At 65.2% G+C, this 55,037-nt stretch carries 59 protein-coding genes, 1 tRNA gene and 1 pseudogene (2 of these 61 cut by a window edge); 32 read left to right on the top strand and 29 right to left on the bottom strand.

Going from position 1 to position 55,037, the window contains the following annotated elements:
• From leuC to htpX, 5 genes are all read right to left on the bottom strand, one after another.
• A protein-coding gene (gene leuC / locus QQK18_RS08655; RefSeq protein ID WP_284339908.1) for a 3-isopropylmalate dehydratase large subunit crosses the window boundary here: on the bottom strand, positions 1-328 show its beginning. Its footprint begins 1,079 nt before the window's first position; the window shows 328 of its 1,407 coding nt (coding positions 1-328); it begins with the start codon at positions 326-328; the stop codon falls past the left edge of the window.
• Between the two features lie 259 nt (positions 329-587).
• Positions 588-2,180 carry a bifunctional phosphoribosylaminoimidazolecarboxamide formyltransferase/IMP cyclohydrolase gene (gene purH / locus QQK18_RS08650; RefSeq protein WP_284339907.1) on the bottom strand — a complete coding sequence of 531 codons (1,593 nt, stop codon included), beginning with the start codon at positions 2,178-2,180 and terminating at the stop codon, positions 588-590.
• A gap of 98 nt (positions 2,181-2,278) precedes the next feature.
• On the bottom strand, positions 2,279-3,931 hold the full coding sequence (locus QQK18_RS08645; RefSeq protein WP_284339906.1) for a heparinase II/III family protein: 1,653 nt from the start codon (positions 3,929-3,931) through the stop codon (positions 2,279-2,281).
• Between the two features lie 260 nt (positions 3,932-4,191).
• On the bottom strand, positions 4,192-5,493 hold the full coding sequence (locus QQK18_RS08640) for an RsmB/NOP family class I SAM-dependent RNA methyltransferase (RefSeq protein ID WP_284339905.1): 1,302 nt from the start codon (positions 5,491-5,493) through the stop codon (positions 4,192-4,194).
• Between the two features lies 1 nt (position 5,494).
• Entirely contained in the window at positions 5,495-6,484 is a 990-nt protein-coding gene (htpX, locus tag QQK18_RS08635) for a zinc metalloprotease HtpX (protein ID WP_284339904.1), read from the bottom strand.
• Positions 6,485-6,584: 100 nt separating this feature from the next.
• Here htpX and QQK18_RS08630 point away from each other — a divergent pair, with 100 nt between their 5' ends.
• A complete protein-coding gene (locus tag QQK18_RS08630; protein ID WP_284339903.1) occupies positions 6,585-6,812 on the top strand; it encodes a DUF1674 domain-containing protein in 228 nt (75 codons plus the stop codon).
• A 3-nt stretch (positions 6,813-6,815) separates the two neighbouring features.
• Here QQK18_RS08630 and QQK18_RS08625 read toward each other — a convergent pair whose 3' ends face one another.
• Genes QQK18_RS08625 through ccmA form a run of 5 tightly spaced genes read right to left on the bottom strand, consistent with a single transcriptional unit; the run spans position 6,816 to position 9,576 of the window.
• On the bottom strand, positions 6,816-7,355 hold the full coding sequence (locus QQK18_RS08625) for a DsbE family thiol:disulfide interchange protein (RefSeq protein ID WP_284339902.1): 540 nt from the start codon (positions 7,353-7,355) through the stop codon (positions 6,816-6,818).
• A complete protein-coding gene (ccmD, locus tag QQK18_RS08620; RefSeq protein WP_284339901.1) occupies positions 7,352-7,519 on the bottom strand; it encodes a heme exporter protein CcmD in 168 nt (55 codons plus the stop codon). The genes QQK18_RS08625 and ccmD overlap by 4 nt, the downstream gene beginning before the upstream one ends.
• The gene (locus QQK18_RS08615; protein WP_284339900.1) at positions 7,516-8,277 is read right to left on the bottom strand and encodes a heme ABC transporter permease; all 762 of its coding nucleotides are present in this window, start codon (positions 8,275-8,277) and stop codon (positions 7,516-7,518) included. The genes ccmD and QQK18_RS08615 overlap by 4 nt, the downstream gene beginning before the upstream one ends.
• A 10-nt stretch (positions 8,278-8,287) precedes the next feature.
• On the bottom strand, positions 8,288-8,953 hold the full coding sequence (gene ccmB, locus QQK18_RS08610; RefSeq protein WP_284339899.1) for a heme exporter protein CcmB: 666 nt from the start codon (positions 8,951-8,953) through the stop codon (positions 8,288-8,290).
• Entirely contained in the window at positions 8,953-9,576 is a 624-nt protein-coding gene (gene ccmA / locus QQK18_RS08605) for a heme ABC exporter ATP-binding protein CcmA (protein ID WP_284339898.1), read from the bottom strand. The genes ccmB and ccmA overlap by 1 nt, the downstream gene beginning before the upstream one ends.
• 177 nt (positions 9,577-9,753) lie before the next feature.
• Between ccmA and acnA the strand changes: the two genes are divergently transcribed.
• The 5 genes from acnA to QQK18_RS08580 all read left to right on the top strand — a co-directional run bounded on the left by acnA (position 9,754) and on the right by QQK18_RS08580 (position 15,035).
• Complete coding sequence (gene acnA, locus QQK18_RS08600; RefSeq protein ID WP_284339897.1) at positions 9,754-12,432, top strand: aconitate hydratase AcnA; 2,679 nt, start codon at positions 9,754-9,756, stop codon at positions 12,430-12,432.
• A gap of 221 nt (positions 12,433-12,653) precedes the next feature.
• Entirely contained in the window at positions 12,654-13,379 is a 726-nt protein-coding gene (locus tag QQK18_RS08595) for a DUF1223 domain-containing protein (RefSeq protein ID WP_284339896.1), read from the top strand.
• A gap of 350 nt (positions 13,380-13,729) precedes the next feature.
• On the top strand, positions 13,730-14,074 hold the full coding sequence (locus QQK18_RS08590) for a DUF2794 domain-containing protein (RefSeq protein WP_379994901.1): 345 nt from the start codon (positions 13,730-13,732) through the stop codon (positions 14,072-14,074).
• A gap of 20 nt (positions 14,075-14,094) precedes the next feature.
• Entirely contained in the window at positions 14,095-14,556 is a 462-nt protein-coding gene (locus tag QQK18_RS08585) for a hypothetical protein (RefSeq protein ID WP_284339894.1), read from the top strand.
• Complete coding sequence (locus tag QQK18_RS08580; RefSeq protein ID WP_284339893.1) at positions 14,556-15,035, top strand: GNAT family N-acetyltransferase; 480 nt, start codon at positions 14,556-14,558, stop codon at positions 15,033-15,035. Before QQK18_RS08585 ends, QQK18_RS08580 begins: the two co-directional genes overlap by 1 nt.
• A gap of 20 nt (positions 15,036-15,055) precedes the next feature.
• On the opposite strand, the gene QQK18_RS08575 is transcribed toward QQK18_RS08580, so the two are convergent.
• Positions 15,056-15,556: a GNAT family N-acetyltransferase gene (locus QQK18_RS08575; protein ID WP_284339892.1), complete on the bottom strand. Its 501-nt coding sequence runs from the start codon at positions 15,554-15,556 to the stop codon at positions 15,056-15,058.
• 103 nt (positions 15,557-15,659) lie between these two features.
• Complete coding sequence (locus QQK18_RS08570; RefSeq protein WP_284339891.1) at positions 15,660-16,385, bottom strand: Bax inhibitor-1/YccA family protein; 726 nt, start codon at positions 16,383-16,385, stop codon at positions 15,660-15,662.
• 390 nt (positions 16,386-16,775) lie between these two features.
• Here QQK18_RS08570 and thpR point away from each other — a divergent pair, with 390 nt between their 5' ends.
• The 6 genes from thpR (at position 16,776) to QQK18_RS08540 (ending at position 21,119) form a co-directional block, all read left to right on the top strand.
• Entirely contained in the window at positions 16,776-17,315 is a 540-nt protein-coding gene (gene thpR / locus QQK18_RS08565) for an RNA 2',3'-cyclic phosphodiesterase (protein WP_284339890.1), read from the top strand.
• Between the two features lie 209 nt (positions 17,316-17,524).
• Complete coding sequence (locus QQK18_RS08560; RefSeq protein WP_284339889.1) at positions 17,525-18,058, top strand: invasion associated locus B family protein; 534 nt, start codon at positions 17,525-17,527, stop codon at positions 18,056-18,058.
• A 101-nt stretch (positions 18,059-18,159) separates the two neighbouring features.
• Positions 18,160-18,672 carry an invasion associated locus B family protein gene (locus QQK18_RS08555; protein WP_284339888.1) on the top strand — a complete coding sequence of 171 codons (513 nt, stop codon included), beginning with the start codon at positions 18,160-18,162 and terminating at the stop codon, positions 18,670-18,672.
• Positions 18,673-18,895: 223 nt separating this feature from the next.
• Positions 18,896-20,134 carry a dual-specificity RNA methyltransferase RlmN gene (gene rlmN, locus QQK18_RS08550; protein WP_284339887.1) on the top strand — a complete coding sequence of 413 codons (1,239 nt, stop codon included), beginning with the start codon at positions 18,896-18,898 and terminating at the stop codon, positions 20,132-20,134.
• Positions 20,135-20,233: 99 nt separating this feature from the next.
• Positions 20,234-20,698 carry a GNAT family N-acetyltransferase gene (locus tag QQK18_RS08545; protein WP_284339886.1) on the top strand — a complete coding sequence of 155 codons (465 nt, stop codon included), beginning with the start codon at positions 20,234-20,236 and terminating at the stop codon, positions 20,696-20,698.
• 31 nt (positions 20,699-20,729) lie between these two features.
• On the top strand, positions 20,730-21,119 hold the full coding sequence (locus QQK18_RS08540; RefSeq protein WP_284339885.1) for a VOC family protein: 390 nt from the start codon (positions 20,730-20,732) through the stop codon (positions 21,117-21,119).
• A 6-nt stretch (positions 21,120-21,125) separates the two neighbouring features.
• Here the strand turns inward: QQK18_RS08540 and QQK18_RS08535 are convergent, their stop codons facing one another.
• Positions 21,126-21,860 (bottom strand): LysE family translocator, encoded by a 735-nt coding sequence (locus QQK18_RS08535; RefSeq protein WP_348523216.1) that lies wholly within the window; start codon positions 21,858-21,860, stop codon positions 21,126-21,128.
• A gap of 24 nt (positions 21,861-21,884) precedes the next feature.
• Positions 21,885-22,352, bottom strand: a complete 468-nt coding sequence (locus QQK18_RS08530; RefSeq protein WP_284339884.1) for an Lrp/AsnC family transcriptional regulator — start codon at positions 22,350-22,352, stop codon at positions 21,885-21,887.
• A gap of 131 nt (positions 22,353-22,483) precedes the next feature.
• Here QQK18_RS08530 and QQK18_RS08525 point away from each other — a divergent pair, with 131 nt between their 5' ends.
• The 8 genes from QQK18_RS08525 (at position 22,484) to QQK18_RS08490 (ending at position 30,775) form a co-directional block, all read left to right on the top strand.
• Complete coding sequence (locus tag QQK18_RS08525) at positions 22,484-23,707, top strand: argininosuccinate synthase (RefSeq protein WP_284339883.1); 1,224 nt, start codon at positions 22,484-22,486, stop codon at positions 23,705-23,707.
• Between the two features lie 217 nt (positions 23,708-23,924).
• Positions 23,925-26,054: a putative bifunctional diguanylate cyclase/phosphodiesterase gene (locus QQK18_RS08520; RefSeq protein ID WP_284339882.1), complete on the top strand. Its 2,130-nt coding sequence runs from the start codon at positions 23,925-23,927 to the stop codon at positions 26,052-26,054.
• Positions 26,055-26,118: 64 nt separating this feature from the next.
• Entirely contained in the window at positions 26,119-26,760 is a 642-nt protein-coding gene (locus QQK18_RS08515) for an RNA polymerase sigma factor (protein WP_284339881.1), read from the top strand.
• The gene (locus QQK18_RS08510; protein WP_284339880.1) at positions 26,757-27,140 is read left to right on the top strand and encodes a VOC family protein; all 384 of its coding nucleotides are present in this window, start codon (positions 26,757-26,759) and stop codon (positions 27,138-27,140) included. Before QQK18_RS08515 ends, QQK18_RS08510 begins: the two co-directional genes overlap by 4 nt.
• Before the next feature lie 276 nt (positions 27,141-27,416).
• Entirely contained in the window at positions 27,417-29,231 is a 1,815-nt protein-coding gene (typA, locus tag QQK18_RS08505) for a translational GTPase TypA (protein ID WP_284339879.1), read from the top strand.
• A gap of 27 nt (positions 29,232-29,258) precedes the next feature.
• Positions 29,259-29,867 (top strand): DedA family protein, encoded by a 609-nt coding sequence (locus tag QQK18_RS08500; RefSeq protein ID WP_284339878.1) that lies wholly within the window; start codon positions 29,259-29,261, stop codon positions 29,865-29,867.
• 282 nt (positions 29,868-30,149) lie between these two features.
• A complete protein-coding gene (locus tag QQK18_RS08495) occupies positions 30,150-30,440 on the top strand; it encodes a YggT family protein (protein WP_284339877.1) in 291 nt (96 codons plus the stop codon).
• 5 nt (positions 30,441-30,445) lie between these two features.
• Complete coding sequence (locus QQK18_RS08490) at positions 30,446-30,775, top strand: DUF167 family protein (RefSeq protein ID WP_284339876.1); 330 nt, start codon at positions 30,446-30,448, stop codon at positions 30,773-30,775.
• A gap of 22 nt (positions 30,776-30,797) precedes the next feature.
• Here the strand turns inward: QQK18_RS08490 and QQK18_RS08485 are convergent, their stop codons facing one another.
• From QQK18_RS08485 to tsaD, 5 genes are all read right to left on the bottom strand, one after another.
• The gene (locus QQK18_RS08485; RefSeq protein ID WP_284339875.1) at positions 30,798-31,202 is read right to left on the bottom strand and encodes a DUF1761 domain-containing protein; all 405 of its coding nucleotides are present in this window, start codon (positions 31,200-31,202) and stop codon (positions 30,798-30,800) included.
• A gap of 110 nt (positions 31,203-31,312) precedes the next feature.
• Positions 31,313-31,735 (bottom strand): EVE domain-containing protein, encoded by a 423-nt coding sequence (locus tag QQK18_RS08480; protein WP_284339874.1) that lies wholly within the window; start codon positions 31,733-31,735, stop codon positions 31,313-31,315.
• Between the two features lies 1 nt (position 31,736).
• A complete protein-coding gene (locus QQK18_RS08475) occupies positions 31,737-32,024 on the bottom strand; it encodes a YciI family protein (RefSeq protein WP_284339873.1) in 288 nt (95 codons plus the stop codon).
• A 5-nt stretch (positions 32,025-32,029) separates the two neighbouring features.
• Complete coding sequence (locus tag QQK18_RS08470; protein WP_284339872.1) at positions 32,030-33,016, bottom strand: NAD(P)H-dependent glycerol-3-phosphate dehydrogenase; 987 nt, start codon at positions 33,014-33,016, stop codon at positions 32,030-32,032.
• A complete protein-coding gene (gene tsaD / locus QQK18_RS08465) occupies positions 33,006-34,085 on the bottom strand; it encodes a tRNA (adenosine(37)-N6)-threonylcarbamoyltransferase complex transferase subunit TsaD (protein WP_284339871.1) in 1,080 nt (359 codons plus the stop codon). Before tsaD ends, QQK18_RS08470 begins: the two co-directional genes overlap by 11 nt.
• Positions 34,086-34,196: 111 nt before the next feature.
• Between tsaD and hemC the strand changes: the two genes are divergently transcribed.
• The 6 genes from hemC to QQK18_RS08435 all read left to right on the top strand — a co-directional run bounded on the left by hemC (position 34,197) and on the right by QQK18_RS08435 (position 39,108).
• On the top strand, positions 34,197-35,138 hold the full coding sequence (gene hemC / locus QQK18_RS08460) for a hydroxymethylbilane synthase (RefSeq protein WP_284339870.1): 942 nt from the start codon (positions 34,197-34,199) through the stop codon (positions 35,136-35,138).
• The gene (locus QQK18_RS08455) at positions 35,135-35,884 is read left to right on the top strand and encodes a uroporphyrinogen-III synthase (RefSeq protein ID WP_284339869.1); all 750 of its coding nucleotides are present in this window, start codon (positions 35,135-35,137) and stop codon (positions 35,882-35,884) included. Before hemC ends, QQK18_RS08455 begins: the two co-directional genes overlap by 4 nt.
• 26 nt (positions 35,885-35,910) lie before the next feature.
• Entirely contained in the window at positions 35,911-37,179 is a 1,269-nt protein-coding gene (locus tag QQK18_RS08450; RefSeq protein ID WP_284339868.1) for a COG4223 family protein, read from the top strand.
• Positions 37,176-38,573, top strand: coding sequence for a heme biosynthesis protein HemY (locus QQK18_RS08445; protein ID WP_284339867.1), 1,398 nt, complete (start codon positions 37,176-37,178; stop codon positions 38,571-38,573). The genes QQK18_RS08450 and QQK18_RS08445 overlap by 4 nt, the downstream gene beginning before the upstream one ends.
• 37 nt (positions 38,574-38,610) lie before the next feature.
• Positions 38,611-38,686: transfer RNA gene (locus QQK18_RS08440), tRNA-Thr, on the top strand.
• Positions 38,687-38,835: 149 nt separating this feature from the next.
• Entirely contained in the window at positions 38,836-39,108 is a 273-nt protein-coding gene (locus tag QQK18_RS08435) for a hypothetical protein (protein ID WP_284339866.1), read from the top strand.
• Between the two features lie 8 nt (positions 39,109-39,116).
• Here the strand turns inward: QQK18_RS08435 and QQK18_RS08430 are convergent, their stop codons facing one another.
• Positions 39,117-39,335: a hypothetical protein gene (locus QQK18_RS08430; protein ID WP_284339865.1), complete on the bottom strand. Its 219-nt coding sequence runs from the start codon at positions 39,333-39,335 to the stop codon at positions 39,117-39,119.
• A 228-nt stretch (positions 39,336-39,563) separates the two neighbouring features.
• On the opposite strand from QQK18_RS08430, the gene QQK18_RS08425 reads away from it, so the two are divergent.
• Positions 39,564-40,985 carry a PAS domain S-box protein gene (locus QQK18_RS08425; protein WP_284339864.1) on the top strand — a complete coding sequence of 474 codons (1,422 nt, stop codon included), beginning with the start codon at positions 39,564-39,566 and terminating at the stop codon, positions 40,983-40,985.
• A 25-nt stretch (positions 40,986-41,010) separates the two neighbouring features.
• Here QQK18_RS08425 and QQK18_RS08420 read toward each other — a convergent pair whose 3' ends face one another.
• Both QQK18_RS08420 and QQK18_RS08415 read right to left on the bottom strand, forming a co-directional pair.
• A complete protein-coding gene (locus tag QQK18_RS08420) occupies positions 41,011-41,793 on the bottom strand; it encodes an N-acyl amino acid synthase FeeM domain-containing protein (protein ID WP_284339863.1) in 783 nt (260 codons plus the stop codon).
• A 368-nt stretch (positions 41,794-42,161) separates the two neighbouring features.
• Positions 42,162-44,471: a putative bifunctional diguanylate cyclase/phosphodiesterase gene (locus QQK18_RS08415; protein WP_284339862.1), complete on the bottom strand. Its 2,310-nt coding sequence runs from the start codon at positions 44,469-44,471 to the stop codon at positions 42,162-42,164.
• 360 nt (positions 44,472-44,831) lie between these two features.
• Here QQK18_RS08415 and QQK18_RS08410 point away from each other — a divergent pair, with 360 nt between their 5' ends.
• The gene (locus tag QQK18_RS08410; protein WP_284339861.1) at positions 44,832-45,122 is read left to right on the top strand and encodes a 4a-hydroxytetrahydrobiopterin dehydratase; all 291 of its coding nucleotides are present in this window, start codon (positions 44,832-44,834) and stop codon (positions 45,120-45,122) included.
• 214 nt (positions 45,123-45,336) lie between these two features.
• Complete coding sequence (locus QQK18_RS08405) at positions 45,337-45,777, top strand: tellurite resistance TerB family protein (RefSeq protein ID WP_284339860.1); 441 nt, start codon at positions 45,337-45,339, stop codon at positions 45,775-45,777.
• A gap of 1 nt (position 45,778) precedes the next feature.
• Here QQK18_RS08405 and QQK18_RS08400 read toward each other — a convergent pair whose 3' ends face one another.
• Complete coding sequence (locus QQK18_RS08400; RefSeq protein WP_284339859.1) at positions 45,779-46,333, bottom strand: hypothetical protein; 555 nt, start codon at positions 46,331-46,333, stop codon at positions 45,779-45,781.
• A gap of 191 nt (positions 46,334-46,524) precedes the next feature.
• On the opposite strand from QQK18_RS08400, the gene ppa reads away from it, so the two are divergent.
• The 3 genes and pseudogenes from ppa to QQK18_RS08385 all read left to right on the top strand — a co-directional run.
• Positions 46,525-47,058, top strand: a complete 534-nt coding sequence (gene ppa / locus QQK18_RS08395) for an inorganic diphosphatase (protein ID WP_284339858.1) — start codon at positions 46,525-46,527, stop codon at positions 47,056-47,058.
• A complete protein-coding gene (locus QQK18_RS08390) occupies positions 47,006-47,665 on the top strand; it encodes a chloramphenicol phosphotransferase CPT family protein (protein WP_379994792.1) in 660 nt (219 codons plus the stop codon). Before ppa ends, QQK18_RS08390 begins: the two co-directional genes overlap by 53 nt.
• A gap of 128 nt (positions 47,666-47,793) precedes the next feature.
• Positions 47,794-48,159, top strand: a pseudogene (locus QQK18_RS08385) (nuclear transport factor 2 family protein); the annotation flags it as partial.
• Between the two features lie 53 nt (positions 48,160-48,212).
• Here QQK18_RS08385 and QQK18_RS08380 read toward each other — a convergent pair.
• From QQK18_RS08380 to mtaB, 6 genes are all read right to left on the bottom strand, one after another.
• A complete protein-coding gene (locus QQK18_RS08380; RefSeq protein ID WP_284339856.1) occupies positions 48,213-49,061 on the bottom strand; it encodes an SMP-30/gluconolactonase/LRE family protein in 849 nt (282 codons plus the stop codon).
• The gene (locus QQK18_RS08375; RefSeq protein ID WP_284339855.1) at positions 49,025-49,729 is read right to left on the bottom strand and encodes a dihydrofolate reductase family protein; all 705 of its coding nucleotides are present in this window, start codon (positions 49,727-49,729) and stop codon (positions 49,025-49,027) included. Before QQK18_RS08375 ends, QQK18_RS08380 begins: the two co-directional genes overlap by 37 nt.
• Positions 49,730-49,881: 152 nt before the next feature.
• Positions 49,882-52,014, bottom strand: a complete 2,133-nt coding sequence (locus tag QQK18_RS08370; protein ID WP_284339854.1) for a sodium-translocating pyrophosphatase — start codon at positions 52,012-52,014, stop codon at positions 49,882-49,884.
• A gap of 357 nt (positions 52,015-52,371) precedes the next feature.
• On the bottom strand, positions 52,372-53,007 hold the full coding sequence (locus QQK18_RS08365) for a septation protein A (protein ID WP_284339853.1): 636 nt from the start codon (positions 53,005-53,007) through the stop codon (positions 52,372-52,374).
• Between the two features lie 136 nt (positions 53,008-53,143).
• Positions 53,144-54,508 carry a signal recognition particle-docking protein FtsY gene (ftsY, locus tag QQK18_RS08360; RefSeq protein WP_284339852.1) on the bottom strand — a complete coding sequence of 455 codons (1,365 nt, stop codon included), beginning with the start codon at positions 54,506-54,508 and terminating at the stop codon, positions 53,144-53,146.
• A gap of 13 nt (positions 54,509-54,521) precedes the next feature.
• On the bottom strand, positions 54,522-55,037 hold the end of the coding sequence (gene mtaB, locus QQK18_RS08355) for a tRNA (N(6)-L-threonylcarbamoyladenosine(37)-C(2))-methylthiotransferase MtaB (RefSeq protein WP_284339851.1). 750 nt of this gene lie beyond the right edge of the window; 516 of the gene's 1,266 nt are visible here — the last part of the coding sequence; the start codon falls outside the window, past its right edge — the gene reads right to left on this strand; its stop codon occupies positions 54,522-54,524.

Below are 55,037 nucleotides of genomic sequence, written 5' to 3'. Positions count from 1 at the left end.
CGATGCCCTGACGCTTGTCGAGTTCGTTGAAATACTCGACGCCGAAGTCCGCAGCGTTCCTGGCAAGGGTATCGACCTGCACCTTGCTCTCGGGATCATCGATGCCGTGGGTGCGGTCGGTGGTCGGCACGTTGTGGTCGACGACGGCGAGCGTGCGCTCGGGCGCGCGCACCTTACGGCCGTTGATCCGCAGGCCCTCGAAAGCCTGCGGGCTCGTCACCTCGTGCACGAGGTGACGGTCGATATAGAGAAGCGAGGTGCCGTCTTCGTTGTTGGCGACCAGGTGGTCATCCCAGATCTTGTCGTAGAGCGTGCGTTGAGTGGTCATCTCGCGGTCAATCCATATCGGCTGGCAATCTTGGCGGCATCGTCCCGGCTGGACAGCGCCAGATTGGAGCCGTTCTAAGCCGCCCTCCGGCAGCGGTCAAGACGCATGCGTACTCTTGGGTACGGTTGCTCGGCAGCCGACCGCCTGGTGGGGCGCACGCCCTCAGCAGATGCCCGATCGGAGATTGCCGCGGTTTCGAACCGTAGAAGTGCCGTCCATCCCGTATCTAGTCCGGCACGGGCTTTTTGCTGAAACCGCTCTAATGGCGGAAGTGGCGCATACCGGTCATGACCATGGCGATGCCGGCCGCGTCAGCGGCTGCGATCACTTCATCGTCACGTACCGATCCCCCGGGCTGGATGACGGCGGTGGCGCCGGCCTCGACCAGTGCCTCGAGCCCGTCGGCGAAGGGAAAGAACGCGTCGGAGGCAACGACCGAACCTTGTGTCAGCGCGCCCTCGATCCCGGCGGCTTCAGCCGCATCGATCGACTTGCGGTGCGCAACGCGCGCAGAATCCACGCGGCTCATCTGGCCGGCGCCGATGCCGACCGTCGCCCCGTCCTTGACGTAGACAATGGCGTTGGACTTGACGTGCTTGGCAACCTTTGCGGCGAGCCTCAGGTCGCGCAGTTCCGCGTCGCTCGGCGCCCGTTTGGTCACGACCTTGAGGTCGCAGTCGTCGACATTGCGGTTGTCGCGCCCCTGGACGAGCAGCCCGCCGGCGACCGAGCGCACGGTCAGCCCCTCGGCCTTGGGGTCGGCGACGCCCCCGGTCAGCAGCAGGCGCAAATTCTTCTTGGCGGCGATGATCTCGACGGCCTCTGGGGTGGCGGAGGGGGCAACGATCACCTCGGTGAAGACTTTGACGATCTCGGCGGCGGCCCCGGCGTCGATCTCGCGGTTGACTGCGACGATTCCGCCGAAGGCGGAGACGGGGTCGGTGCGCAAGGCGTTGCGGTAGGCGGTGATGACGTCGCCGGCCAGCGCCACGCCGCAGGGGTTGGCGTGCTTGATGACGGCGACGGCTGCCACCTTTGCCGGATCGAACTCGCTGACGAGCTCGAAGGCGGCGTCGGTGTCGTTGATGTTGTTGTAGGAGAGGGTCTTGCCTTGCACCTGGCGGGCAGTGGCAACGCCCGGCCGGTTCTCGCCGGTCGCATAGAAGGCCGCCCATTGGTGCGGGTTCTCGCCGTAGCGCATGACTTCGCGCAAGGCGCCGGCGAAACTGCGCCAGGGCATGTCGGGGAAATCGAGCGCGCGCGAGAACCAGGCAGAGATGGCCCCATCATAGGCGGCGGTGCGGGCATAGGCCTTGGCGGCGAGCCTCTGGCGCAGGTCGTAAGGTACGCCGCCCTCGCGCGAAACAGCCTCGATGATGACCGGATAGTCGGCCGGATCGACGACAACGGTCACATAGGCGTGGTTCTTTGCGGCCGAGCGGATCATGGCCGGTCCGCCGATGTCGATATTCTCGATGATCGTTGCGTAGTCGGCGCCCGAAGCGACGGTCTTTTCGAAGGGGTAGAGGTTGACGGCGACGAGGTCGATGGGCCCGATGGCGTGGGCGTCCATGGCCGACTTGTGCTCGGGATTGTCGCGTACGGCCAGGAGCCCGCCATGGACGTTGGGGTGCAGGGTCTTGACCCGGCCGTCCATCATCTCGGGAAAGCCGGTCAGGTCGACGATGTCGCGGACGGCAAGACCTGCCTCGGCAATCAGCTTATGCGTGCCGCCGGTCGAAACCAGTTCGGCGCCGGTTCCCGCAAGCGCTCCGGCGAAATCGGCAATGCCGGTCTTGTCAAAGACCGACAGCAATGCCCGACCGACTGCGACCGTCCTGCCTTCAGCCATCTCGTCACCTGCCGCATGAAAATGAGAACAGCGGCTCGCTAGCACGCTGCGCCGGCAAAGGGAACAGGCGGTCGCCACTTCCGTGGCGAGAGAAAGGCTCAGCCGGTCTCGCGGGTGAAGATCCAGGCGATCTCGGTGCCGGCCACGGCCTCGGCCTCGAGGACGAGCTGGCGCGTCTTGTGGAATCCGAGCGAAGTCGAGTGGCGCACGCTCTCGTCCTCGCGCAGGTTCGCGCCTTCCCAAAGGAAGGTCCAGACAGCGCCGTTGGCAAGTACGAGCCGCACCATGCCTTCGCCGGCCTGACGCACCATGGTGCCGGGCGCCAGGTGGAAGCGCAGGGCGAGACTGCCGGAAAGGCCGCGCTCGCCGCTCGCAACGAGCCTGTCCTGGCCGACGAGGGTCGCACCACCGGCAAGCAGGGTGATGCGCCGCTCGATGGTGAGCGCGAAGCGGGCGGCATAGCCGTCGGTCGACAGCACCATCTGATGGTCGGCGGCCTTGACTTCGGCGCTCGGCGGCACCGCGCCCTCCAACAGCCGTCCAGCGAAGATGCCGCGCTCGGCGATGCGGGCACTGCTCTCGTCCGCGATGGTCGGGGCCGAATGAGCGATGGTCTGGCGGAAGAGGTCGCGGTTGGCGCCGAGTTCGGCAGGGGCGGGTCCGCAATTGCCGACGACAAGTTCCGTGCCATGACTGAATTCGAAGGCGAGTGCGCTAGCATGGGCGTCGGCGGCAAAAACCGGCGGCGGCGCCAGACCGCTGTCGGCGACGACCGTTGCCTCGCCGTCATTGAGGATCGCGTAGCCGCCGACGATCGCGGCTGCACGCCTGCGCCGTTCTCCGCTATGAGCCTGCACCGAGATGAGGGTGTCGTGGGCGAGTTGCCCACAACCGTTGAAATAGCCCGGCTCCCCGGTGCCGAGCGTCAGCGCGTCGAGGCTTGCATGCATGCGCTCCACCTGGGCGGCGAACTCGAGGCTCGGCGCCGACTTGAGGCCCCCGAGCGATTGTCGAACGCTGGCTAGCTCGACGAGCAGGGAAAGCTGCGTGCGGGCATTGCGCGACAGGTGCATGCCGTCGCCGTCGATCTGGCCGGCGAGCTCGGCGTCGAGCCGGGTGAGCCGGTGCTCGATGTCCGCCTCGGATTCGGGGTCGAGATCGCAAATGGCGGCGCCGGTCAGTGCGGTCGCGCAAAGCAGCCGCTCGACCGGATCGGCCGACAGGCGGCTGCGCAGCTTCAGGCTCTGGATCTGGGTCGAGAGCGACCGCTGGATGGCGCGCACTTCTCCGGAGCCCGCCCCGTCGGTCAGGACGTCGAGGTGGCGCAGCCAGTTGAGCACGCGCTGGGCGGTCACGGCAGGAGTCCAGCTGTCGCGCTCGAAGCGCCCTTCGTGGCCGATCCAGTCAAGCACCAGGGTGCGTGCGAAGCCGCGTTCGCCGGCATCGCGCAGGTCGCGGAAATGACGCAGCCAGGCAAAGCCGTGGAGCGCGGCGAACCAGTCGGGCTGATCGGTATCGACTGCAAAGGGGGAGATGCCGCCAGTCTCGACGAGCCTGCCGGCCAAGAGATAGCGACCGGCCATCATGTCGCGCACCGCCTCGGGATCGCTCGGGCGCAGTTCGGAAAGCGCGGCGGCAAATCTGTCGTCGGCCAGCCCTGTCCAAGTCCAGCGCAGCCAAGGCGCGGTCAAGACAAGATCGGCGGCACGCAAAGTCGCCCTGCGCGCCAGGAACCGGATGCTCTCAAACACTTACAACCCTCGCCGCGGAACCGGCACCGTTCCGGCGGCCTGTTCGTCTGTCCCCGCGGACCGTGCGCGCCAAGGCGCACTCGCCCGTAACGATGTCGCTCCCGGCCGTTGAGTCTAATCCCGACGGCTTAACAAACTCATGCCTGCCGGCACGCCCCTGGAGCCTCCCGTTCCGTTTGAACCGGAACGGGCGCTCCACGCTCTCGATTCGTCGCGTTTTCGAACCGCAAAACCGTGTCCCACATTTGCGGAAAACGCTCCTAGCCCCGATGGCGGAAACGCGCGACGAAGAAACCGTCCATGCCGCCGGCGACCCCGCCCGGATCGAGCCCCGGATGGGTCCGCACAAGCCCCTCTGGCGTGATTCCGCCTTCCAAGCCAACCACTTCTTCTGTCACAATCGGGGCCAATTCGAGTCCCGTGAGCGTGTCGAGCGCCCAGGCGACCTGGTCCTTGCCCTCCTCGCGCTCGAGCGAGCACACGCAATAGATGAGCGTGCCCCCGGGCTTGAGGCAGCGGAAGGCATTGGTGATCAGTGCCCGCTGGAGGCTCACGCGTCCGGCGATGCCGTGGGCCGTTCGGTGCCAAAGAACTTCGGGATGGCGGCGAAAGGTGCCGGTGGCCGAGCAAGGGGCATCGAGCAGCACGCCGTCATAGAGCGAAGAGGGCGCGAATGTGCCGGCGTCGGTGGTAAGGGTCTCGGCCTTGTAGCCGAGCCGGTCGAGATTGGTCTCGAGCCGGCCGATGCGTGCCGGATCGGCATCGACCGCGGCGACCTGATAGCCGGCCTTGACGAGCTGGGCGGTCTTGCCGCCGGGGGCCGCGCAAAGATCGAGAACGCGCGCGCCGGCCGGCAGACCCATCAGCCGGGCCGGCAGGGCCGAGGCGGCATCCTGCACCCACCATTCGCCCTCGGCGAAGCCGGGCAGGGCGTCAACCGGCCGGTCGCGCTCGGCAACGCGCACCGAATCGGCAATGAGGTGAACTGCCCCCAACGCGGCGATGCGTTCGGGGCTCGGATCCTTGAGGGTGAGGTCGAGCGGTGCGCCAGCCAGCAGCGCGCCGGCGAAGCGCGTCACTGCGCTCTCGCCATAGGCCGAGCTCCAGCGGCGGGCGGCGTCGGCCGGCAGCAGCAGGCTTTGCGGCAGGCTCCAATAGCGCGTCGCGTGGCTTTGCGCCCGGCGGAGCACCGCGTTCATCAGGGCGGTCAGGTGGCCGGCCTTGCGGTCGCGCTTGATCGCTTCGACGGCAAGGTGCACCGCACTATGGGCACCGAGCTCGGGCAGATAGACGAGCTGGGCGACGGCGAGTCGCAGCACCGCTTCGAACGAGCCACTCTTCCTGGGAACGCCACGCTCGAGGAGTTCGGCGAGGATGAAGTCGATCTGGCCGTGGCGGCGCAGCGCTGCCGTCACCAGCCGGTTGGCGAGCGCGCGGTCTCTGCCGTCGGCGATCTCGGCCGCGCCGATAGGCGCGAAGGCCTCGCCGGCCAATATGGATTTCAGCCGCTCGGCAGCGGCAAGACGGGGCGCAAGCCCCGCCGGCTCCTTGGATGAAGTCAAATTACCCCCAGGGACCGCGTTGTTCGCCGTCCTCGCCGGAGCGCCCGGCGGACGGTACCCGCCAGCCGCCGCTCACGCCGCCCGTCACCGGGCGCGACGTGGAACGGGGCCGGGGCCGGGGCCTCATGCCCTTATCGTCGGTTCGCATCTCGCCCGCAAGCCTCTGCAGGGCAGTAATGCGGTTGCCGGTGTCGGGGTGCGTTGCAAACAGATTATCCATGCGCTGCCCCGAAAGTGGGTTGACGATGTACATGTGGGCCATGGCCGGGTTGCGCTCGGCGGCAACGTTGACACGGCGGCCGGCAAGGGTCGCGATCTTGCCGAGCGCCGCGGCGAGTGCCAGCGGATCGCCCGAGATCTCGGCGCCGTCGCGGTCAGCCTCGTATTCGCGGGTGCGGCTGATGGCCATCTGCACGAGCATGGCCGCAAGGGGGGCGAGGAACACCATCAGAAGCGCGCCGATGCCGCCCAGTGGGTTGTCGCGGTTATTGCCGCCCCCGAAGAAGAGACCGAACTGGGCGAGCATGGAGACGGCGCCGGCAAGGGTCGCGGTGATGGTCATGGTCAGCGTATCGCGCGAGCGGATATGGGCGAGCTCGTGGGCGACGACGGCTGCGACCTCGCGGGTCTCGAGGTGGCGCAGAAGCCCACTCGACACCGCGACCGCGGCGTTGCTGGGATCACGGCCCGTGGCGAAGGCGTTGGGCTGGTCGGTCTCGATGACATAGACCCTAGGTGTCGGGATGCCGGCTTTCCTCGATAGGATGTCGACCATGTCATAGAGCTCAGGCGCACGGCTGCGCTCGACGGGCACGGCGTTCTGCATGCGCAGCACGAGCTTATCGGAATTCCAGTAGGCAAAGAGGTTGGTGCCCGCCGCGAAAAGGAAAGCGATCATCATGCCGCCGGTGCCGCCGATGAAGTAGCCCACCAGCATGAAGAGCGCCGTCATGGCGGCCAGCAATACCGTGGTGCGCAACGCGTTGAACATCCTAGTCCTCGTGGAAGGGTTCGATAACCATCAAATATGTTGTAGGCGTAAGGGCCCGATACAAGACAGATGAACCGATTGTAAGGTTCCCGGAACGGCCATGACCAGGCAACCGCAGACAGACACGCCGCAAACTGTGAAACCGGAGGCAAAGCCGGCGAAGCCGCTGTCGCCGGCCGCCAAACGGGCGCTGGCCGAAGCCGAGGCACGCCGGCGCGAGATCGATGCCAGGACGACCAAGGCGCCGGCGGAAAAAGGCGGCCGCGGCGGCCTCGAACCGGGGCGCTATGGGGATTGGGAGATCAAGGGGCTGACCAGCGACTTCTGATCGCTACTCGCCGCGCATCGCCGCGATCGCCGGCAGCACTTCGCGCTCGATCGAGCCCGGAGTCATCGGCCCGACGTGCTTGTAGACGATCACGCCCTCGGCATTGACCAGGAAGGTTTCGGGCACGCCGTAGACGCCCCAGTCGATGGAGACGCGCCGGTCGCGGTCGGCTCCGACGGCGTCATAGGGATTGCCGAGTTCGGCAAGGAAGGCGCGGGCGTTTTCGGGCGGGTCGTTGTGGTTTATGCCGAAGAGGCGAATGCCGGTCTCGGCTTTCATCGCCTCGAGCAGCGGATGCTCGGCGCGGCAGGGCACGCACCAACTGGCAAAGACATTGACCAGCGTCGGCTCGCCCATGAGGCTCTCCCTGGAAAAGCCGGGAACGTCCAGGCCTTCGACGGGGGCGAGATCGAATTGCGGGGCCGGCTTGTCGATCAGCACCGAGCGCACCAAGCCGGGATCGCGGTCGATGGACATGGCAAAGACGGCAACCAGCGCCACCAGCGCGACGAGCGGGGCGAGGATCAGCGCGATACGCATCATGGGTGCGTCGCGGAGCGGTCGGCTCCAGCGGTCTCGAGGGCGGCAAGGCGCGCCGATAACCGGCGCGACTCGACGAGCTTGAACCCGATGAGCGCGGCAATAGCGACGGCAACGCCGAGATAAGCCCAGACGATGTAGACGGCATGGGGTCCCAAGTCGATCATGCAGCACCCCTCTGGGCCAGGCGGCGCTCGAGGCTCATCACGCGCCGGCGCCGCACCTCGGTGTGCATGCCGATGAGGTGCAGCGTCAGGAACAGCGCGGTAAAGGCGAAGACCATGACGAAGAGCGGCGTCAGTATGGAGCCGGGCATGGTCGGCCCGTCGAGGCGGAAGACGCTTGCCGGCTGATGGAGCGTTGCCCACCAGTCGACGGAGAACTTGATGATGGGGATGTTGACGGCGCCGACCAGGGTAAAGACGGCAACGATGCGTGCGGCGCGCAACTGGTCGTCGAAGGCACGCCAGAGCGCGACGATGCCGAAATAGATGAGCAGCAGCACCAGGGTCGAGGTCATGCGCCCGTCCCATTCCCAGAAGGTGCCCCAGGTCGGCCGGCCCCAGAGGGCTCCGGTGTAAAGGGCGAGCGCCGTGAACGTAGCGCCGAGCGGTGCGGCCGCCTTCATGGAGACGTCGGCCATCGGATGGCGCCAGACGAGCGTGCCGATGGCCGAGACAGACATCACGCCGTAGACGAACTGGCTGAGCCAGGCGGTCGGCACATGCACGTACATGATCCGCACGGTGTCGCCCATCTGGTAGTCCTCGGGCGAAGCAAAGAAAGCGAGCCAGAGGCCGAGGACAAAGAGCGCGGCGGTCGCGATCCAGAGCGGGACGAGCAGTCGCCGCGACCAGGCGACGAACTGTCCCGGATGGGCGATCCGGGTCCACCAGCTCTGCTTGGATGTGTTCTCGACATTCATTGGCGGCGCTCTAGTCCTCGGCGGATGTTATCGCAAGAGCGGCGGCGAAGGGAGTAACCGCCACGGCGATGAGGCTGATTGCCGCAAGCAGCAGCAGCGCCGTGCCCGACTGGTCGGGCCCAGGCCCCGTGGTAATGGCCCCGACCCCGAAGATCAGAAGAGGTATGGCGAGCGGCAGAATGAGGACCGGAGCAATGAGCCCGCCGCGCCGGATCGTCACGGTGACCGCGGCCCCTACGGTTCCGAGGGCGACGAGGCCGGGCGTGCCGACGAGGAGCGAGACCACCGCCCTGAGGAACGCCGGCGGGTCCATGGACAGCATCACGGCAAGCAGCGGCGTGGCCGCGAGGAGAGGCAGTGCGGTCAGAAGCCAGTGGGCGATCAACTTTGCGAGAACCACTCCGGCCAGGGGCAGGTCGGAGAGACGCAACAGCAGGAGCGTGCCGTCCTCATGGTCGGCGCGGAACAGCCGGTCGAGCCCCAGGAGCACCGAGAGGAACGCGGCGATCCAGACGATCCCCGGAGCCAAACGGGAGAGCAGCTCACGGTCGGGACCGATGGCGAAGGGCACGACGATGCCGACCATGACGAAGAAGAGGGCCAGCGTCAGCCAGTCGCCGCCCGTGCGCAGGGCAAGCTTCAGATCGCGCAGGAGAATGGCGGTAAAGGCGCTCATCATGGATCGAGCCTCAGTTCACCGACGCGGGCTGAGCGCAGCGGCAGCGGCAGGTGGGTGGCGGCAACTGCCAGGCCTCCTGCGGTAAGGTGTGCATCAATCAAGGCGGCGACCATCGCCTCGCCTTGCGTATCGAGCGCGGCGGTCGGCTCGTCGAGGAGCCAGACGGGGCGCGGGGTGACGAGGAGGCGGGCGAGCGCGAGCCGCCGCGTCTGACCTGCCGAGAGATAGCCGGCATCGAGCCCCGCGACAGGACCGAGTCCGACTGCCTCGAGCGCGGCAGGGGAGGAGAGCCCGCCGCCGCCGTTGACCGACGCCCAGAAGGCGAGGTTCTCGGCAAGGGTCAGGTGCGGTTTGACCGCGTTGCGGTGGCCGAGGAAGTGAATGAAGGCGCTCTCGGTGTCCACGCCTTCGAAGGCGAAGCGGCCGGAAGCGGGCCGCAGGGCGCCGAGAAGGGTCATCAGCAGCGTCGTCTTGCCGGCGCCGTTGGCACCCTTCAGCAGCAGGATGCCGCCGGAGGGGACGGTGAACTCGAGCCCCTCGGCCAGCACGCGCTCGCCGCGGCGGCAGGCAAGGCCCGTCGCGGTGAGGATCAGCGGGTCAAAGCCTTGCCGGAGCGTCATGACCCCATCTCGTATTGAAGCAAAGTCGGCACTGGCAAGTGCAAACTTGAGCCTCTATAAGCCGTTCTAGATTGGAGTCATTCCAGCAAGGGCGCTGGAAACAGGCGGAAACCGGAGGTTTCCCCTTAAAATCCGGCGCCTCGGGGACAAGCAGCAACCCAACCCAAGGGCGGAACCGTGACCGATAAATCCCTCAACAGCTTCAAGGCCAAGTCGACCCTCACGGTCGGCGACAAGACCTATACCTATTATTCGATACCCGAGGCGGAAAAGAACGGGCTCGAGGGCGTCTCGAAGCTTCCGCACTCGATGAAGGTGGTGCTCGAGAACCTGTTGCGCTTCGAGGACGGGCGGACTGTCACCAAAAACGACATCCTGGCCGTCGCCGAGTGGCTGAAGGATCGTACCAGCGAGCACGAGATCTCCTACCGTCCTGCGCGCGTCCTGATGCAGGACTTTACCGGCGTTCCCGCTGTCGTCGACCTCGCGGCCATGCGCGATGCGACCACAAAGCTCGGCGCCGACGCGCAGAAGATCAACCCCCTGGTGCCGGTCGACCTCGTCATCGACCACTCGGTCATGGTCGATTCATTCGGCACGCCCATGGCCTTCAACGACAATGTCGAGCTCGAATACGAGCGCAATGGCGAGCGCTACGAGTTCCTGCGCTGGGGCCAGCAGGCATTCGACAATTTCCGTGTGGTGCCACCGGGCACCGGCATCTGCCACCAGGTCAACCTCGAATACCTCGCCCAGACCGTGTGGACGCGCGAGGAGGACGGGGAGACGTTCGCCTATCCCGATACTCTCGTCGGCACCGACTCGCATACCACCATGGTCAATGGCCTCGCCGTGCTGGGCTGGGGCGTCGGAGGCATCGAGGCGGAGGCGGCGATGCTCGGCCAGCCGATCACCATGCTCATCCCCGAGGTCGTCGGCTTCAAGCTGACCGGCAAGATCAACGAGGGCGTCACCGCCACCGACCTGGTGCTGACCGTCACGGAGATGCTGCGCAGGAAGGGGGTCGTGGGCAAGTTCGTCGAGTTCTTCGGGCCCGGCCTCGACTATCTCAGCCTCGAGGACCAGGCAACCATCGGCAACATGGCGCCCGAATATGGCGCCACCTGCGGCTTCTTCCCCGTCGATGCCGATACCCTCAAATATCTGACCACCTCCGGACGCGCGCCCGAACGCGTCGCGTTGGTCGAGGCCTATTGCAAGTCCCAGGGCATGTTCCGGCAGACCAACTCGCCGGATCCGGTGTTCACGGCTACGCTCGAGCTCGATCTTTCGACCGTGGTGCCCTCCATTTCCGGGCCCAAGCGTCCGCAGGACCGCATTATCCTGGCCGAGGCCAAGGAGGCGTTCGCTGCGGCGCTGCCCAAGGAATTCGGCAAGACCGATGATCCGAAGATAAAGGTCGACGGCGAGGACTTCGAGATCGGCCACGGCGACGTGGTCATTGCCGCCATAACCTCGTGCACCAACACCTCCAACCCGTCGGTGCTGGTTGCGGCGGGGTTGGTTGCGCGCAAGGCCCGCGAACTGGGGCTCACCCGCAAGCCCTGGGTCAAGACCTCGCTGGCGCCCGGATCGCAGGTGGTGACCGATTACCTCACCGCCGCGGGGCTGCAGGATGATCTCGACGCCATCGGGTTCAATCTCGTCGGTTATGGCTGCACCACCTGCATCGGCAATTCCGGACCGCTGCCGCCGGCGATCTCCAAGGCCGTGCAGACCGGCGATCTCGTTGCCGCCTCGGTGCTTTCGGGCAACCGCAACTTCGAGGGGCGCGTCAATCCGGACGTCAAGGCGAATTTCCTCGCGTCCCCGCCGCTGGTCGTCGCCTATGCGCTCGCCGGCTCGATGAAGATCGACATCACCAGCGAGCCGCTGGGGACGGGCAAGGACGGCAAGCCCGTCTACCTCAAGGACCTGTGGCCGACCAACCATGAGATCGCCGAGATCGTGCGCCAGCACGTCACCCCGGAAATGTTCAAGGGCCGGTATTCGGACGTCTTCAAGGGCGACGAGCACTGGCGCTCGATCGCCATCGACGGCGGCGAGACCTACAAGTGGAACGGCTCGTCCACCTATGTGCAGAACCCGCCCTATTTCGAGGACCTCGAGATAGAGCCGAAGCCGGTGACGGATATCGAGAACGCGCGGATCCTGGCACTTTTCCTCGATTCGATCACCACCGACCACATCTCGCCGGCGGGGTCGTTCAAGAAGGACACGCCCGCAGGCGACTACCTCACCGAACGGCAGGTGGCGCCCAAGGACTTCAATTCCTATGGCGCCCGCCGCGGCAATCACGAGGTGATGATGCGCGGCACCTTCGCCAATATCCGCATCAAGAACCAGATGCTGCCGGGCGTCGAAGGCGGATACACCAAAGGACCGAACGGCGAGCAGATGCCGATCTACGATGCGGCGATGGCGTACCAGAAGCAGGGCACGCCGCTCGTCGTCTTCGCCGGCAAGGAATACGGCACCGGCTCCTCGCGCGACTGGGCGGCCAAAGGCACTAATCTCCTGGGTGTGCGTGCCGTCATCGCCCAGAGCTTCGAGCGTATCCACCGCTCCAATCTCGTGGGCATGGGGGTGCTGCCGCTGCAGTTCAAGGACGGCGAGAGCTGGCAGAGCCTCGAGCTCGACGGATCGGAGACGATCAGCGTCGAGGGCATCGAGGAGATTGCGCCGCGCACCACGGTCAAGGTGCGCATCACCAAGGCCGACGGCAGCGTCACGGAAATCGAGACGCGGTGCCGCATCGATACCGCCAACGAGCTCGATTACTACCGCAACGGCGGCATCCTGCACTATGTGCTGCGCAGCCTCGTCGCTGCCTAGAGCCTTATGCGCTCTGATGGAATCAGAGCGCCGGCTCTAGTTGTTTGTTGTCGCAACGTTTCTTGCGAAAAGCCGGTATCCATCCCGGATCACGTCCGGGACATTGAAATGGCGGCCTTCGTGGCCGCCATTTTCTTTGGAGCGGTGCAGCAAGGGGAAATCCCGTGTCTCACCCGGAATTGACTGGCGGGGCGCTTAACGGCTGACTAGAACTTTCGCCCATGATCGCGCGCCCCCTGACGACAGCCACCATGCTCGCCGCCTTGCTCGCTGCCGCTCCGACGGTTGCCGAAGAAATGCGCGCCAAAGCCGTCGTCGAACTCTTTACCAGCCAGGGGTGTTCATCCTGCCCGCCAGCCGACGAGCTGCTGACGGAACTGGCGCAGCGTGGCGATATCGTGGCGCTCGGCTATCACGTCGATTACTGGGACTATATCGGCTGGCCCGACACCTTCGGAGCTGAGGCCAACTCCAAGCGGCAGCGGGCGTACGCGAGCCGATGGGGTTCCTCGCGCATCTACACGCCGCAGATCGTGGTCAATGGCGAGAAGGGGGTAGTCGGGTCCAAACGCCACGATGTCACGCTGGCCCTCGCGCAAGCCGGTTTGGCGCTACCGATCGCTCTTGCAGTCGAGGACGGCGTGCTCTCGATCAGTATCGAGGGACAGGCCGGGCTCGACGAGGCGATGATCTGGCTCGTGACCTATCTCGACGCCGCCGAGATCGCCATAGAGCGCGGCGAGAACGAGGGCAAATCCCTCCTCTACAGCCACGTGGTGACCGGGCGGCAGGCGCTTGGCGTCTGGGAGCCGGGAGCGGGCGCGCAGATCCGCATGCCGCTGGCGGAGATCCTTGCCGATCATTCCGATGGAGTCGCCGTCCTCGTGCAGCAGGAGCACAACGGGCTGCCGGGCGCGATCCTAGGGGCGGCGATCTACGAGCAATAACGCCGTCGCAAGACCCCAAAACAAATCTCCCGCTTCCGGGGGGAAGCGGGAGCAAGACTGACTAGGTCAACTTGGGGGCGGCTGGCATTCGGGCGTCATGGTTTGGGGGCTCGGTCGGCCCGAATGCCAGCCACTGGAGGCAATTGTCAGTTTCTAGACATGCTTTTCGGCGCAAGAAGGGACAAACTGTGTCCGAATTGGGGAATTTGCCCGTAACTGGACGTGCAGCGCCTCTGCAACTGCGCACCCCTTGCATCGCGCCGCGAATGCCGCAATCATGACAGTGCCTTGACACGGAGTGATACGGTTTGGCCGAAGGGCGGACAGCCGATAGCAGGAGCAAGCTCTCGCTGGTTCACGTGGGCGAACCGCCTGGCGTAGCGGCGGCAAAACCCCATCCGATCATCGCATTCGACCGGCGTGAGCTGATGGCGATCCTGTCGGTCTATGGCCGCAAGGTCGCAGCCGGCGACTGGCGCGATTACGCCATGGACTTCCTCAAGGACCGGGCGCTGTTTTCCATCTATGCGCGGGTCTCCGAGCGACCGTTGTTCATCATTGAGAAGAATCCCAAGCTCAGGAGCCGGCAGGGGCAGTATCTTGTCACCAACCAGCACGGCCGTATCCTGAAGCGCGGGCACGATATCGAGCAGGTGCTGCGCGTGCTCGATCCGCAACTCGCCGTCGTCGATTGATGCGCGGATGGCCGACAGCGATGCTGCTGGCTCTCGTGCCGGCGGCCCCGGTCCATGCCCAGCCGGCACCAATCTGGGGCGGGTACTACAATATGGGCACGTTCGCGGCCGGCGGCGGCAGCGAGGCGGGCGGCTCGATCAGCCTCGAATGCGCCGGACCGGACCTTGCCGACGCCGGTGCCTTTCTCCTGGAGCTGACGCCGGCCGCCAGGATCGAACCGTTTGCCGACGCCCCGCCGCAGCTCGATTTCAGTATCGACGGCAAGATCATGACCGTGCCGGTGACCGCCGAGAACGGGGCGGTGTTCTTCTATCGGTCGGAACCCGAGGGCGATGTGCTCGCTCTCGAGCTCATCGCGGGCCTGCGGCGCGGCAACCGTCTGGTGGTCTCGGCCCCCGAGCTCGATATCGTCGACATCCCGCTCCGGGGCTCGTCGCAGGCCCTCCTCCATGTCGCGGAGTGTGTGGCTGGGGAAGACTGATGCGACACGACCTTCATGTGCGGCGAGCCGCCGGCGGGGACGTCGAAGCAATGAGCCGGGTGCTCATCGCTTCGATCACTGAGCTCTGCACGCTCGATCATGATGGTGATCCCATCCTCATTGCGAGTTGGACGCGCAACAAGTCGGTCGCGGGTGTCGACGGGATGCTGGCCAATCCGGACCTGATGCTGCTGGTTGCGCGAAATCGCGACACGGTCGTCGGTGTCGGGGCAGTCGCGGGCGGCAATGAGGTGGCTCTCAACTATGTCGATCCGGGACATGTCCGGCACGGCGTCGGCCGGACGCTGCTGGCGGCGATGGAGGCTGAAATCGCCGACCGCGGGTTCGCCGTCGGACGGTTGACCAGCACGCGGACCGCGCTCGGCTTTTACCGCGCGAACGGCTGGAACGAAGACGGACCTCCCGAAGCGAGCTGGGGGATGCCGGGTTACCCGATGAGTAAGCGGCTGGGAGCCTGAACCGGCCGTCTCGGACGTTGCTACAGCGCGAGCTGCATGTGCACGATGTCGTGCCAGGCATCGAACTTGTAGCCGAGCTTCTCGTAGCGTCCGATATGGCGGAAGCCGAACTTGGTGTGGAGGGCGATCGAGCTTTCTCCGCTGGCGGTAATGACGGCGATCATTTGCTTGAAGCCAAAGGCACGAGCGTCGGCGACGAGCCGTTCGAGCATGTGGCTGCCGAGCCCCTGGCCGGCAGCCTTTGGATCGATATAGATCGAATCCTCACAGGTGTAGCGATAGGCGGGGCGCGGCCGGTAAACCGAGGCGTAGGCGTATGCGGCGAACTTGCCCTGCCATTCGGCGACGAGCACCGGGTGACCCAGTTCAACCATCGCGCCGAACTTGTCGGCCATGGCCCGCTCGCCGGGCGCCGTCGTATCGAAGGTGCAGGGGGACGTCTCGACGTAATGTCGGTAGATGGCGGTGATTGCGGGTACGTCGCTCCACTCAAAGGGGCGCAGCACGAAGTCGGCGGTCACGGCGGAGTATCCTCAGGAAACGAAAAGAGCCGCGGTCTTTGTAGACCGCGGCCCGGATTCTCGTCCAACTGATTTGCTTGATCGTACGATCAAGCCTCTTGAACTATTCGCGGTTGCCGAACAGCCGCAGGAGCATCAGGAACAGGTTGATGAAGTCGAGATAGAGGCTGAGGGCCCCCATGATCGCGTTCTTGGTCAGCACGTCCGCGCCGAAGTGGCTGGCATAGCTTTCCTTGATCTTCTGCGTGTCGTAGGCGGTCAGGCCCACGAAGATCAGCACGCCCACCGCGGAAATAGCGAACTCGAGCGCCGAGCTCTGCAGGAAGATGTTGACGATCATGGCGATGACGAGACCGATGAGACCCATGAACAGGAAGGTACCCATCGAGGTCAGATCACGCTTGGTGGTGTAACCATATAGGCTCATCGCACCGAACGTCGCCGCCGTGATGAAGAAAACCCTCGCGATCGAAGCGCCGGTATAGACCGCAAAGATCGACGACAGCGACAGCCCCATTACGGTGGCGAACGCCCAGAAGGTCAGTTGCGCGGTCCCCACGCTCATCTTGTTGATGCCGAAGCTCAGGACCAGCACGAAGGCGAGCGGGGAGAGCATGATCACCCAGGCGAGCGGGCTGCCGTAGATGAGGTTGAAGTTGGCTTCGCTGGCAGTGGCCCACTGGTTGAAGAAATAGGCCACGAGCCCGGTGACCACCAGGCCAATGCCCATGTAGTTGTAGACGCTCAGCATGTAGCTGCGCAGGCCCTCGTCAATGGCTGCGGCCGAGCCGGCCCGCGCATTGAGGGTCTGACGGTCATATTCAGCCATCTGTCGGTTCCCTTTCCGTCCGAATATTCACGTCGCGCACTGCGAATGCCGGGTGCGCTTTCGCCGGCTAATATGGAGACAGGGCCAAGGTTTTACAAGCGCAACCGGATCCGATCGCCGCCAAGTGAGGCTAGGGCCTCATGCGCACTGACGGATCAGAGCGTCGGCCCTAGTTGTTTGTTGGCGCAACGTTTCTTGCGAAAAGCCGGTATCCATCCCGGATCAAGTCCGGGACAGGCTCTTTTCGCACGTTGCTCAAGCCGAGCAATGGGGTCTATGCGAAGCGTGCCAGTGTGTTACCGTGAACGAGCGAATCATACGCAAAATCACAGGCGGTGCGGCGGCCCTTTGCGGCCCTCTGCCGCCCGCCACAGCAAAGAGGAGGGCCCCATGCCCCGGCTCTTTACCGGCCTCGAAATCCCGGCCGATGTGGGTTTTGCGCTTTCCCTCAAACGCGGCGGCCTGATGGGCGCGCGCTGGATAGATCCGGGAAACTACCACATCACCCTGCGCTTCATTGGCGATGTCGACAACCAGACCGCGGACGATGTGGCCGATATACTCGATAAGCTCTCGAACTCGCTCTCGTTCTCGCTGCGGCTGACACATCTGGGCGCGTTCGGTGGCGACAAGCCGCGCGCCCTTTATGCGGGCATCGAGTCCAGCGAGCCGCTCGCGCGTCTGCAGGCCGCCCAGGAACGCATGCTGCAGAGGGCAGGATTGGCGCCCGATGGGCGCAAGTTCGTCCCACACGTCTCGCTGGCGCGGCTCAAGGGCACCAGTGCCCACGACCTCGCCTGGTTCATGGCCAACGCCGGGCGCTTCCAGCCGCTCGAGTTCCAGGTCGGCCGGTTCGTCCTGTTTTCGAGCAAGGACTCCGTGGGTGGCGGTCCCTATATCGTCGAGCAGGGCTATCCGCTGGCGGCGTGACGGTCGTCGCGGCATTGTTAACGCGAGATTTACCGCGTTGGCGCAAACCATCTAAATGTTGCCGGCTTGCGCCAAAATGCCGTCACGTTTGCTCGTCATGCGATGATTTAAGTCAAATATCGGCGGGTTTTGACGCCTTGGTAACCATAATGCGGGCACGCTTGCGGGAAGCGGACCTGCCAGACTGACGAACAGAGGAAGATTTGGCGATGACGACGAAAGCCCGTGGCCTTCTTGCCGGCCTTGCGGTGGCATTGGTTTGCGGATTCATGGGCCTCACCCCGTCGGTGGCCCTTGCCCAGCAAGCCACCGAACTCGGCACCTTCAATGCCTGGACTGCCTGGAAAGGCACCGATGCCAGCGGCGAGATCTGCTATATTTCCGGCCAACCGCGCTCGAGCGAGCCGGCCGGGGTCAACCGCGACCCGGTGCATTTCCTCGTTATCCACCGCAAGGGCATGGGTACCAAGAACGAGGTGCAGACGCTGATCGGCTACCCCTTCAACACCTCGGATGCCAAGGCCAGCGCCACCATCGACAACAAGAGCTACCAGATGGTGGCTCAGGACAATGCCGCCTGGCTCGCCTCGACCGGAGACGAACCGGCATTCGTCTCCGCCTTTCGGGCCGGCTCGTCGCTGGTGGTCCGCGGCACAAGCCAACGTGGCACCAATACGGTCGACACCTACTCGCTTTCCGGCTCATCGGCGGCCATGGACGCCATCGACCAGGCCTGCCAGTAGCAGCCATCCTCAGGGGCTTGCAGGCTCCGGGCAAACTGCCTAAGGGATCGGTGCGGCCCCGGAAGCATGGGTTGGCGACGGGCGAGAAGAGAGGCATTTCGATGGCATCACGCACGATCGTAGCGGCGGCCGCTGGGCTGGCGCTCATCCTGACTTGCGGCCCTGTTCTTGCCCAGTCGGTGCGGCTTTTGGGCGACCACAACGCCTGGTCGAGCTACGCGGCCAGCGAAGGCCAGGGCACGATCTGCTTTGCGCTCACCAGGCCAACCGAAACGTCGCCGACACCCGAGGGCTACGCCCAGGGCTATCTCTACATCACCCACCGGCCGGCCGAGGGCGTGCGCAACGAGATCAACCTGGTGGCCGGTTTCGACCTCGCGCCGGAGTCGGTTGCCGTCGCCAGCGTCGGGGGCGCCAACTATACGCTGTTTGCGCAAGGGGACGCAGCCTGGCTCGACGATCCGAGCCAGAGCGAGAACCTGGCCTCGGCCATCCGCGCCGGCTCGAGCCTGACCATCGAAACGACGAGCGCGGCGGGTATCCGCGTTACGCAGACTTTCTCGCTCTCGGGCGCCACCGCCGCGTCGCAGGCGATCAGCGCCGAGTGCAGCTGATCCTTGAAAGAGGCTTCACCCTGCCGTGACTTTGCCTTGACCTGCGTCCTATGATAAGGGGCGCGGCTCGTTCTCCCGCATAGAGCTTATGTACTCCGATGGAATCCGAGTACCGGCTCTGGGTATTTATCGTCGCAACGTTTTTTGCGAAAAGCCGGTACCCATCCCGGATCGAATCCGGGACAGGCTCTTTTCGCACGTTGCGCTAGCCGGACCCGTTGCCATGAGCATCGCTCTCGATCTCGACCAAGCCGTCGCCAGGCGTCCCATTCCGAAGGGCCGGCCGTCGCTTGTCGGGCTGATGAAGCCCGAGCTGGCGCAGGCGCTCACTGCGGCGGGGATAGGGGAGAAGGAGGCGCGCATGCGCGCCAGCCAGCTCTGGAACTGGCTCTACGTCAACGGTGCCACCGACTTTACGGCGATGACCAATATCGGCAAGGCGACTCGAGCGCTGCTTGCCGACACCTTCGTCATCGACCGGCCCGAGATCGTCTCCGAACAGGTCTCCTCGGACGGTACACGCAAGTGGCTCTTCCGCTTCCGCGATCCTCAGGCACCCCTGTTGCCACCGGTCGAGGTCGAGACCGTCTACATTCCCGAAGAGGATCGCGGCACGCTCTGCGTCTCCTCACAAGTCGGCTGCACTCTGACCTGCACGTTCTGCCACACCGGCACGCAAAAGCTGGTGCGCAATCTCACGGCCGGTGAAATCCTCGGCCAGGTGCTGATGGCGCGCGAACGGCTCGGAGATTTTCCGGGCGGGACGCGCCCGGACGACGGCGGCCTGGTACCGGCGCCGCGCGGTTCGGGCGGATCGGAAGGCGACAGTCGCGCCATCACCAATATCGTGATGATGGGCATGGGCGAGCCGCTCTACAATTATGACAACGTCAAAAACGCGCTGCTGATCGCTTCGGACGGCGACGGCATGAGCCTCTCCAAGCGCCGCATCACGCTCTCGACCTCGGGCGTCGTGCCGCAGATCGAGCCGACCGGGCGCGAGATCGGGGTGATGCTCGCCATCTCGCTCCATGCGGTGCGCGACGACCTGCGCGACGTGCTGGTGCCGATCAACAAGAAGTGGCCGATCAAGGAACTGCTCGACGCCTGCCGCAACTATCCCGGCCTCTCCAATGCGCGCCGCATCACCTTCGAATACGTCATGCTCGACGGCATCAACGATTCGGATGCGGACGCGCGCGAGCTGGTGCGGTTGCTCGCCGGTATTCCGGCCAAGATCAACCTCATCCCGTTCAATCCGTGGCCGGGAACCAATTACGGCTGCTCGAAGTCGGACCGCATCGAGCGCTTCGCCGACATCGTCAACCGGGCCGGCTATGCGAGTCCGGTGAGGACGCCGCGCGGGCGCGATATCCTTGCGGCCTGCGGGCAATTGAAAAGCGAGAGCGAGCGGCTCTCGAAGAAGGAGCGCGACGCGCTAGAGGGCGCCATCGCCTTCTAGGGCGTGTCTTAAAAAAACGGCGCGGTGCACGCGGGAGGCCAACCTTCGGCACGTCTGATCCGATAACCGGTGACGCCTTTTTCACGAAAGGAGTCACGCATGACCATCACTCTCAAGCGTATGGGCCCGCAGGACGCTGCGCTCTTTACCAATATCGCCGCGGGCGTCTTCGACGAACCGGTGGTGCCCGAGCGGATCGCCTCATACCTTGCCGAGCCCGGTCACCTGATCATCCTCGCCTTCGACGGCGACCTCGTTGTCGGCCAATGCGCCGCAGTTCTCCACAAGCATCCCGACAAGGTCGACGAGCTCTATATCGACGAGGTGGGCGTTGCCGATGCCTACCTCCGGCGCGGCATCGCGCGGGCGATGCTGACGGCCATGTTCGAGTGGGGTCGCGAGCGGGGCGCGCGCGAAAGCTGGGTCGGGACCGAACCGGACAATGCCGCAGCCAACGCGCTCTATCGCAGCTTTGCCGGCGAGGAGGACGTCTTCGCCTATTACGAATGGGATCTTGACGAGGTGCCTAGACGGGCAGAGGAAATTTCCTCCGATCCGCGCTAGAATGGCTGCACAGGACCGAGGGAGGGTTCTCATGCAGCCACAGGCAGGTGAGGGTTTTGGCGCTATCGGCCAGATTGCCCGCTCGGTCACGGACATCGCGGCCGCCGAGCGCTGGTACCGCGACGTCCTCGGCCTTCCCCACCTCTACACCTACGGCACGCTCGCCTTCTTCGACTGCGGAGGCGTTCGGCTGATGCTCAGCGCGAACGATGAAGGCGGTGCGCCGCAGGCAGCGATCCTCTATTTCCGCGTCGCCGATATCGTGAGGAGCCATGAGGAGATGCAGGCGCGCGGCATCACGTTCCTCGGCGCGCCGCACATGATCCACCGGCATGCAGACGGCACCGAGGAGTGGATGGCGTTCTTTGCCGACAACCAAGGTCGGCCGCTGGCTATCATGAGTCAGGTGCGGCAGGATTGACGCGACTTACTTGCGGCCCTCGGCGAAGAGGATGGTCGCTGCAAAGGCGGCAAAGACCGCCGCGAAGCTCCAGTTGAGCGCTTTCGACACCCAGCGGTTTTCCTTGAGCGTCGTGGTCAGCCATTCGGCCGCCAAGACAATGGCGATGACGATGGGCAGCGATACGACGACGAATTCGGCGCCAAGGAACAAGAGCTTGCTGGCGGCAGCCGGATCATCGGCGGAGACGAACTGGGGCAGGAAGGTCACGAAGAACAGTGCGACCTTGGGATTGGTGAGGTTGATGCCGAGACCGGTGAGATAGCTCTGGGCGAATGAAGGCTCACGGCCGGCAGCCCGGGCAACGAGCACGCCGCCGCCGTCGCGGACGGCCTGGATGGCGAGCCAGAGCAGGTAGACCGCGCCGGCGATCTTGAGGACCATGAAGGCGGCGGGCGCGGCAACAATCAGGATCGAGATACCGAAGGCGACCAGGCCGGTATGGACGGCAATGCCGGTCAGTGCCCCGGCCATGGTAGTAAAACCATGGACGAGGCCGTGGTTGATGGTGCGCGAAACAAAGAGCGCCATATCCGGCCCGGGCGTCACGGCCAACACGAAGCTTGCGAGGGCGAAGGCGAGGATCACCGAAAGGTCGGGGACGAAGAAGGGCATGATCAGGATCTCGACTTGTGCACCGCCATGGGCGACCATCACCCAGGAGGACAGAGCCTTTGTCGGGGTGCGGAACGATCCTGTCAACCTCGAAGCCTGGCCCCGACTTGCCTAGAGCAGGGGCAGCTCGTAGCTGCGCTTGATCGTTTCCATCGGCACATCGGTCTTCACGCTCTGAACGCTTGGGATCCGGGTCAGGTGGTCGGCCTGGAAGCGCCAATAGGCGTGGAGGTCGGCCGTCACCACCCGCATGATGGCATCGCATTCGCCGGTGGTCAGATAGCATTCGACCACCTCGGGAAATTTGCGTACGGTTTCGGCGAACTGCTGGGTGATTTCGGCATCCTGGGTCTTGAACCACACGCGCACGAAAACGGTCAGCCCAAGGCCGATCCTGGGCCCGTTCAGCACCGCCACGTATTGATCGATGACGCCCGACTCCTCCAATAACCGCACCCGGCGCAGGCATGGCGAGGGTGAAAGGCCGACCTCATTGGCGAGTTCCACATTGGACATGCGTCCATTGCGCTGCAGCGCGCGAAGGATGCGCCGGTCGATGGCGTCGATGGCTTCTGGCATTTCACGTCCCGCTTACGGCAAGGGGTGGCATATCCTGCCAAATTATCGTCCAAACGTGACGTTGTCGCAAGATTGTTGCGCCTGGGCTGGTGTATCGTTTCAACAAGCAGATTTGGGAGCATACCGCAATCATGGCGAAAGATATCAAGAAGGTCGTCCTTTCCTATTCGGGCGGGCTCGATACCTCCATCATCCTCAAATGGCTCCGGGAAACCTACCAGTGCGAGATCGTCACCTTCACGGCAGATCTCGGCCAGGGCGAGGAGTTGGAGCCGGCTCGCCAGAAGGCCGAGATGCTTGGAATCAAGGATATCCGCATCGTCGACGTGCGCGAGGAGTTCGTGCGCGACTATGTCTTCCCGATGTTCCGGGCCAACGCGGTCTATGAAGGGGTTTATCTGCTCGGCACCTCCATCGCCCGGCCGCTGATCGCCAAGCACCTCGTCGACATCGCCGAGGAAGTGGGGGCCGACGCCATCGCCCATGGCGCGACCGGCAAGGGTAACGACCAGGTACGTTTCGAGCTGACCGCCTATGCGCTCAACCCTTCGATCCGGGTCATCGCGCCCTGGCGCGAATGGGACCTGCAAAGCCGCACCAAGCTCATCGAATACGCCGAAAAGAACCAGATCCCCGTGCCCAGGGACAAGCGGGGCGAGGCGCCGTTCTCGGTCGATGCCAATCTCCTCCACACCTCCTCGGAAGGCAAGGTGCTCGAGGATCCGGGCCAGCCGGCACCGGACTACGTGTACCAGCGCACGACCGACCCCGAGCAGGCGCCCGATCAGCCCGAGATCGTCATCATCGGTTTCGAGAAGGGCGATGCGGTCTCGATCAACGGCGAAACGCTTTCACCCGCGGAGCTGCTGACGAAGCTCAACGAACTGGGCGGCCGGCACGGCGTCGGCCGGCTCGACCTCGTCGAAAACCGGTTCGTCGGCATGAAATCGCGCGGCATCTATGAAACGCCGGGCGGTACGATCCTCCTCGTTGCCCATCGCGGCATCGAATCGATTACCCTCGACCGGGGCGCGGCCCATCTCAAGGACGAGATCATGCCGCGCTATGCCGAGCTCATCTACAACGGCTTCTGGTATTCGCCCGAACGCGAAATGCTGCAGGCCCTGATCGACAAGAGCCAGGAATTCGTTTCCGGCGAGGTGACTATCAAGCTCTACAAGGGATCGGCCAACCTCGTCGCGCGCACCTCGCCCTATTCGCTCTATTCGGAGGATCTCGTCACCTTCGAGGAAGGATCGGGTACCTACGACCATCACGACGCCGAAGGCTTCATCAAGCTTTCGGGCCTGCGCCTCAAGACCTGGGCCGCGCGCAACAAGCGCGCCGGGCGTTGACGAGGCGGGTGCCGCCGGGTGTGCGCGATTTGATGCACTCAAATCGCGCTTCACACCTTTGTTGTGCGCGGGAGTTTGCATCCGCCCTAATCGAGCGACACCATGCACGACCGGTAAACCCAAGAATACCAATTGTTTTTCCGCATTTGGCGCTTAAGGTGACATTAAGTTCCCCACCATAACTTTGCCGCAAAGCGCCAAGCGGAGTTGAAACAGGGTGCTGACCGAAGACACCGGAAGCCTTAGCGAGATGGCCGAGGCGCTGCTCCTTGATGCGGCGCTCGAGAACATCCCCTATGGCTTTTGCGTGTGGAGCCCGCAGTTCCGCCTGGTGATGTGGAACAAGCACTACCGCGACATGTACGGATTTCCGGCCGAGGCCGTCCGCCGTGGCATGACGCTCGAGGAGGTGGTGGCGCTGTCCCACCGGCTGGGTAACCATCCGGGAGAGACGCCCGAGGAATTCTATGAGGCCTATTCGGCCGAGCTCCTCGCCAATCGCGGCGGCGCGCGCCACAAGAGCCGGGAGCTCGTCAATGGCGGGCGCACTATCGAGACCGCGAATGTCTATTCGCCGGCGCTCGGCTGGGTGGTCACCCATGAGGACGTGACCGACGAGATCGCCCGTGAAGAGATCGTCCAGAAGCGCAAGCTCCAGCTCGAACGGCAGAACATCAGGCTCGACGCTGCGGTCAACAACATCTCGCAGGGCCTGTGCATGTTCGATCCCAAGGGTCGGCTCGTCATCTGCAACCAGCCCTATGCCAAGATCTACAACCTGCCCGAGCACCTCATAAAGCCCGGCACGCTGCTCGAGGACATCCTTGCCCACCTCTTCGACCTCGGCATGTCGACCGGCGGCAGCAAGGAGGAATACATAGCCTGGCGGCGCGAGGTGATCGCGCGGCGCGAATACGGCAAGAACATCCACGAGCTCGACGGCCGTATCATCATGATGCAGCATCATCCAATGAAGGATGGTGGCTGGGTGTCGACGCACGAGGACATCACCGAGCAGCGCCAGAACGAGGCGCGCATCCGGCACCTGGCCCGGCACGACGCCCTGACCGACTTGCCCAACCGCATCCAGTTCCTCGAGGAAATGGCAGGGGTCGAGGACGGCCTCAAGCGCGGCGAAAAGGCCGCCGTCCTCTATATCGACCTCGACCACTTCAAAACGGTCAACGACACGCTTGGTCATGCGGTGGGCGACGAACTCATCAAGCAGGCGGCGGTCAGGCTCTGGGGCACGACACGCGAATCGGACGTCCTGGCGCGCCTCGGTGGCGACGAGTTCGCCCTGCTGCTGCGCCCGATCGCGACCGAGGCGGACGCAGGCAAGGTCGCCGACCGGATCATCAAGGCCATCGCCGCGCCGTTCAAGATCGGCAGCCATCAGATCGATATCGGGGTTTCGGTCGGCATCGCCATTGCGCCGACCGACGGCGACAAGACCGACACCCTCATCAAGAACGCCGATCTTGCCCTCTATAAGGCCAAGTCCGACGGGCGATCGACCTACCATTTCTTCGAACCGGGCATGGACGCCGAGCTGCAGCAGCGCCGCGCGATCGAGGCGGGGCTGCGCGCCGCGCTTGCCAAAGAGGAACTGCGCCTCGTCTACCAGCCGATCCTGGGGCTCGCCGAGAACCGCGTCACCTGCGTCGAAGCGCTCCTGCGCTGGGATCACGAGGGCCGCACCATTTCGCCCGTCGAGTTCATTCCAGTGGCCGAGGAGACCGGCCTGATCGTCACCATCGGTGAATGGGTCCTGCGCGAGGCCTGCAAGGCAGCGGCCGGCTGGCCAGGCGATGTGCGTATTGCCGTCAACCTCTCGCCTATCCAGTTCCGCCACCGGGACCTGGTGGCGCTCGTCGAATCGGCTCTGACCGATGCGGGGCTGGTGCCGACCCGCCTCGAACTCGAGATTACCGAGAGCCTGCTGCTCGCCGAGAACGAGCAGATCCTCAAGACGCTCCACGCGCTGCGAAAGCTGGGTGTGAGAATCTCCATGGACGATTTCGGCACGGGCTACTCCTCGCTGTCGTACCTGCGCTCGTTCCCCTTCGACAAGATCAAGATCGACCGGTCGTTCATGCGCGATTTGACCAAGCGCAGCGATAGCCTCGCCATCATCACGGCGATCATAGGCCTCGGACAAAGCCTCGGCATGTCGACGACGGCCGAGGGAATCGAGACGCAGGAGCAGCTCGAGCTGATGCGGGCCAATGGATGCGACGAGGTGCAAGGTTTCCTGTTCTCGCCGCCGTTGATCCCGGACGCGCTCGAAAAGCTCCTGAGTTCCGACCAGTCGAAGAAGCTGACCGTCATCAAGCGGGCCTCTTGACACCTCGACGCCGGCCGCGCGCGAGACCATGATCTCAGCGCAATTACAGGAGGCGCCATCGTTCATGCGGCCGCAGCACTATTCCCGTTTGAGATCAATTGCACAGCGCTGGTCGCGCCGACCGGACGAGGCCGACGACCTGGTGCAGGATGCGCTGGTCGAGGCGGTGCGACTGGGCCGGAGCGACTTCACCGAGGCGGGCAATTTCAAATGGATCGCGGGCGTCATCCGCAATCGGGCGAGGGTGACGGCACGCAGCGCCGGCCGCCGTCGGCGACGGGACGCCACCTGGTGGGCGTTTTCCAACGATGCGGCCGAGCCGACGCCTGCACCGATCGACGTCCAGCATGTCATCGAGGAGCTGCCGCGCACGCTCAAGTCCGTGGCTGCGCTCGCCCTTTCCGGACACAACCGGCGCGAGATCGCCTACCTCCTCGACCTCAAGGAGGATGCGCTGCGCCAGCGCATTTCGAAGCTCAGGCGCATCCTCAGGGTTCGAGGTATGGAGATGCCCTCGGGGCTGCCGGGGCTCAACCTCGATCTCGCATACGGGCGCATCCGCAATTGCCTGCTGCCGGAGCTCAAGCGCCAGGGCGGCATTTTCGCCGCCCATGATCCCGATGGGCATCTTTTCGTCGTAACGCGCTCACGAAACGACGGGCCGCGGCAACAACAGGATGCAACAGCAAAAGGGAAACACCCATGACCTTCAGACCTCGCCGCGCCAGCATCGTCTTCTACGTCGCCGACATCGCGCGCACGGAACGCTTCTACAATGAAACCCTTGGCCTCACCCTCGAGCGGCAGGAGGGTGCGGAGCCTTTCTGGCTCTCGGGTAAGCTCGAGGACGGGCTCGAAATGGTATTCTTCGAGATGGAGGGCAAGCGCGGCGATACGCCGGCTGTCGTCTTCGAGGTTTCGGACGGCGGCATCGACGATATCGTTGAATCCCTTGCTGCCAAGGGTGTGACCATCGTCACGCCGGTCTCGGAGGCGCCCGGCGGCTGGAGTGCGGACTTTCTGGATCCGGATGGCTTCGGCCTTGGCCTCTGGCAGGCCGAGAACAAGCCACGATCCTTGAAATAGCTGGTGGTATGGTCGCGCTTTCGAACCACAAAAGTGCTACCCACTTTTGTTGAAAACGCTCCGGTTGCGGGCGGCATCCGTGCCGTCCGCAACCCACCCTTGCGCAAAGCCCGGCTTGTTTCGCGGCCCGGTCTGTATTATCTGGCAGCCAACTGCGCCATGTGTCCCGATAGGGGCGGCGGGGCGCCCCCGACTTTTCAATGCATGGTCCGGCCGCAGACGGCTCACGCCAGTCCCGTGAGGCCACTTCCGGATTATGCCAACGATCGAGCCCCCATGAGCCTGCGCAACATCGCCATCATCGCCCACGTCGACCATGGCAAGACCACCCTGATCGACGTCCTTCTAAAGCAGTCCGGCGTCTTCCGCGACAACCAGCGCGTCGAAGAGCGGGCGATGGATTCCAACGATCTCGAGCGCGAGCGTGGCATCACCATCCTCGCCAAGGTCACCTCGCTCGTCTGGAAGGACACGCGCATCAACATCGTCGACACGCCCGGCCACGCCGATTTCGGCGGCGAAGTCGAGCGTATCCTGTCGATGGTCGACGGCGTCGTCATCCTTGTCGATGCGGCCGAGGGCCCGATGCCGCAGACCAAGTTCGTGCTGTCGAAAGCCCTGGCGCAAGGCCTGCGGCCGATCGTTGCCATCAACAAGATCGACAAGCCCGACGAGCGGCATATCGAGGTGCTCGACGAGGTGTTCGATCTCTTCGTTGCGCTCGACGCCACCTCCGAACAGCTCGACTTCCCGATCCTCTACGGATCGGCCAAGCAGGGCTGGATGGCCGCCGAGCCCTACGGTCCCAAGGCCGACATGGCTCCGCTCCTCGACAAGGTGATCGAGCACGTGCCCGAGCCCAAGGTCGAAGAGGGCCAATTCCGAATGCTCGTCACCACCATCGAGCGCAATCCCTTCCTCGGGCGCATCCTCACCGGTCGTATCTTCTCGGGTGCGGTCAAGTCCGGCGACCCCGTGCATTCCCTCAGCCGTGACGGCAGGGAAGTGGAAAAGGGCCGCGTCTCCAAGGTGCTGGCCTTCCGCGGCCTCGAGCGGCAGCCCATCGACGTCGGTGAAGCTGGCGACATCGTCACCATTGCCGGCCTCGAAACGACGACTGTCGCCGATACAATCGCGGTTCCTTCTGTGAGCGAGCCGCTGCCGGCGCGCCCGATCGATCCGCCGACGCTCTCCATGACCTTCCGCATCAACGACGGACCGCTTGCCGGCCGTGAAGGCGACAAGGTGCAGTCGCGTGTCATCTATGATCGGCTGATGCGTGAGGCCGAAGGCAACGTTGCCATCAAGATCACCCGCGGCCACGACAACGATTCGTTCGAGGTCGCCGGGCGCGGCGAACTGCAGCTTGCCGTCCTCATCGAGACCATGCGGCGTGAGGGGTTCGAATTGACCGTCGGGCGTCCGCGCGTGCTGTTCAAGCAGGAAAACGGGCAGACACTTGAGCCCATCGAGGAAGTGATCATCGACGTCGACGACGAGTTCACCGGCGCGGTGGTGCAGAAGCTCTCCGAGCGCCGGGGCGAGCTCGTCGAGATGCGCCCCTCGGGCACCGGGCGGACGCGGCTGCGGCTGCTGGTCCCCACGCGCTCGCTCATCGGCTACCAGCCCGAGCTTCTCTCGGACACGCGCGGAACGGCGATCTTCAACCGCCTCTTCCACGCCTACGAGCCACACAAGGGCCCGCTGCCGGGCCGGCGTACGGGCGTCCTCATCTCCAACTCCAACGGACAGGCCGTCGCCTATGCCCTGTGGAACCTGGAGGAGCGCGGCCCGATGCTGATCGATGCCGGCGTCGACGTCTATGAGGGCATGATCATCGGCGAGCACACCCGCGATAACGACCTCGAGGTCAATCCGGTCAAGGGCAAGCAGCTGACCAACATCCGCACCACCAGCAAGGACGAGGCGGTGCGGCTGACTACTCCCAAAAAGCTCTCGCTCGAGCAGTCGCTCGGCTACATCGCCGACGACGAGTATGTGGAGGTGACGCCCAAATCGATCCGCCTGCGCAAGATCTTCCTCGATCCCAACGAGCGCAAGAAGCAGATGCGGGCGGCCAAGGCCGGCTAACCGATATCAGCTCTGCGGGAGGACGCCATGAGCGAGTGGATCATCGACGTCATCGTCCAGTGGGGGTATCCCGGCATCTTCCTCCTGATGGTGGCCGAGAACGTCTTCCCGCCCATTCCGTCCGAGCTCATCATGCCGTTCGCCGGCTATGTGGCGGCGCGCGGCGATCTCAGTGTCGCCGGCGTGCTCATCGCCGGCACGATCGGTTCGCTGGCCGGCACCTCGGCCTGGTACGCGGCGGCGCGACTCCTGGGGCTCGATCGGTTCACGCGGCTCTGCAACAGGTTGGGGCGCGTCGCCACCATCCAGGAAGACGACATCGACATGGCGGCGCGCTGGTTCGAGCGCTACGGGCCGCTCGCCGTCTTTGTCGGGCGCCTCATCCCCGCCATCCGCACGCTGATCTCGGTGCCGGCGGGTCTCGCGGCCATGCCGTTGTCCAGATTCCTGGCCATCTCGACGGCGGGGACGCTCATCTGGACCGGCATATTGACCACGGCCGGCTTCGTCCTCCACGAGAACTACGAGAGCGTCGAAGGCTGGGTCGATCCGGTTTCGACCGCCATCGTCGTCCTCGCCGTCCTTATCTACATCTATCGGTTCGTGACCTGGAAGCCGATCAAGGACATCGGATAGGCATTCGCAAAATGGGATCCGACTTGCATCCTGCAAGTCGCTTCGTTGCAAAACGCGAAGGTTTACAACTCGTAACCGTGCAGTCGGCCAGTATTTCCGGGCCTGACGCTCGTGGCACGGTTCCTGCAGTTGGTCGGTTATCCGGAAACTTGTTGTGCGTACCGGATGTCAGTCATCGAGCCCCGCCGCCCGACCTCGCGCGCGGGGCTCGGCTTTTTCAGCGGCCTTGCCGCAAGCGATTGCAGCCATTAGATAACTGCGAACGCCAATCCGGAGACGACTATGCGCGCCGTACTCGAAGTCATTCTCGTGATCCTGCAGATCTACTGGTGGGTGGTCCTCGCCATGATCATCATGAGCTGGCTGATCTCGTTCAACGTGATCAACACGCGCAACCAGTTCGTGGCTGCGGTCTGGCGCATCCTCAACCAGTTGACGGAACCGGTGCTGCGGCCGATCCGCAACGTGATGCCGAACTTTTCCGGCCTCGACATCTCGCCGATCATCCTGTTCCTCATCATCTTCTTCGTTGAGCGGGTGATCATCTACTACATCTATCCCAACGTCTTCTGAGGCAAGTGACCACGCCGAAGTGCTACAGGCTCAGCCCCAACGGGCTCAGCCTTTTCGTTCGCGTCACGCCCAATGCCGGGCGGGACGCCATCGAGGGCGCCGAGGTACGCGATGACGGGCAGGCGGTGCTGCGGGTGCGGGTGAAGGCCGTTGCCGACAAAGGCCGCGCCAATGCGGCCGTTGTCGCACTTGTTGCCAAGGGCCTCGGCGTGCCGAAATCGACCGTGACCGTCGCCGGCGGCGAAACGGCGCGGATCAAGACATTGGCCGTCGCGGGCGATGGATCGGCGCTTGCTGAAGCGCTCGCCCCTTGGATCGAAGCGAACGGGCGTTGAGCCACCCGTTCGCGGGCCGACTTTAGCCGAACACCCCGATGACGATGCCCTGCAGCAGCAGAGCGCAGAGCAGGTATCCGCCGTCTATGGCGGTCAGTGACCAGGGCCGGCCCTGATAGCGGTGGTTCATGATCATCGAGGTCAGGATGAACCCGAACCACATGTGAGCGGCCACCAGCAGCCCGTTGCCGATGGTCGTCTCTCCGGTCAGAACCGGGGTCAGGAGTGCAATGAAGTAGGCCATGACGAACTGCACGACCGCCGACCAGATGAACGGCGTAACGTCCTTCGGGTCGATATCTTCGGCCTTGCGGCCGCTGGCGGCGAGCCACTGCTTGGACAGCCCCACGTACCAGCCGAAGCCGAGTGCCATGCTGACGACGGTCGCCAGGATCACGGCAAGCCAGTTGAGGGCAAAATGCGACATAATATCCCCCTCGCTATAAGCGCGCCCTCACGCGCGCCTGGGGAAACTAGGACTGTTCGCTGGTCTTGCCTAGCGCGTCGAACCGGCGTGCGATGTTGCCGGAGCTATGTTCAGACGCCGCCGAGCTTGCAGACGATCTTCCATTCGTCCTCGGTCACCGGCTGCACCGACAGGCGCGGCTGGTTGACCAGCGACATCTTTTCCAGCCCTTTGGTCGTCTTCATCTCCTCGAGCGTGACCGCGCGCTTAAAGGGCTTGACCGGTTCGATGTCGACGCACTCCCAGACGACCTTGCCGTCCTTCAATTCGGCGGTCGAGTCCGGGTGCGCCTCCGCCGCCACGCGGCAGATGCCAACGATCTCCTTGCCGACATTGGAGTGGTAATAAAAGCCGAGATCGCCGACCTTCATTGCCCGCATGTTGTTGCGCGCCGCATAAGCGCGCACCCCGGTCCATTCCTCGGGCGAGCCCTTATTGACGAGGTCGTCCCAGGAGAAGGCGTCGGGTTCGGATTTGAACAGCCAGTATGCCATGTCAGCGCCCCGCAGACTTGTTGATGGTGAGTTTCCAAGGCCGGATGGTGTAGGTGGCAAAGACGCCGCGTTGCATGAACGGGTCCTGCGCATAGAAGGCCTCGGCCTGCTGCTGATCATCGGCCTCGATGACCATGAAGCTGCCGGTCATGCCGCCGTTCTCGTCGAGAAACGGCCCCGCCAGCACCAGACGGTCGCCGAGGCTGTCGAGGTGCTTCAAATGGTCCGGTCGGGCATCGAGCCGCTTTTGCGGATCGTTCGTGTCTTCGGCGATGAGCGCATAGAGCATGGCGGTTAGCTTTCTCTCTTCAGCGGCCGGGCCATGAGGCCGGCAACAATATGGGTAATCGAGGCGACGCCGGTCAGCAACTGGTTGACCGCGGCAACGAGGGGCGCATCGACCTCGAAGCGTTCGGCGAGCTCGGCCGCGACCGGGGCGGTCGCGACCCCTTCGGCGAGCCCGGCGCCACCGGCAAGGATCTCCTGCGTGCTCTCGCCGCGCCCGAGGGCGAGGCCGAACGTATAGTTGCGCGACTGAGGAGTGGTGCAGGAGAGCGTCAGGTCGCCAAGGCCGGCAAGACCGGTGAGGGTGGTGGCCGAACCGCCCATGGCGGTGACGATGCGGGCCATCTCGGCGTAGGCGCGCGCCATCAGCGCCGAACGGGCGGAGAACCCGAGACCGGCCCCTTCCACGGCGCCGCAGGCAAGCGCATAGACGTTCTTCAGGGCACCGGCGATCTCGACCCCGACGCGATCGTCGGCTGCATAGGGCCGCAGGCTCGGGCCGGCGAGAGCGGCCGCGAGTTCCGAAGTGTCGCTCGCCCCGTCGCCTGCAAGGGTGACGGCGGTCGGACGCCCGGCGGCGACGTCTGCGGCAAAGCTCGGGCCGGAAAGCACATAGGGCACCGCAAGCGGTGCCATGGCGCCGAGGATCTCGCTTTGGCGTTCGAGGGTTCCGGTCTCCAGCCCCTTGGCGGTCAGCACCACCGGGCGGCGGGCGAGGAATTCCGGGTCGATGGCGGCCAGCGCCTGGCGCGTCGCCTGCGCCGGTACCGCCATCACCACGATGTCGGCGGGCACGAACAGCGACTCGGCGACGATTCGGACATCGAGGGCGAGGCCGCCGAGATAGCGGGTGTTGGTGTGGCGGGTATTGATCTCGTCGACGATCTTTTCGTCGCGGGCGATGAGCGTCACCGGGCGTCCGGCCGTGGCGGCGGCCTGGGCGAGGGCGCTGCCCCACGCGCCCCCGCCAACGACGGTGACGGTCTCAAGCCGCATCGGGGAGGATCCTCATGTCGGGATCATCGAGCGGCCAGCGCGCCCGGGCGGCGAAGGAGAGATCGTCGGCAGCGCCCAGCGCCAGGCGCTCGGCCCCCGCCCAGGCGACCATCGCGCCGTTGTCGGTGCAGAGCGCGGGCGGCGGCACGACGAGCTCGGCGCCGGTTTCATCTGCGATCCGCTGCAGGCCCGCACCGATGGTGCGGTTGGCGGCGACACCGCCGGCAACGACCAGAAGCGGCCGGTGACCGGGCAGCTCGCGGGCGAAACGCTCGAGTGCCTGGCGAGCGCGCACGGCAACGATCTCGGCGACCGTCGCCTGGAAGCTCGCGGCGATATCGGCAACGTCCTTGTCGGTGAGCGGCGCCAGCCCTTCGGCCTCGAGCCGCACGGCAGTCTTGAGGCCGGAAAAGGAAAAGTCGAGCCGCTCTTCCCTCAGAAGAGGCCGCGGGAACCGGAAGCGCCTCGGGTTGCCCTGGGACGCCGCCGCCTCGAGCGCAGGCCCGCCCGGATGGCCAAGGCTCAGGAGCTTGGCAGTCTTGTCGAAGGCTTCGCCCAGCGCATCGTCGATGGTCGTGCCCCAGCGGGCGTAGTCGCCGACGCCGCGCACCAGCACGAACTGGCTGTGCCCGCCCGAGACCAGCAGCATCAGATAGGGAAAGGCGACGCCGTCGGTCAGCCGGGCGGTGAGTGCATGGGCCTCCAGGTGGTTGACGGCGATCAAGGGCTTGCCGAGCGCGGCGGCAATGGCCTTGGCGGTGGTCAAGCCCACCAGCACGCCGCCGATCAGTCCCGGTCCGGCGGTCGCGGCGATGGCGTCGACCTCGGCGAGGCCGATACCCGCCTGCCGGCAGGCTGCTTCGATGATATGGTCGAGGAAGGCGACATGGGCGCGCGCCGCAAGCTCGGGCACCACGCCGCCGAAGGCGGCATGCTCGTCGAGCTGAGAGCGCACGACATTGGAGAGGATCTTGCCATTGCCGGACGCATCGCGCGCGACAAGGGCCGCGGCGGTTTCGTCGCAGCTGGTTTCAATGCCCAGAATGACGGCTTGCGCTTGCCCGCTCACGGCGATCTGGTCTAACTCCAACTGGTTCCCGAAACGCTCGGGCGCGGTTTCCCGTTAAGGGGCCACGACATAAACAACCACCGCTTTCGCCTACACCAGGATCAGCCGCCTATGCAATCGCCAGCGCCCTTTGCTCGTATCGGAACCCGCGGCTCGCCGCTGGCGCTGGCCCAGGCCGAGGCAACGCGCGATCTGCTGGCGCGGGCCCATGGCGTCGATCCCACGGCCATCGACATCGTCAGCTTCGTTTCGACCGCCGATCGACTCAAGGACCGGCCGCTCGCCGAAGTCGGCGGCAAGGGCCTCTTTACCAAGGAAATCGACGAGGCGCTGCTCAAGGGCGAGGTCGATATCGGCGTGCACTCGGCCAAGGACATGGCGACGACCTTGCCGGAAGGGATGACGCTCGCCGCATTCCTTGAACGCGAGGACGTGCGCGACGCTTTCATCTCGCTCACGGCCAGGGGCATCGACTACCTCCCCGAGGGCGCACGCTTCGGCACCTCGTCCATCCGCCGCGCCGCGCAGGTCAAACGCCTGCGCCCGGACCTCATGATCGTGCCCTTTCGCGGCAACGTCGAAACGCGGCTGCAAAAGCTCGCCGATGGGGTCGCCGATGCCACGCTCCTTGCGCTCGCAGGCCTCAAGCGCCTGGGTGAGGACCGTCGGGCAACCGCGATCCTCGATGCTGAAAGCTTCATGCCGGCTCCCGCCCAGGGAGCCATCGGCCTTGCGGTACGAGCCGGCGACGACCGGGCGACTGCCCTCGTTGCGCCGCTCAACCACTTGCCGACGTCCCGGGCGGTCACGGCCGAGCGGGCGATGCTTGCCGTGCTCGACGGCTCCTGTCGTACGCCCGTCGGCGCCCTCTCGCGGATGGAGGGCGAGGGCATCGTGCTCCAGGGCGAAATCCTCAGCCTCGATGGGGCCGAACGCTTTGCGGCCGAGGTCAGCGGCCGGGCCGAGGACGGCGAAAGGCTCGGTGCCGAGCTTGCCCGTCAGCTCCTTAGGGCGGCCGGGCCCGACTTCCTTTCCCGCTGGAGCCTGCCATGACCACGGACCATCCCGTGCGCATGCTGGTGACCCGGCCGGAGCCGGACGCGCAGCTGACGGTGGCGCGGCTGCGCGCGCTCGATATCGATTCGCTTGCTGCGCCTCTCCTCAAGCGCACGCCGCTCTCCACTCCGCTGCCGCCGCCCGAACGCTTCGCCGCGCTGACGCTGACCAGCACCAACGGGCTGAGGACGCTTGCAGATCGCGGTGCGGTCGATGCCTACCGGCACTTGCCGGTCTATGCGGTAGGCACGCGCACCGCCGTCGAGGCCGAGGTTCTGGGGTTCCCCAAAGTGTTCGATGCAGGGGGCACGCTTGCCGACCTTGCCGAACTCATCATTCACGCCGGCATTTCGGGGCAGGTCTTCCATCCTGCCGGTCGCCACCGCTCGGGGGATCTCGCCCGCTCGGTCGCCGATCACGGCGTCGTCGTCGAGACGGTGCCGATCTATGACATGGTGGCGGTCGATCGCCTGCCCGAGGAAGTGGTCGGCGAGCTCGAGGCCGGTGCGATCTCGGCCGTCCTCTTCTATTCGAATCGCACCGCCCAGACGTTCCTCTCCTGCCTCGGCGATGGTCTGACGCGACAGATGCGCGCGGGTGTGGAAATGCTCTGCCTCTCAGAGACCGTCGCTGCGCCGCTGGTGGCGGCCCACTGCACCCGCATCAGCCTTGCCGACCAGCCCGAGGACGGTGCCATGATGGCGCTGGCCCTGGCTTTTGCCCGCGAGCAAAACGGGGCATGATGCCATCGGACCCAAGAGGTGATTTGATGACCGACAACAAAGGCGGACCGGTCAAGCCGCCGGTGATCGATCTCAGCGCCCGCGAAGGCGCCGCAAAGGCCGAGACGGCGAAGGCTCAAACGAGCGGCCCGACGCGAGCCAAAGAGTCCGAGGCCAGCAAGCCGCAGGAGAAAGCCACGGACGCACCCAAGGCCGCCGTCGCCCCGCCGCCCGCGTCGGAAGGCGGCGCAAACGGCGGTGCCATCGCGCTCGGCATCGTCGGCGGTGGAGTCCTGGGGCTTGCGGCCGCCTATGCGCTGGCCTGGGCAGGCCTGTGGCCGGCGACGTCGATGGATCCGCGTCTTGCCGAACTCGCCCGCAGCCTGCCGCAGATCCGCCAGATGATCACCGGTGTACCGGACTTGCAGACGGCCATTGCCGAGACCGCCGCCGGCATCGACGGGCTCGACGAGCGCATCGCGGCGCTCGAGAGCCGGCCGGTTCCCGATGCAGCGGCGACGAGCGCGGCCACCGCAGAAGGGACGGCTCCTTCCCCCGATCTCTCGGCGATCGAGGAGCAGATCGCGGCGCTCTCGGGGCGCCTCGACGCGCTTGAGGTGCCCGCCGAAGGCGGTGACACGGAGGGGCTGGCGGCGCTGCGGGGATCGCTCGACACGCTCGCCACGCAGGTTGCGACGCTTGAAACGCGGCTCGGGGCGCAGGAGGCCGAACTCACCGAGCTCGGCGAGACGCTCAGCACCACGCAGGCGACCGTCGCCGCGCAGCCACTGGATCTCGGCGAGGCGGTACGCCTGCCGCTGGTGCTCTCGGCCCTGGAGACTGCCTTTGCCGGCGGCCGCCCCTACTCGGCCGAGATCGATGCCCTCACCCGAGCGGCCCCGGAAACCGACGTGCCACAGACGCTCCTCGATGCCGCCGGCACCGGACTGCCACGAGCCGAAACAATCGAGAGGGCTTATGCCGCGGTGCTGCCGGCGGTGCTGGCCGGCCGCCCGTCCGATCCCGGCGCCGACTGGCAGGAGACAACGCTCGACTGGTTTCGCTCGGCGCTTGCCCTGCGTCCCGTGGGAGACGTTGCCGGCAACAGTCCCGAGGCGCTTGCCGGGCGGCTCGAGGCGGCGATCTCCCGGGGCGACTTCATCGCCGCCGACGAACTGGTCGCCACATTGCCCGAACCGATGGTGCAGGCGGCGGGCGACGTGCCACGCATGGTAGCGCTGCGCGCCGACGCGGCGCGCCTGCTCGAAGCTGCACGCCGCGAGGCGCTGGCGCTCGCCGAGGAGAGCGCTTCGTGATTCGTCTCGCCTCCTGGATCATCGCCAGCCTTGCCGTCACCGCCCTTATCGCCTGGATCGCATCGCTTTCCGGTACGCTGACGCTCGAGGTGGCCGGCTGGCGCATGCAGCCCGAGATCGGCACTGTCATTTTCCTCGTCATCGCCGCCGTCATTGCCATCATCCTCGTCTGGGCTATGGTGCGCCGGCTGCTGGCGACGCCCCGTATCCTTGCGCGCAGGGCGCGCGAGCGGCGGCGAGAGGCCGGAATCGAGGCGCTTTCAGATGCCTTCATCGCGCTCGAGGCAGGCGATCCCTCGCGCGCCCGGGCGTTGGCGCGCGATGCTCGGGCCCGCTTGCCGGACAACCCGGCTGCGCGGTTGCTGGAGGCGCGTGCCGATCTCGCGGTCGGCGACATGAGCGCGGCACGCGAGCACTACCGGACGCTGATCGGCCACGAGCGCACGGCAATGGCCGCGCTCGCCGGGCTCTACGATCAAGCGCGGACCCAGAACCGGCCGGATGCGGCGCTGACCTTTGCGCGCAAGGCCATCACGCTCGAACCCGGCGCCCGCTGGGCGAGCGCGGCGGTGTTCAACGATTTCGTCAAGCGCGGTGCCTGGGCGCAGGCCGTTGCCATGGTCAACGATCAGCCCGCGCGCACCCGCGCCGAACGCGCCGCAAAACGGCGCAGGCAAGCGGTAATCGAAACCGCCCGTGCCCGCGAAGCGGAAACGACCGATCCGCTCGCGGCCCTCGATCACGCGCTGACGGCCCTCAAGCTCCTGCCCGATTTCGTGCCGGCCGCGCTTATTGCCGCGCGCATCCACTCCAATCGTGGCGAGACGCGCAAGGCCATGAGCCTGATGCGCCGCATCTGGCGCGCCACGGGCCATCCGCACGCGGCGACCCTTTATGCCAACGCCCAGCCGGGCGCCTCGGCGGTCGAACGCTTGAAGCGCGTGCGCGAGCTCATCGACATTCCGCCGGCGACGCGGGCGGCCGCCATGGTCGTCGCCCGCGCCGCGGTCGATGCCTATGACTGGGCCACGGCCCGCGACGCACTGGCCTCCTATATCGCCGAGCCGACCGAAGGGGTTGCGAGCCTGATGGCCGAGATCGAGGAGGGCGAGACGGGAGACCAGGGCAAGGCACGCGAGTGGCTCGCCCGGGCCGTGCGCGCGCCGCGCGATCCGGTCTGGACGGCCGACGGCATCGTCAGCGACGAATGGGAACCGGTCTCCCCTGTCACCGGCAGGCTCGACGCCTTCGAATGGAAGGTTCCGGTCAGCGCCGTGGCGGTCCCGTCGTCGACCGGCGTACGGCCGGAACCGGTCGACAAACCCGAGCTTCCTGTCGCCGCCGGCGACCCAGGCGCCACCTTGCCCCTTGCACCCCGGCAGAAGGCTGAGTAAAAGGCCGCCACGGCACGACCCAATCCGCGTGCCCGACGCCGCATTAGCTCAGTTGGTAGAGCACGTCATTCGTAATGATGGGGTCGCTGGTTCGAGTCCGGCATGCGGCACCACCCCCCTTTGATCGATATTGAGTGCGACGCGCCCGGGTGCGGCGTAAATGTGATCGCGCTTGGGCCAAAGCGCGGCAACCATATGGCCGGCTGGGGCTTACTGTCCTTCGGGCGGGGCCGGATGCCCCGCCGCAGGCGGAGGAACGCGAATGCTCGACGAGAAAGGGATCGACACGGCACCCAGGGACGACACCGAGATCATGCTCTGGTGCGATGACGGCGTATGGCGCAAGGCGCGGTGGGAACGCGACGATATCTGGATCACGACGGATGGCGAGATGCACATCAAATGCACTCTGGGGGACGCGCCCGGCTTCCTCGTCGCCCGCCTCTGGGCGCCGATCGTGACGGCCGACGACAGTGCGGCGCAAAGCGCCATCGTTTCGACCCGGTCCGCCGGCCCGAACCTCCTGTCGAAATAGCCGGGATCTCACTGCTGCTGCGATGGCGCCTCTTCGACCGGCCGCAGCGCGCCCGCGCCCTGCTGGTCGTCGGAGACGCCGGCTTGATCGGCGGCACCGATCGCCTCGACCGATTGACCCCGCCAGACGACAAAGCCGGCAAACCCGACGGCCACGAGGCAAATCGCCAGGATGAGGGTGAAGAAGACGCCAAGGAAACCGGTCGTCGCGGGCGCAGGGTCAGCCATGTTCATGCCTCCAATGGCCCGACAACGGCCGATCGGCCGTGGAGGTTCCGCTAGAGCGGGCGCCGTGGCCAAGCCTCTTGCCGTTGGGCCCGCGCTCAACCAACATAGGGGAACCAGCGTGAGGTTTTCGAGTTAACTATCGAGCCTGCAAGAGGTTTTCTGGATGGACAGTTCCTTCGCCCGCCTGATGCGGCCAGTCTCCCCGTCATCAGCCACCGCCGAGCGCCGATGATCGCAGTTGCGCAGACGTCGTACTGGTCGCAGGTGTGGACGAGCGATGCAGTGCTCGAGGCCCTGCCGATTCCGGTCTATACCACCGACCGCGAGGGCAGGATCCTGGCTTTCAACGCAGCCGCTCGCGAGCTCTGGGGCGGCGCAACGGAGCTTGACGCGATGCGGTGGTCCGGCTTCCGGCGGCTGCGTCACCCGAATGGCCGCACAATGCCGCCAGATGACAGCGCAATGGCGCTTGCCATTCGCGAAGGTCGGCCGATCCACGGGGTGGAGGCGATCGCCGAACGGCCCGACGGTCAGCAGGTGCCGTTCCTGGCATTCGTCACGCCCTTGCGAGATGACGCCGGAGGGGTCGCCGGGGCCGTCAACGTGCTGATCGAGACCAGCAGCACTGAGGCCGCGCAGCAGGCCCAGCATCATCTGGCCGCGATCGTAGCCTCATCGCACGACGCGATCGTCTCCAAGGATCTCGGCGGAATCGTGCAGACCTGGAACGAGAGCGCCCAACGGGTCTTCGGCTACAGTCCCGAGGAGATCGTCGGCCAGCCGATCACCATTCTCATTCCGCCCGAGCGCCAGCACGAGGAGGTCGAGATCCTGCGGCGCATCCGCGCCGGCGAGGTTGTCGATCATTTCGAGACGGTCAGGGTTCACCGGGATGGAAGACGTATGCCGGTGTCGCTCACCATCTCGCCGATCCGCGCGAACGACGGTTCCATTATCGGCGTTTCCAAGATCGCTCGCGACATCACCCAGCAGAAAGAGAGCGAGCAGCTCATCCACGCGCTGATGCGCGAGGTCAACCACAGGGTCAAGAACCAGTTCGCCGTGATCCTGTCGATGGTCCGCGAGACGCGCAGCCGGGCCTCGGACCCTGCCGAGTTCGAGGTGCAGGTGCGCGAGCGCATCATGGCGCTGGCGCGCTCGCACGATCTTCTGGTCAAGGGCGAGTGGCGCGGGGCGACGCTCTTCGAACTGCTGCTCGCCCACCTCGAGATCTTCGCCAGCCAGGAGCGCGTGCGTCTTGCCGGCCCCACCATCGTGCTGCAGCCCATGGCCCTGCAGTATATCGGCATGGCCTTCCACGAGCTGGCCACCAACGCCGCCAAATACGGCGCGCTCGCCCCCCCGGGCGGCACCATCGACGTCTCCTGGTCGATCGGTCCAGAGCGCCAGTTCATCCTCACCTGGACCGAGAGCGTCTCCGGCCCTGCGCTTGGTGAGGCCAAGAGCAACGGCTTCGGTACGGTGGTGCTGGAGAGGGTGACGCCTTCGGCCATCGCCGGCACGGGAAGGATAGACTACCGAGCCGACGGCATAAGATGGATCCTCTCGGCGCCGCTCGACAGCATTGAGGCGCAGCAGGACGCGGACTTCGGGTTGCCGCGGATGGAACCGAAGTCGAGTGGAAGCTAAAGCTCATCAAACCGCATCGCGTTCTCTACGAGGCGGCGCCGTTCTCCAATGCTTCGCGCGCTCGCTCATAGGCGGTGCGGGCCGAGGCCATGACCCGCTCGCCGGAGCCGTTGAGTGCGGACGAGAAGAGCTGGTGCCGCTCCTCGTAGGTCGACAGGAAGAACGGAAAACGCTGAGCGACGCGGGCGCGGATCGTGTCCACCTGAGCGCCGTAGAGCCCCACTGGAAAGTGCAGGCCCGGGTAGGTCCGCACGCCTGCGATCTGCTCGGAACCGAACACTCGCCGGTAAAAAGCCGCGTGTTCGGGCCTGACCAGCGCCAGGCAAAGGTCGGCTTCGAAGTACACCGAGGCCATGGCCGCGATCCGCAGGGTGAGGAAGGGCAGTGCCGGATAGGCGAGCGAGGCTTCGTGGTCGGCCGTGAAGCGGCTGGGGTCGATGAAGGACATGCCCCTATCGAGCATGGGGTTGAGCACTTCCGGATAGACCTTCATGCTGGGCGACTGCCGGTGCCTGGCGGTGACGTGGTGCAGGCGAATGGAGCTGACCAACTCGTCCTCGATATAGATGCCGAAGCACATGACGTTGGCGGTCTTGTCGAGGTCGTCGATGCAGATCTCTTCCGGGTTGTGATCCATGAAGCCTTCGCGCGTATAGGCGAGGTAGCGCAGGCGATAGACGGGGTCGTCGATGATTTCGGGGTGAACCCGCGCGTAGCTGACGTTCTCGAGGATGTCGAGCAAAGTGTCTGAAAACCGCGACGGCGGTCCGGCCTTCACTGCCGCTGCACTATCAGTATCGATGGGCATTATCTGCCGCCCCAGATGAGAAAACCGCTAGGCAATAGTTAACACCCCTTAACAGTTTGGGAACGTGGCATTAGTTCTCATGCTTAACCCGCATGGTAAATCGACGTTCCACGCCGGCGTGGAGAGCGCTGCTTGACGTACGGTCCCGGGATCGAAAGCTATTCTCGAGCCCGGCCCCCAAGCGGACCGGTATAGCTCAGAGCATTCCTCGACACCCCCGCCAGCGCGTGCTGGGCGCGGCTTCCATCGCCAGGGAATTATCGAGCTATGGCGGGCGCTCCAAATTATCGAACTGTCGCGTTTTCGAACCGCAAAAAGTGGTATCCATCCCGGATCAAGTCCGGGATAGGCTTTTTGCTGAAAACGCTCTAGCCCAGCCTGTCGGCCACCATGCGGCGGGCTGGCTCCTCAGGGGCCGCCTGGTGGCGTTCGATCAGCCGGACGATATCGGCGGTCGGCAACGGCACGCCGAAGAGGAAACCCTGGACGTGGTCAATGCGCGTCTTGGCCATGATGAGGTCGAGCTGCGCCTCGGTCTCGATGCCTTCGGCCGTGATGACGAGGTCGAGATCCTTGCCGAGCTGGGCGACGTTGGCCAGAAGCCGGATGGAGCGCGGGTTGGTCTCGATGTCCATCACGAAGCTGCGGTCGATCTTGAGCTTGGTCAGGGGCAGAGCCTGCAGATAGCTCAGCGACGAATAGCCGGTGCCGAAATCATCAAGGGCGACGCCAATGCCGCGCGTATAGAGCGAGAGCAGCACCGAGTTGACCACGTCACGCTCTTCAATGACGGCGGTCTCGGTGACCTCGATCTCGAGGCGCCTGGCCGGCAGAAGCGAGTTTTCCAGCGCTGTATTGATCATGCCCTCGACATCGCTGGCGCGGAAATCGCGTGCAGATACGTTGACCGCCACCGAGATCTCGCCGGGCCAGGACCGGCAATCGCGCGTCGCCATGTCGAGGACGAAGCGGGTGAGATCGGAGATCAACCCCGTCTCTTCGGCAATGGGAATGAAGGTCGAGGGAGGGATATTGCCGAGTTCGGGATGATTCCAGCGCGCCAGCGCCTCGCAGCCGATAATGCGGTTCTCGCGCAGGTCAACGACGGGTTGGTAGACCAGATGCAGCCCGCCGGTGGCGATCGCATGCTTGAGGTCGGTCTTCAGCCGCTGGCGGAGCCGGTAGTCGGTGTCCATGCTCTCGTGGAACTCGACGATCTGCCCCTTGCCGCCGGCCTTGGCCGAATAGAGCGCCAGGTCCGCCTTGATCATTAGCGTGTCGAGATCATCGTCGGGATCGTCGGTCAGGACGGCGCCGATGCTGACATTGGTGCCGAGCTTGTGGCCCATCACCTCAAAGCTCTTCTTCATGGCGGCGAGCACGCGGGTGGCGTCCTCGCGTACGTCCTCGCTGGCATCGATCGGCGAGCGGAAGGCGATGAACTCGTCGCCCCCGAGGCGCGCGCAGAGCGTGCCGGGCGCGAAGGCCGCGGGCAGGCGCGCGGCGACCTCGGCCAGCAGCTGGTCACCGGCCAGATGCCCCATGGTGTCGTTGACGTGCTTGAAATCGTCGATGTCGATGATCCAGAGCGCGGCGCCGCGGCCGTCGCCGCTACGCCGCCGCTCGGTCAGCGCCGATTCCACCTGGTCTGAGAAATAGGCGCGGTTGGGCAGGCCGGTCAGCGCGTCGTAGCGGGCCATGAAGTTGATGCGCTCCTCGGCCACGATGCGCTCGGAGATATCCTCGAAAAGCAGTACCGTCTGTCGGTTGCGCGAGGAGACGGTGACCTCGAAATAACGGCCCTCCTTGATGCCGAGCAGGACCTTGCCGCCGGTCTCGCTGGCGATGAGGTCCATCAGCCGATCGCGGGCGGTGCTGGCGAGCCCCCCTTGGGCCACTGCTTCCTCGATCAGCACGCTGAACGGGCGGCCGACCCAGTCGGTGTGCTCAGCCTCCCCGAAGGCGACGAGGGCGCGGTCGTTGGTGACCTCGATGACGCCATTGGCATCGAGCATCAACAGGCCATGTTCGAGGGTGTCGAGGGCGGTGTCGAGCTGGGTGGCGAGCGCGGCCGCCTCGATGCGCCCATGCACGGCGCGCAGCAGAATGGTGCGGGCGGCGCCGGCGATACGTCTAAGACTGACGAAGAACGGCAGCAGCAGCAGGCCGAGTATGGCGTAATAGATGTTGCCGACGAGCAGGACGCTGAGGAGTAGCGGTACGCCGATGAGCAGCACCTGCACCGTCATCAGGCGGTCGATGGCAAAGTTGCGCTGCGAGACGCCGATCAGCACCGCGATCGAAACCGTGGCTGCGGCGAGCTCGGCGAACGGATCATTGACCCAGAAGCTGACCGCGCACCAGACTCCATAGAGGAGAGCGATGGCAGCCGCCCCGACGGTCGAGCGGATCTCCCACTGACTGGCGGTCTCGACGTCGTCGTCGGCGAGTTCGACCGCATTGAAGGCACGCATGTCGATGTTGCGCAGCACTCCGACGGCGACGAACAGCACCGCAATGATGCCGAGCACGAGCGAGCCTGCCTTGATGCCGGCTGCCGCCGCACCCACGGCCGAGCCGAAGGCGCCCAGCATCATCGATGCCCGGTCGGCATAGAGCGAGCGGATCATCGAGACGTAGTCGACCGCCGGCATGGTCTTATGGGCGGGTTCAAACATCGAGCCTGCCCTTTCGTCTGGCGGATGGTGCGGCAGCGGACGAGAAAACGTGGGACCGTCCTGGGCACTGGCGTGCGAAAGGCGCGCGGCGTGGCCGCGCCTTCGGCAATGGACGGGCATACGCTTTCACTACGGGCCCTCGCTTGGGTGTCCAGCTAAGCGCAGATGCGGTTAAGATGGTCTTGCCAGCGGCATAACACAGTGGGCCGGCAGTCGAATCCATCCGCCAAGGTGAATTTGACCTTAATGAATGACGTGTGCCGCCGGAACCGCCGGAGCCCAAATTGGTTCTGCGCCAGAGCTTTCCCGCTCCGGGACAGCCATTTGCTGAAAACACCCTAGGCCACACGGAGGATGTCCATGGCTTCATTGCTCGACGATGCCGCCCGCGAGGTGGCGCTCGCACCCCTCTCCGGCTGGACCTATGACGGGGCGGCCAAGGCCATCCGCCGCCAGTTCCGCTTCAAGGATTTCTCCGAAGCTTTCGCCTTCATGACGCGGGTGGCGCTGGCGGCCGAGAAGGCCGGACACCACCCGGACTGGTCGAACGGCTACAATCGGGTGGAGATCGCGCTTTCGACTCATGATGCGGGAGGCCTGACAGAACGCGACATCGCGCTTGCGACAGCGATCGACGCCATCGCGCTCTGATTTTTATCGTGGGACACATCGCAAGGAACCAGTTTCACCTTTCACATCCCGGTCCTGGGGCTGTCACCCAAAAGCCACGCCGACCTCAACAGGCCGTGATGGCGCCGCGCCCGGCATTGAGGCACAGGCGGGCTGCCACTATCTTGCCCGCAGGTTCCAACCCCCGCGCGCCGAGCCGCCGCCGGCACACACCTGCCCACAAGGACAAGATTTCATGTTCGAGGCCCTGACCCGACTTTTCTCCAAGCCGGAGCCGGAGATTCCCGACCACGACCCGAAGCTCGCGGTCGCGGCCCTCCTGGTGCACCTTGCCGCCGTCGACGGGCAGGCGAGCGATGCCGAGCGCGAGATGATCCGGGGCGTACTGATGGACACCTACGATCTCGACGAGGCGGCGGTCGACACGCTTGTGCGCGAGGCGGCGGCACGCGATGCCGAGGCGGTCGATCTTTATCGCTTCACCTCGGCGCTTTCCGCGCTCGATCTTGAGGAGCGTCTCGAGATCGTTCGCATGATGTGGCAGGTGGTCTTTATCGACGACAGAAACCACGAGCTCGAGGACAACATGGTCTGGCGGGTGGCCGAACTGATCGGCGTCTCCTCGCGCGACCGCACGGTGCTGCGCAGCCAGATGGCGCGCGGCAAGCGCGCTTGATCTACCAGGCTCCGAACTCGCCGACGATCTCGGGGTCTTCCTCGCAATCGAAGCTGCCCGCCATCTCGTCGGCCGCCTCGCGCGCCTTTGCATTGGCGTCTTCATTGGCGGTCGCATCGACATAGGCGATATGGCAGGTGGCGCCTTTGGAAAGCTGGGTGACGACCAGCACCTGGTTCTCCTTGTCGCCGTCCCCGGCGTCGGTGAAGTAGCGCACAATGGTGGCGACCGGGAGCCATCTACCGCTCTGGTTGGAGAGGCGCCATTCCATGCGCGGCCCGAGATCGTTGAAAGGCGGCAGCGAGACGGCCGGCGGCTCGGCATCGATGTTGAAGCCGTATTCGACGAGAAAGCGCAGGTCGCCTTCGCTGATCCGGACCGGATAGCCCTTGTAGCCGGGGCAGGCCCAGCTGGCGCCGAAGTCGTCCGCCTCGAGCAGCAGGCAGTCATCGAGATTGATATCGGTATAAGCGCTTTCGAAGGCGGCTGCGGCCGGCTGGACGAGGGTGAGAGCGAGGGCGCCGGCGGCAAGCCATGCGGCGGAACGATGGGGCATCCTAGGGCTCCTGCTATAGCGCGATCTGCGCAAAAAACCGGTTCCCATCCCGGATCAAGTCCAGGACGGGCTTTTTTTGCATCCCGTTGTAGCGGCGCATGGCCGACCGACGGCAACATGGCTTGCTTTTGCGGCCCGTTCTAGGCAGAACGCGCGGGAACCCCTCCTGCCCCAAAGAGACTTCCCCTGAGATGAACATCGACGCCATCCCGACCGGCAAGAACCCGCCCGACGATCTCAATGTCATCATCGAAGTGCCCTTAGGCGGCGAGCCGATCAAATATGAGATCGACAAGGACTCCGGGGCGCTGTTCGTCGATCGCTTCCTCTATACGCCCATGCGCTACCCCGGCAATTACGGGTTCGTGCCACATACTCTGTGCGGTGACGGCGATCCGCTCGACGTCATCGTCCTCAACTCCCGTCCGCTGGTGCCGGGCGCGGTCGTCCGCTCTCGTCCGGTCGGCGTGCTGTTCATGGAAGACGATGGCGGTCAGGACGAGAAGATCCTCGCGGTGCCGGTCTCCAAGCTCACGCGCATGTACGACAACGTTCAGGACGTCGGCGACCTGCCCGAGATCCAGGTCGAGCGGGTCAAGCACTTCTTCACCCACTACAAGGACCTGGAGCCCGGAAAGTGGGCCAAGATCGACCGGATCGGCGGCATCGAGGATGCGCGCAAGGTCATTCTCGACGCCATCGAGATGGCCAGGAACGCCAAGTAAGTCCGTGACGGCGCCCGGCCGCATCGTCGTCCTCAACGGCCCGCCGCGCGCGGGCAAATCCTCGATCGTTGCGGCCCTGCAGGCAAGAGGCCCATGGATCAACCTCGGCGTCGACGTCTACAACCGGGCAATGCCGGCCGCGCTCATGCCCGGGGTTGGGCTGCGACCCGGCGGCGAGCGGCCGGACCTCGAGCCATGGCTGCCCCGGCTCTATGGCGCCCTCTACGAAAGCCTTGCCGCCCATAGCCGGCAAGGCCTCGACGTCGTCGCTGACCTCGGCCACCATGATTTCTATTCGCAGCCCTTGCACCTGCTGCCCGATTGCGCGCGAAGGCTCGCCGGGCTGCCGGCGCTCCTCGTCGGCGTCACCGCCCCCATCGAAACGATCCTCGAGCGCCGCCGCGCCAATGCGCGGGGCGGCTTCTATACCGTCGACGATACGATCGTGCAGCGTTGGCAGGAGGCGGTGCATGAGCCGGGGATCTATGATCTGACGGTCGATACGGCGGCGATGACGCCGGAGCAGTGTGCCGAGGCTATTGTTCCGATTTTCGCCGACCCGCCCGAGCCGAGCGCTTTCTCGCGGCTGGCTGCCTCTGAGGCCTGAACTTGATTTGACACCGGCCAGTTCACGGTCCTAGCGTTTTAGCTAGTCGTCTGCGTGCCCGTTTGGGCTCCGCGGACTTTTAGCGTTGACGCCTCCACTCGAGCTGGCGCCGGCGCGACGCGGTCGCCCAGGGCGACGCCGCTTATCTCGACCAGCACATGAGCTCGGATCCTAACATGTGCCTGGTCGGCACGGACCCCGACGAGATGCTGCACGGCCAGGCTGCCCACGACTTCATGAAGCGCGAGGCCGGGGCTCTCAAAGACAAGGTCAAGATCAACATCAAGGATTGCGAGGCCTATAGCGACGGCGACTATGGCTGGGGCCTCGCTACGCCAGAGATCGAAGTGTCGCCCGACCGCAAGAAGATGACGCGCTGGAGCGGCGTCTTCCACCGTGAGAACGGCGACTGGAAGCTCGTTCAGCTTCATTCCTCGCTCGGCGTCGACAATGCCGAGGCCTTCGGCGAGGACGTGTCGAAACGACTGCACTGACAGCCACAGAACCGTAACGCGAAAGGTCGGGCAGATGCCCGACCTCTCGTTTCTTAGGGCTGTCCGGCACGCGGCACGGCAACGCGAGTCGTATAGATGCGTCCAGTCGGCTCGCTGCCCGGCGCGGGTACACCGCCGGTCCATTCATTGGCGGTGATGAAGAGCGTTTTGCCGTCGGCCCCGCCGAGCATGCAGGCGAAAGCCATGCGGTCGACGGCCACTTCGTCCAGCAGGTCGCCGCCTTCCCTGACCCTGACGCATTTCGGCCCGAGCGAGGACCAGACGGCGCCTTCGGCATCCATGCATATGCCGTCTGGAGGCCCGTCGAGAGCTGCCCAGACGCGACGGTTGGTGAGGCTGCCGTCGGGCGCGATGTCGAAGGCGGTCAATTGCTTGCCGTAGGATTCGGCGCAGACCAGCGTGCGGCCGTCCGGCGTGATCGCCATGCCATTTGGAAACGCCAGCCCGTCGGCGACCTTGGCGAGGCTACCATCGGGTTTCAGCAGGGCAATAAATCCGGGGCGGAACTCGCCACCGAACTCATGGTCGATGTTGTTGAGGTAGACGTCGCCGTTCGCGGCGATAACGATCTCGTTGAACGGGTGCGGCGAAAGCGCTGAGAGTTCGGCATGGATGGCGAACGACCCGTCCGCTTCGCGCCGCCACAACTGCTTTGCCGCTGCGTTGACCACCAGCATTGGCCCGGCCGGCAGCCAGTCGATCGAAATCGGCAACGAGGCGACGTGGGCGATGTTCTCGAGCCGGCCGGCTTCGTCGAGCGCGTAGATCGTCTCGCCGATCCAGTCGGCAAACCACAACCGGCCGTCGTGCCAGCGCGGACACTCGCCCATCACGATACCGGTCATCAGGGTTCTGACGTCGCGAACGGCGGGCAGGGGCATGGCACATCTCCTTGGATAGCTGGGATGTGACAATGTCGCGCGAGGGGCCGGGATTTCGACAGCTGCGTGGTCAGCACATGGAATTGAGGCCGGGATCGCTCCCGGCCTTTTCCGGATAAGTCGGCACGCGGACCGTAGGTGAGCACCATATTGCCCTTGCTGGTGCGGGTTGACTCCTTGAGCTCGAGGCGAGTTGTCGGCGTGCCGTCTTCGAAGAGGCGGCGGCCGGTGCCGGCGATCACCGGATGGACGATGAGCGTCATCTCGTCCATGAGACCGGCAAGCAGCAACTGGCGAACCAGCGACATGCCGCCCATGACGGCGATCTCGCCGCCTGGTTTGCCCTTGAGATCGCGCACGAATGCTTCGAGATCGTCCGCGACCAGGGTGGAATTCTGCCAGTCGAGCGAACCCTTGAGCGTCCTCGAAGCGACGAATTTGGGGACGCTGTTGATGAACCGGGCAAAGCCTTCGTCCTGCTCGGCAGTCGGCCAGTATCCGGCCCATTCCTCGTATCCGACCCGGCCCATCAATACGGTGTCGACCCGCTCCATCACCGCGCCCAGCATCATGCCGAGCTCGTCGTCGAAGGAATCGAACTGAAACTGGTCAGGCGCCTCGGCGACGCCATCGATGGAATAGAACAGGCCGGCTGTGACTTTACGCATGTCTTGTCTCCTGGGGGTTCAGAGAGCGTTGCGGTGCTCATCGATCCAACGAACGGACGGTCGGACTTTCGACAGGCGTGCTGAGATTTCCGCCGCAAAGACAAAGGCCGGGATTGCTCCCGGCCTTCGCGTTCGTGCCGTGATCTACGCTCTCATCCCCAATGCGCCAATATCGCCAGCAGCAGCAACGCCATGATGTTGGTGATCTTGATCATCGGGTTGACCGCGGGGCCAGCGGTATCCTTGTAGGGGTCGCCGACGGTATCGCCGGTCACAGACGCCTTGTGGGCGTCGGAGCCCTTTTGGTGGGTGACGCCGTGGCTGTCGGTGAAGCCGTCCTCGAAGCTCTTCTTGGCGTTGTCCCAGGCGCCGCCGCCAGCCGTCATCGAGATGGCAACGAAAAGGCCGGTGACGATGACGCCCATCAGCATGGCGCCGAGCGCCGAAAAGCCCGCGGCTGGGCCGGCGATCCAGTTGATGGCGAAGAAGACGACGACCGGCGAGAGGACCGGCAGGAGTGAGGGCACGATCATTTCCTTGATCGCGGCCTTGGTGAGCATATCGACGGCCCGGCCGTAGTCGGGCTTGTCGCGGCCTTCCATGATGCCGGGCTTTTCCTTGAACTGCCGGCGCACTTCGATCACCACGGACTGGGCGGCGCGCCCGACGGCGGTCATCGACATACCGCTGAAGAGGAAGGGCAGCAGCCCGCCGAAGAGCAGGCCCACGACGACGTAGGGATCGGCGAGCGAGAAGCTCAGGGTGCCGAGCCCGGCAAAGAACGAGCCCTCCTCGGCATTGGCGGAGAAGAAGATGAGGTCCTGGGTATAAGCGGCAAAGAGCACCAACGCGCCAAGACCTGCCGAACCGATGGCATAGCCTTTGGTGACGGCCTTGGTGGTGTTGCCGACGGCGTCGAGCGCGTCGGTGTTCTGCCGCACCTCCTTGGCTAGTCCCGACATCTCGGCAATGCCGCCGGCATTGTCGGTGACCGGGCCGAAGGCATCGAGGGCAACGATCATGCCGGCCAAGGCCAGCATGGTGGCGACCGCGACGGCAATGCCGAAGAGGCCGGCGAGATTGTAGGTGACGATGATACCGACGATGATGACGAGGGCCGGCAGCGCCGTCGATTCCAGCGAGACAGCGAGACCCTGGATGACGTTGGTGCCGTGGCCGGTGACCGAGGCCTCGGCGATGGAGTTGACCGGGCGCCGTCCGGTGCCGGTGTAGTATTCGGTGATGATGATGATGAACCCGGTGATGGCGAGGCCGACCGCGCCGCACCAGAAGAGGTTCATGGGGGTGAACCCGCCCAGATCGGCGGAAAGATCACCAAACACGGCCCAGAGCACCGGCAGCAGCGCCACGAGCGAGAGCACGCCGGTGGCGATGACACCCTTGTAGAGCGCGCCCATGATGTTGGTCGAGCCGGCCGAGAGCTTGACGAAATAGGTACCGGCGATCGAGGTGATGACGCAGGCGCCGCCGATGGCGAGCGGCAGCACCATGCCCATCAGCCGATAGGCCTCGGGCAGGATGATGGCGGCGAGCACCATGGTGGCGACGATGGTGACCACATAGGTCTCGAAGAGGTCGGCGGCCATGCCGGCGCAGTCTCCGACGTTGTCACCGACATTGTCGGCAATGGTTGCGGGGTTGCGCGGGTCGTCCTCGGGGATGCCGGCCTCGACCTTGCCGACCATGTCGCCGCCGACGTCCGCCCCCTTGGTGAAGATGCCACCGCCAAGCCGGGCGAAGATCGAGATGAGCGAGGCGCCGAACGACAGGGCGACGAGCGAGTCGATCACCGTGCGGCTCGTCGGCTCGAAGCCGAGGCCGGTCAGGATCATGAAATAGAGCACGATGCCGAGGAGCCCGAGACCGGCGACCAGCATGCCGGTGACGGCGCCGGACTTGAAGGCGAGGTCCAGTCCCTGGCCCAGCGAGGTCGTCGCCGCCTGGGCGACGCGCACATTGGCGCGCACCGAGACGTTCATGCCGATGAACCCGGCCGCGCCAGAAAGGATGGCGCCGATGGCAAAGCCTATGGCAGCATAAATGCCCAGCAAGAAGAACGCGGCGATCAGGATGACGACGCCAACGATGGCGATGGTGGTATATTGACGCCGCAGGTACGCCGACGCGCCCTCACGCACGGCCGCAGAGATTTCCTGCATGCGGGCGCTGCCCGCGTCGGCGGCCAGGAGTCCGCGGGTCGTCACCACGCCGTATACGATCGACAGGCCGCCGCAAATGACGATCAGCCAAAGTGCCAGAGTCATGAAATTCCCTCTTAGAGTCTTGTCCTCAAAGCCCACGCCGGCCGACGACGACTCTTAAGAGATCATCCCACCCGGCCCTCCACGGGCTCCCTCAGGGCAGGGAGCTTATTCAGATTGGCCGGTTAAGCAATGGAATTTGCGATGGATTGTCGCAGCGCCCCCTCATCCGTCTCGCGCTGTGCGCGATCCACCTTCTCCCACGAGGGGAGAAGGGAAGGACGGCCGACTGATACTCTGGCGCGGAAGCGTCGTTCCATCCGAAATTCAGGTGTGGGCACCTCCCCTTCTCCCCTCGTGGGAGAAGGTGCCCCGTAGGGGCGGATGAGGGGGCCTTCTACGGTCGCGGATGACGGGGAATCAGCTCTCCACCACCACCGGCGGCACGTGCTTGGGCTCGCTCGGCGGGGCGTACCGGTTGAGGAGCGGCATCTGCGCCAGCGAGAAGACGATGGTCAGAGGCATGATGCCCCAGACCTTGAACGCGACCCAGAGGTCGGTGGAAAAGCCGCGCCAGACGATCTCGTTGAGGGCGGCCAGCAGGAAGAAGAACAGGCCCCAGCGTAGCGTCAGCAGGAACCAGCCCCTGGGTTGGAGCTTGTATACGTCGCCGAAAACATAGCGCAGCAGCGACTGGCCGAAGGCGAGGCCGGCAAGGAGCGTGCCGCCGAACAGCAGATTGGTGATGGTCGGCTTCATCTTGATGAAGGTGTCGTCCTGCAGCCAGAGCGTAAGGCCGCCGAAGATCAGCACCACGACGCCCGTGACCAGCGGCATGACGGCGACCTTCTTGAGGATCGCCCATGAGAGCGCAAGCGATACCACCATGGCACCCATGAACCAGGCGGTGGCAACGAAGATATCGGCGCGGGCGTTGGCGATGAAGAAGACGACGAGGGGCCCGAGCTCGAGCACGAGCTTGACGAGTTGCGGACGCAACTCGTCCCAACTGGGTTCGGAGGCAGCCTCGGCGGTCTTCTTGGTATTGTCGGTCATCGATCCTGTCGCGTTCATGGCCTTCGCGCCCTGACTATGGGGAGTAGCGGCCTCTCCCGCAAGCGGCGAGGCTCTGAAAAACCAAAGCAGTTACAGACTGAGCGTGATGCAATTGCGGCCGGGCGAGGGCCGATGATCACGTTTGCGCGCGCCCGGCGATGGCGCGGGCGAAATCGCGGGCGGCGAAGGGTTCGAGGTCGTCGACACGCTCGCCCACGCCAATGAAATGCACCGGCAAGCCGAAGCGCCTGGCGATGGCCACGAGGATGCCGCCGCGGGCCGTGCCGTCGAGCTTGGTCATGACGAGGCCGGTGACCCCGGCGCGCCGCCCGAAGATCTCGACCTGGTTGAGGGCGTTCTGGCCGGTCGTCGCATCGAGCGTCAAAAGCACTGCGTGCGGGGCGGTCTCGTCGAGCTTCTTGATAACCCGCACGATCTTTTCCAGCTCGTTCATCAACTCGTCGCGGTTCTGCAGCCGGCCGGCGGTGTCGATGATGAGGACGTCGCGGCCCTCGGCCTTTGCGCGTTCGACCGCTTCATAGGCAAGGCCCGAGGCGTCGGAGCCCGCGGGCTTGGTGACGACGGGGGCGCCGGTGCGCTCACCCCAGATCTGCAACTGCTCGATGGCCGCGGCACGGAAGGTGTCGCCGGCCGCCAGCATCACCGACTTGCCCTCATCGCCAAGCTTCTGGGCGAGCTTGCCGATGGTCGTCGTCTTTCCCGAGCCGTTGACCCCGACCATGAGGACGATGAAAGGTTTCCTGCCCGAATCGATCTCGAGCGGCCGTGCCACGGGCTCGAGTACCTTCTCGACCTCCCCGGCCAGCACCTGGCGCACGTCCTCGCCGGTCACATCACGCTCGAAGCGGTCGCGGCGCAGGGCCTCGGTGATGGCGGTGGCCGTCTCGATGCCGAGGTCGGCCTGGATGAGCACGTCCTCGAGCTCGTCGAGCATGGCCGCGTCGAGCTTCTTTTTGGTGAAGATGCCGCCGATGGAATCGGCGAGCTGGTCGGAAGAACGCTTGAGGCCTGTGGTGAGCCGGGCGAACCATCCCTGGCGCCTTACCGGTTCGGGCGCAGTGATGGGCCTTTCAGCCACCGGCTCGGGTTCTTCGGCGAGGTCGTCCTCGACGTCCTCCAGATAGTCGGGCGTCGTCTCGGGCGGTCCGGGCGGGGGCGGTATCTCCTCGGGCGAGCCCGGGGGAATTCCCGGAGGCTCGGGATTGGACGGCTGAGGCGGCTCGGGAACGGGCGGGGTTTCGTCCGGACGCGCGGGTGGAATGCCCGGCGGCTCGGGCGTCGGGAAAGGCTCCGGCGGCACCGGCGGCACCGGCTGGGGCTGGGGCGTCGGCTGCGGCTCCGGAGATGGCTGGGGAGTCGGCTGCGGCTCCGGAGATGGCTGGGGAGTCGGCGTCGGTTCCTTGGGTGGTTCCGGCTGCGGCGGCGGCTGGAGGACCTCGCCGAACAGGCGCTGGAAAAATCCCGGTTTCTTCTGGTTCATCGGTTCGTCCCGGTCAGGCTGCTTCGCGGATCGCTTCGCCGACGAGCCCATCGGCATCGGTTCCGGTGATCCGCACTGCAAGGATTTGCCCCGGCCCCGTTCCCGGAACCTTAACCTCAACGAATTGTTCCGTGCGTCCCAGACCTTCGCGCTCGACAAGCACGGTCTCGATCCGGCCGACGCGGCTCGAGCATAGCTTTTCGAACTGGGCCGTGCCCGCCGCGCGAAGGCGTTGTGCTCGCTCGCGCGCTAGGCGCCTGTCGATCTGCGGCATGCGGGCGGCGGGCGTCCCCTCACGCGGCGAAAACGGGAAGACATGGAGATAGGTGAGGTTGGCCTCGGCGACGATGGCGAGGGTGTTCTCGAACATCTCGTCGGTCTCAGTCGGAAACCCGGCGATGATATCGGCGCCGAACACCATGTCCGGCCGCAGGCTCCTGAGCTTCCCAACGATCGCGAGCGCGTCGGCGCGGCTATGGCGGCGCTTCATACGCTTCAGGATCATGTCGTCGCCCGATTGCAGCGAGAG

It is taken from the genome of Devosia nitrariae (assembly GCF_030160115.1).
In the GTDB taxonomy this organism is placed as follows: Bacteria; Pseudomonadota; Alphaproteobacteria; order Rhizobiales; family Devosiaceae; genus Devosia; species Devosia nitrariae.
The sequence above is the reverse complement of the archived record's forward strand: the minus strand, read 5'-3'. Positions and strand labels throughout refer to the sequence as shown.

Bases quoted from the DNA above. Each gene is read 5' to 3' on its own strand.
- purH (WP_284339907.1), bottom strand. From the start codon at position 2,180: ATGGCTGAAGGCAGGACGGTCGCAGTCGGTCGGGCATTGCTGTCGGTC.
- htpX (WP_284339904.1), bottom strand. From the start codon at position 6,484: ATGTTCAACGCGTTGCGCACCACGGTATTGCTGGCCGCCATGACGGCG.
- QQK18_RS08630 (WP_284339903.1), top strand. From the start codon at position 6,585: ATGACCAGGCAACCGCAGACAGACACGCCGCAAACTGTGAAACCGGAG.
- QQK18_RS08625 (WP_284339902.1), bottom strand. From the start codon at position 7,355: ATGATGCGTATCGCGCTGATCCTCGCCCCGCTCGTCGCGCTGGTGGCG.
- ccmD (WP_284339901.1), bottom strand. From the start codon at position 7,519: ATGATCGACTTGGGACCCCATGCCGTCTACATCGTCTGGGCTTATCTC.
- QQK18_RS08615 (WP_284339900.1), bottom strand. From the start codon at position 8,277: ATGAATGTCGAGAACACATCCAAGCAGAGCTGGTGGACCCGGATCGCC.
- ccmB (WP_284339899.1), bottom strand. From the start codon at position 8,953: ATGAGCGCCTTTACCGCCATTCTCCTGCGCGATCTGAAGCTTGCCCTG.
- ccmA (WP_284339898.1), bottom strand. From the start codon at position 9,576: ATGACGCTCCGGCAAGGCTTTGACCCGCTGATCCTCACCGCGACGGGC.
- QQK18_RS08595 (WP_284339896.1), top strand. From the start codon at position 12,654: ATGATCGCGCGCCCCCTGACGACAGCCACCATGCTCGCCGCCTTGCTC.
- QQK18_RS08585 (WP_284339894.1), top strand. From the start codon at position 14,095: ATGCTGCTGGCTCTCGTGCCGGCGGCCCCGGTCCATGCCCAGCCGGCA.
- QQK18_RS08580 (WP_284339893.1), top strand. From the start codon at position 14,556: ATGCGACACGACCTTCATGTGCGGCGAGCCGCCGGCGGGGACGTCGAA.
- QQK18_RS08570 (WP_284339891.1), bottom strand. From the start codon at position 16,385: ATGGCTGAATATGACCGTCAGACCCTCAATGCGCGGGCCGGCTCGGCC.
- thpR (WP_284339890.1), top strand. From the start codon at position 16,776: ATGCCCCGGCTCTTTACCGGCCTCGAAATCCCGGCCGATGTGGGTTTT.
- QQK18_RS08560 (WP_284339889.1), top strand. From the start codon at position 17,525: ATGACGACGAAAGCCCGTGGCCTTCTTGCCGGCCTTGCGGTGGCATTG.
- QQK18_RS08555 (WP_284339888.1), top strand. From the start codon at position 18,160: ATGGCATCACGCACGATCGTAGCGGCGGCCGCTGGGCTGGCGCTCATC.
- rlmN (WP_284339887.1), top strand. From the start codon at position 18,896: ATGAGCATCGCTCTCGATCTCGACCAAGCCGTCGCCAGGCGTCCCATT.
- QQK18_RS08545 (WP_284339886.1), top strand. From the start codon at position 20,234: ATGACCATCACTCTCAAGCGTATGGGCCCGCAGGACGCTGCGCTCTTT.
- QQK18_RS08540 (WP_284339885.1), top strand. From the start codon at position 20,730: ATGCAGCCACAGGCAGGTGAGGGTTTTGGCGCTATCGGCCAGATTGCC.
- QQK18_RS08530 (WP_284339884.1), bottom strand. From the start codon at position 22,352: ATGCCAGAAGCCATCGACGCCATCGACCGGCGCATCCTTCGCGCGCTG.
- QQK18_RS08525 (WP_284339883.1), top strand. From the start codon at position 22,484: ATGGCGAAAGATATCAAGAAGGTCGTCCTTTCCTATTCGGGCGGGCTC.
- QQK18_RS08515 (WP_284339881.1), top strand. From the start codon at position 26,119: ATGCGGCCGCAGCACTATTCCCGTTTGAGATCAATTGCACAGCGCTGG.
- QQK18_RS08510 (WP_284339880.1), top strand. From the start codon at position 26,757: ATGACCTTCAGACCTCGCCGCGCCAGCATCGTCTTCTACGTCGCCGAC.
- typA (WP_284339879.1), top strand. From the start codon at position 27,417: ATGAGCCTGCGCAACATCGCCATCATCGCCCACGTCGACCATGGCAAG.
- QQK18_RS08500 (WP_284339878.1), top strand. From the start codon at position 29,259: ATGAGCGAGTGGATCATCGACGTCATCGTCCAGTGGGGGTATCCCGGC.
- QQK18_RS08495 (WP_284339877.1), top strand. From the start codon at position 30,150: ATGCGCGCCGTACTCGAAGTCATTCTCGTGATCCTGCAGATCTACTGG.
- QQK18_RS08485 (WP_284339875.1), bottom strand. From the start codon at position 31,202: ATGTCGCATTTTGCCCTCAACTGGCTTGCCGTGATCCTGGCGACCGTC.
- QQK18_RS08480 (WP_284339874.1), bottom strand. From the start codon at position 31,735: ATGGCATACTGGCTGTTCAAATCCGAACCCGACGCCTTCTCCTGGGAC.
- QQK18_RS08475 (WP_284339873.1), bottom strand. From the start codon at position 32,024: ATGCTCTATGCGCTCATCGCCGAAGACACGAACGATCCGCAAAAGCGG.
- QQK18_RS08470 (WP_284339872.1), bottom strand. From the start codon at position 33,016: ATGCGGCTTGAGACCGTCACCGTCGTTGGCGGGGGCGCGTGGGGCAGC.
- hemC (WP_284339870.1), top strand. From the start codon at position 34,197: ATGCAATCGCCAGCGCCCTTTGCTCGTATCGGAACCCGCGGCTCGCCG.
- QQK18_RS08455 (WP_284339869.1), top strand. From the start codon at position 35,135: ATGACCACGGACCATCCCGTGCGCATGCTGGTGACCCGGCCGGAGCCG.
- QQK18_RS08450 (WP_284339868.1), top strand. From the start codon at position 35,911: ATGACCGACAACAAAGGCGGACCGGTCAAGCCGCCGGTGATCGATCTC.
- QQK18_RS08435 (WP_284339866.1), top strand. From the start codon at position 38,836: ATGCTCGACGAGAAAGGGATCGACACGGCACCCAGGGACGACACCGAG.
- QQK18_RS08430 (WP_284339865.1), bottom strand. From the start codon at position 39,335: ATGGCTGACCCTGCGCCCGCGACGACCGGTTTCCTTGGCGTCTTCTTC.
- QQK18_RS08425 (WP_284339864.1), top strand. From the start codon at position 39,564: ATGATCGCAGTTGCGCAGACGTCGTACTGGTCGCAGGTGTGGACGAGC.
- QQK18_RS08420 (WP_284339863.1), bottom strand. From the start codon at position 41,793: ATGCCCATCGATACTGATAGTGCAGCGGCAGTGAAGGCCGGACCGCCG.
- QQK18_RS08415 (WP_284339862.1), bottom strand. From the start codon at position 44,471: ATGTTTGAACCCGCCCATAAGACCATGCCGGCGGTCGACTACGTCTCG.
- QQK18_RS08410 (WP_284339861.1), top strand. From the start codon at position 44,832: ATGGCTTCATTGCTCGACGATGCCGCCCGCGAGGTGGCGCTCGCACCC.
- QQK18_RS08405 (WP_284339860.1), top strand. From the start codon at position 45,337: ATGTTCGAGGCCCTGACCCGACTTTTCTCCAAGCCGGAGCCGGAGATT.
- QQK18_RS08400 (WP_284339859.1), bottom strand. From the start codon at position 46,333: ATGCCCCATCGTTCCGCCGCATGGCTTGCCGCCGGCGCCCTCGCTCTC.
- ppa (WP_284339858.1), top strand. From the start codon at position 46,525: ATGAACATCGACGCCATCCCGACCGGCAAGAACCCGCCCGACGATCTC.
- QQK18_RS08390 (WP_379994792.1), top strand. From the start codon at position 47,006: ATGCGCGCAAGGTCATTCTCGACGCCATCGAGATGGCCAGGAACGCCA.
- QQK18_RS08380 (WP_284339856.1), bottom strand. From the start codon at position 49,061: ATGCCCCTGCCCGCCGTTCGCGACGTCAGAACCCTGATGACCGGTATC.
- QQK18_RS08375 (WP_284339855.1), bottom strand. From the start codon at position 49,729: ATGCGTAAAGTCACAGCCGGCCTGTTCTATTCCATCGATGGCGTCGCC.
- QQK18_RS08370 (WP_284339854.1), bottom strand. From the start codon at position 52,014: ATGACTCTGGCACTTTGGCTGATCGTCATTTGCGGCGGCCTGTCGATC.
- QQK18_RS08365 (WP_284339853.1), bottom strand. From the start codon at position 53,007: ATGACCGACAATACCAAGAAGACCGCCGAGGCTGCCTCCGAACCCAGT.
- ftsY (WP_284339852.1), bottom strand. From the start codon at position 54,508: ATGAACCAGAAGAAACCGGGATTTTTCCAGCGCCTGTTCGGCGAGGTC.